Origin of the sequence: Siminovitchia sp. FSL W7-1587 (assembly GCF_037963795.1) — a bacterium.
In the GTDB taxonomy this organism is placed as follows: Bacteria; Bacillota; Bacilli; order Bacillales; family Bacillaceae_C; genus Siminovitchia; species Siminovitchia thermophila.
In genome coordinates, this window is sequence record NZ_CP150169.1 from 2,018,500 (window position 1) to 2,076,170 (window position 57,671).

Below are 57,671 nucleotides of genomic sequence, written 5' to 3' on the forward strand. Positions count from 1 at the left end.
ATATACAAGGCTGGGACAAAAGCATTTTAGGTAATGAAAAATCCGAACTATGATTCAAATTTCTTTAAGTTAGAAATCGAATCTTTTCGGATTTTCATGTTTAATAAATATAATATTCTATAATCATTCGCCTTTTTAGTTATGTCCAAGCCTCTTAACGCTCGTTACCTGTCAGAATTTAGGCCACAAGCCGCATAAAGCATTTTTATTATTTCCATTGTCTACTTGACAGGGAGCACTTCATACACTGTAGTGCCCTTCCCTAAATCTATTATATAGACATTCCTTACAAAATATAGATATTTTATGAAAGCGCTTATTTAAGCCCTTTTTTACTAAACTGCCAATGCCTTCGCTGTCCGGGATTTCCACCCTTTGTCTGTACCTTGTCAATACCGTACTTTCATTTTCTTTTATGGTTAATTTTCTCATGTATGACAACGATCAAAACAAGAAGTTTTCCAAAAAGATAAGATACGAACACCATTAAGCAAGCCATAAAAACTTCCATAATAAGAGCATCGGTAAATTCATTTGACACTTGATTTATTCGAGTAACGATCCAACCGCTTAGCGAATAGATAGAGGCAACTGCCGCCATTTGAACAAAGAGCCAGTGGACATTCCACTTCTTTCTTACATGAAAAAAAATCAATAAAGGAAAAACATATATCAGAGTGAATAAAATGGACGTATCGCTTCTAAATACTCCATCCTCAATAGCCCATTGTGGAAAGACAGATAATAGAGAAAAGAAAGTAATGATCAATCCGATTGTAAACGTAATAACGCCTATTACATTAAATTTCCGCAAATCTGCCTGTTTTATTTCCTCGTTCTCCTTAACATTCGGTAACGGAGGAGACCATAATGACGACGTCCTTGCTTTAAAGGGCAACTTCAGCGGACGCTTATTTTCTACTTTTCTGACTTTCTCTACTTCAAACACGTTTGACAATAGATGATCCGGCCACATTTTCAAATCAATATTCGCTGTATACACTGGAATCTGGTCAACCGGAAATTGCTCATATAACTCATAAAAGGCATCTGATTTTTCCTCAATAAAAGAGATATATTGTTTACTCCCGTCCTCTTCCCATTCGACGATCAATTTTGGATAAATAATATACCATCTATTTGAGTCTGTCCCAACCGCCTGAGAATGTCTTGCAATATAAATTGCTGTAATCTCTTTAAAGGGAACCCACGTTTCTTCCATCTCCCCTGTTTCATCATTCTTCCATACATGGTGAACCGCCCCATCCTTTATTTCTCGTAAATCTGTCTGCAACGGCTGTGATTTCACTAGTTTAAATGAATAATGCAATACGATATATGTAATAAGTCCACTAACAAAAGGAATCAGACCGATTAATGGCTCGGAAGTAAAGAAAAAAATCCAGAAGGCCATGATCCCACATGCTAATGTCATCAAAGAAATAAAAAATATAATTCCATAAAGAAAACCTTTAGACTGTCTGGTAATTTTTTGTACATATTTGAAATCTGACCTCAATCATAATCCTCCTTGTAGTATTCTGGCTTTCATTTTTGCTATTACTTATCATGAGCATTTTGCACATTTTTTACATCAAGAACCATAAGGTTTTGAAAGGTATTAAAAAAGAACTTCACCCCTAATTTGTAGAATTTTGAAGTGACCAAACCACAAAATCCGTTAGGAGGAAGTCACATTGTATATTCTACAAGAAAGTCTATTTTCTTTTGAGGAATTGCAAATATTAGAGTCAAAAGATAAATTGCCCATCTTTTTTGGTGTTCTTGACTTGCAACCTTATGCGAAACACTTAAAAAGTTCATACCCCAAGGGGCTGAAGGGCATTCCAAGAAAGGGATATTAAGGGCCCTTATGGCTGCCCCGCTGGAAGGCATCAGTACTTTTACCGGTCTGTATCATCGATTGGACAAAGATAAACGTTTCCGTTATCAATATGGCCTGGATATCAGTCGGCCTGCCCCATCCATCTCTACGCTTAGCCGGGTGTTTGCGTCACTGACCAAAACTGGACTGGCGATAAAAATACCGTTTTCTTTGTCAATTATCTCACCTTTTCTGGAGAAAAATGTCATCCTCCTCTATAAAATACGTGCATTCCTGTCACTTAGTTTCATTTTTTAACTTGTAACTATAGACGAACAACTGTTTTATTTTACTTTTGCCAATTTAAATATGACAAAGCCTGTATACTGCTTGATAGCATTACACAGGCCTTTCCTTGTGCATATATGTTTTTTTACAGTCCAAATCAATGTCCTCATGGTGGATGTTTGATTTTAACCAGCTGCAGGATCTACTTTTCAAGCTCTTTGGCTTTTTCCTCAACTCCTTAAAGAGCCTTTCAGATTCCTCCAGAGAGGACTTATATGAAGCACTATAACTGATTCCGAGCAGTTCCTTATCATCGAGATTTAGTCATCAAAGCAATCTCCCCATTTTCTCCGTTGATATCAAGAGAGATGGTCGGATCATTATTGGTATAACCTTGAGGGAGTGCATGCCAAAATATTTCCGAGCGCCTTGGCCACTGGGATATAAAAACAACTATGAATGTATATGGACATGCTCTCAAAATGCGACGAAAAAATTGGATGACGCACTGTCGAACCAATAAAGAACAATGAAAATCATCATGAAACAACGTTTCGCAGTCAAAATGTCGGCAAATTGGGGTTGAGGAAAGAAAAAAAGCGACTCCCGGAATACCCGGGAATCGCATTATATCCGCTATTGTAAACGAAGCTTCCAGCCGGGCTTGAACCGGCGACCTCTTCCTTACCATGGAAGCACTCTACCTACTGAGCTATGGAAGCGTGGCTCCGCAGGTAGGATTCGAACCTACGACCGATCGGTTAACAGCCGATAGCTCTACCACTGAGCTACTGCGGATTGTATACGAATAGACAATTATTATTATAACCATTTTTAAAAATTATTCAAGCGGTTTTTATTAAACAACCGCCAGGCGAACGATTTATACTTTAGCAAGCCTTCCCGGGCTTGTCAACGTTTTTTTAAAATTTACCGCTCCCGCCTTACGTTTGCTCTTGGAAGTATATATTTTATACATTCCCGATGATCCGCAACACGCTTAAAAAGGGTGAACAACGTACGATACCGCTCTTCCATCGCCCGTTTCACAATTGGTTCAAGGTGAACATTTTTAAGATCGAATAAGATTTCATCCATTTCTCTCTTTAAAAGATAAATGATTTCCTCTTTTTCCATATCATTGATTAACATACCGTGCATGATGACACCCCGTCTATATTTTTGTATTTATAGCTATATCCAAAAACATTTTGATCATACTTATTTTTCTTGCCGCTTTCAGGCATATGCCCCTTTCATTCAAGCATAGATTGTACAAGGATGAATGAAAGAGGATGATGAGATGAACTTTTTTATCACGCTGAGCGGCAAACGGGTGAAGCAAGGCTTTTTTATTATCATTATTTCTTTTTTTACAGCCCTCTTTTACTTCTCGCAAGCATCCGTGCACGTACCGGTTTTGTCGGGAAAAGATGGTCCCAAAGCCATTTACAAAGGCGACAAAGGAATTGCTTTAACTTTTAACATTGGCTGGGGCGATGTCCAGGCGGAGCCCATTCTGGAAATATTGGAAAAAGAAAAGGTCGAATCCGCCACCTTTTTCCTGTCAGGTTCATGGGCGGAAAGGCATCCGGATCTTGTTGAAAAAATAAAGAACCTGGGCTATGAAATCGGAAGTTTGGGTTACGCGTATGAGGATTACACCGAGATCGAAGAAGAAAAAATACGCAGGGATATGGATCGCTCCATAGATGTGTTGAACAAACTCGATGTAAAAGAAGTCAAATTGCTCCGGTCTCCGACAGGCCACTTTGACAAGCGATCGTTGCAAATCGCAGATGAATTAGGTCTTACCATCGTTCATTGGAGTCTAAATTCCCAAGACTGGAAAAACCCGGGTGTTCAAGCAATCGTGAAGGAAGTACAGAAGGCGAGAAAAGGAGACATTGTTTTAATGCATGCGTCTGATTCCGCTACCCAAACAGCGAAAGCGCTCCCTGAAGTCATTTCCATTATTCGCGAAAAAGGCGAAATGGTCACGATTTCCCATCTAATCGCTAACGGAAAGGTAAAAACAACCATTATTCCATAATGGCCTAATCCTTGGGGCATAATCAGCGCTCCCCATCGATAACCGAGAAAAAGCGAACCATCACGTCCGGTTCGCTTTTTTCTTTCCCGAAGGGGCTGGCTGTGCTTTTTGCCTTTTGGCAGCACGGCTGGCAATTTCTTTTTCGGATAATCGGTTATACTTGGGCAGGATCAACAATTGGTAGGCATTACAAGGAATGAGCGTAAAAATCATTAAATATAGCCAATTTTCTTCGTTTGTCCTTAAAACAGGCAACCATTCCATGATCGTGATGACGATCATAAAAAATAAAGCGGAAACAAATGTCGTTTTTGCGGTTGTTTTTGCTTTGAAATAAGCGGTGACAAGCCCTGCAGCCAAAATAAAAATGGCTAATCCAATATATGGAAGCAAGCTCTCCCCTTCGCTTGCAAATGATGAAAAGCGCAAATATACAAGATCAAACAAGACAACAATGATCAAGAAAATTTGGACCGCGTTCCATAATGAAAGCGACCGAAAAATGCCCAGGCCAAATTGATGAATAAATAAGTAGGCGAAAAAACCAACCTGACTGACAACACTAAATATAAAGCCAACACCAACCAGCCATATAAAAGTGGATAAAATGGCACCGATATCAAATTTTGTAAAATATGGCTGAAATTCATTCCAGCGAATGACAAAGCCTAAAATGCCGGTAATGATACCACCTAAAAAAAGCGTTGTAAAGAAAAATCGTAACCAATTTCGGATCGTCACTATCGTGTTCCTCCAACAAAAATCTTTATTACACCGATTTTAACAATGTTTTATACAAAATGCCATTGCCCGGTGGAATATGCATAAATTCTTCACAAAATCCCATATTAAAACTATCGGGAACATATTAAGAAAGGAGCGTTCCTCATGAGAAAGGGAGTCTTGTTGCTCCTGGTGTGCATTATCCTTTTCATTTCTGCATGTGGCGGAAATGAAATGGAGACAGGACAATTGGATTATGACCAAACTAAAAAAATGGTCGTTGATATACTCAAAACTGATGATGGAAAAAAAGCGATTAAAGATATTATGACAGATGAACAAGTACAACAGCAGTTCGTTATGGACCAAGCCGTCGTCACCGAAACGATCGAGCAGTCCCTCGCCTCCAAAAAAGCGGAAGACTTTTGGAAAAAATCACTTCAAGATCCCAAGTTTGCGGAAGCGATGGCCAAAGGAATGCAAAAGCAACACGAAGAACTGCTGAAATCATTAATGAAAGATCCGGAATATCAAAAGATGATGATCGACATCATGAAAGATCCAGCAACGCAAAAAGAGTTGGCTGAAGGCTTTAAAAGCCAGGAATTCCGCGAACATCTCCGAGAAGTTGTAACAGAAACAATTGAAAGCCCGCTCTATCAGGCCAAAATGCAGGAAATTATGATGAAAGCGGCAGAAGAGAAGAAAGGCGGCAATAAAAAAGATAAAGAACAGGGCGGCGGGGATAGCCAATAGAAAACAGGCTGGGAACAAATGCTATAAAAATAAATAAACCGCATGAAATCAAATGTAAAAGCCTTGATTTCACGCGGTTTCATTTTCACACTTCTATCAGTTCGTTTTCAACTTATGTTGGCCTGTTTGATTGCAATCATGTTGAACTGGAAGTGGACATTCCTGTCATTATTTCCTTAGCTGCTGATTGATTTTCTCCGCGATTTCCCGGTAGATTTTACCTACCTTGTGGGTTTCATCATAAACAGATGGGGCAAAATCATCTTCGTTCCAGTCGGGCTGCTGCAAAGGCAGTTTTCCGAGGACTTCTGTTTGGAGTTCCTCCGCCAATTTTTCTCCGCCGCCACGGCCAAAGACGTATTCTTTTTCACCAGTCAGTCTGCTTTCAAAATAGGACATGTTTTCGATGACACCAATGATTTCATGCTTCGTACGTAAAGCCATTGCCCCGGCACGAGCTGCAACAAACGCAGCCGTTGGGTGCGGCGTTGTCACAATGATTTCTTTACAGCTAGGCAACATGGTATGGACATCGAGCGCCACATCGCCTGTTCCTGGCGGCAAGTCCAACAGCAAATAATCGAGGTCTCCCCACTCCACTTCCGTAAAGAAATTGTTTAACATTTTTCCGAGCATCGGCCCGCGCCAAATGACAGGAGCATTATCTTCAACAAAGAACGCCATCGATATGACCTTCACTCCAAAGCGCTCAACCGGAATAATTTTCTTGCCCCGAACAACCGGACGCTCTTCAATACCCATCATGTCCGGAACGCTGAACCCATATATGTCTGCATCAACGAGACCGACTTTTTTCCCTAGTCTGGCCAGAGCAACCGCAAGATTCACGGAAACGGTAGATTTTCCTACCCCGCCCTTTCCACTCGCAATCGCAATAAAAGTTGTTTTACTGTTGGGAGAAAGCAATCCACCGGGCTCTTCCCCGGGCATGTTTCCCGAAGCCCGGTGTTTCTCGAGCTCTTCTTGTGGCAACTCAGTAAATCGAATGCCGACCGTTGCAGCCCCTGCTTCTTTCAATACATCAACAATTTTTGTTTGAAGCTGAAGTTGCTCCGGTGTTCCTGTTTTGGCCAAAGCGATTTTGACACTAATATGCGCCTTTTCTTCCTTTACTTTGACCTCCACAATCCCATTTGTTTCTTCAAGCGTCTTATGTAAAAGCGGATCTTCCAACTTATTCAGTATATCTACTGCTATTTGTTCAGTAATCAAAGTTCGTCACCGTCCTTTTTCGTTTTGCATTCTTGTTTTAGTATAACACATCTGTCCTTTTCTCTTAGAAAAGACGCCCGCCAACAAATAAAACGAGTCTGGCACATAAGCAAATACGAAATAGCAAAAACCGAACAATTCATTTATAATTGTTCGGTTTATTGTGTTAAAAAAATCCCTATCATCGTTACGTCAACATATTTCGCTTTCCGCAGGTCTCTTCAGCTCGAGCTATTCCCGCAGGAGTCTACATATGTTGACTACGCTAAAAGCTTGCGTATTATACACTGGGGCAATTTATCCCGCATGTAAGATGCCGTAAGACTCCCACTTCAAAACCTTGAGTGAATACAAAAGGTCTAAGTGGGAGAAACGGCACCTAAATGCCCGATTGGTTCAACTAACATTCAGTAGGAGGTGAAAGAAAATGCCTACTGAATGAAGTTTCACTTTATTGTTCGTTTTTTCACAGCTGATTTAGTTGTGTCCCAGTCTCGCTCCTTTTACACATTAGTCTTCCAGCGTTTTTTCATTTGTAAAATACCGCATGATCCCCCTATAAATAGCGACCGCCACTTTTTCCTGATAATCATCTTGTTTCAGCAATTCCCGTTCCGTCGGGTTTGATAAGAAACCGATCTCCACCAACGCTCCCGGTTTGTTGGCATGCTTGATTAAATAGACATTTTGAATGATTTTGGCGTGCCGATCTGTATTTTCCAAACTTGTAATCAGTTCATCTTGGATAAATGTGGCCGCCCGTTTATTATCAACAAGATGGGGGGAATAAAAAGTTTGCGCCCCCCTCCAACGAGGGGACGGAATTGAATTTAAATGAATGCTGATGAACAAGTCTGCATCCGATTCATTAATCAACTTCAATCTCTTTTTTAAATCAGCTGTTTTCCTTTTGCTTAAGCCTCGGATGTCCGGATCGGCAAGATCGGCATCTTCCTCTCTCGTCATTAATACGAGTGCCCCCTGCTCCTGCAAATAATCCCTTAGCTTAAACGCCACATCTAGGGCGATCTCTTTTTCAACAGCGTCAGATCTTTCCGCGCCCCCGTCCGGCCCGCCATGGCCTGGATCCAAATAAATGATTTTTCCCGTCAACGGAAGACTCCACGAGTCAAACGAATCTTTCGGAAAGAACTCGTATTGAATAATTAAAAACAACAAACCGGCCGCAATGGAAAGCAAGATAATCTTCGCCCTCTTCCTCATGGAACCTCCCCTTCCGCCATCCTTTCCTCATCAAAATATATGGGACAAGGACTGGGATTAGTACACCTTCCAGCCATGATCCGGAAAAAAATATGCGAATTTTATGATTCCTTCCATCAAAGGTAGTATAATAGCAAGCACAAGCAAATGACCCTTTCCATAATGGAGTGATGAAAAATCAAGATCGTAATCGCCCCCGACTCATTTAAAGGCAGCGTTACAGCCATAGAGGCAGCGCTGTCCATTGAAAAAGGGATAAAGAATGTATTTCCCCAGGCGGAAACCAAGCGAATTCCCGTCGCCGATGGCGGAGAAGGCACGATGGAAACCCTTGTGGCAGCCACCAACGGCCATAAAGTGCCCGTTACGGTTACAGGCCCTTTAGGCAAACCCGTCGAGGCTTTTTTCGGTGTGCTGGGCGACAAAGAAACATGCATCATTGAAGTGGCTTGCGCATCCGGCCTAAATGTAATCCATTCTTCCGAACGAAACCCCTTGGCTGCAACAACGTTTGGCACTGGAGAATTAATTAAAAGGGCACTGGAAGAAGGATACAGGAAGTTCGTATTGGCGATCGGCGGTTCCGCCACAAACGATGGCGGAGCCGGAATGCTTCAAGCACTCGGTATGCAATTATTGGACAAGTCCGGAAAGGAAATCGGCTGGGGAGGAGGAGCTTTAGGCAAAATTCACGACATTCAAATGGAGCGCTTTGACAAACGCGTATCTGAAAGCCGCTTTTTAATTGCCTCTGATGTTGAAAATCCACTTATAGGAAAGAACGGCGCCTCCCATGTGTTCGGGCCGCAAAAAGGAGCGACAGATGAAATGGTGCAAATACTCGACCAAAACTTGACCCGCTGGGCGGATGTCGTAGAACAGGCTACAGGTGTCAGGATGCATAATATGCCGGGTGCTGGTGCTGCCGGAGGAATCGGAGGCGCTTTTCAAGCTTTTTTTCCATCTATCATAAAAAGAGGAGTGGATGTCGTTCTTCACTATTCTAAACTGGGTGAACACCTGAAAGGAGCCGACCTTGTGATCACGGGGGAAGGACAGGTCGATTTTCAAACAGCATATGGAAAAACACCGATGGGAGTCGCCCAAACAGCAAAAGAGCATCATGTTCCAACCATTATTCTTGCCGGCACTGTAGGCAAAGGCATAGAGACGCTTTACCAATATGGAGTCATCGGGATTTTTAGCATTCTGAACCGGCCGATGGACTTGGAAAGTGCAATGCAGCAGGCGCGACCGTTATTGGAAATAACCGCGGAACAAGTTTGCCGCACGTATTTTTATGATAAAAGTACATAAATAGGGCGGATATAATGTAGGGTCGCTTCTTCTTACAAAAAATGGGACTATCTAAAAAATGTCTACCCGATTTTTCACTTGTAAGATTCTCATACATCTGAAGGAATAACCGAAAAAAAAGTCATCAGGCCCGATGGAAGTTAAAAGGCGTCCAATTAGGCGATTTCTCGGCTTTGGATGCCCTTCTCTTCATTTTAAAAAATACAACCTGGACATCCCCCACGACAAGAAACGAAATTTGATACAACGAGGCTGCTTATTCAGACCTGGAAAATTATGTGCTCAATCAAATGTACTTCCACACATCAACAAAATTTTTCAACACTCGTATAGACAGGCAAAAGCTTGACCAAACGCACTTATAAAATGAAGCGCCCGGGTACAATCAAAAAAGGAAAGCGAGCCACCGCCTTCCCTTTTGTATACCTTTAAACGTTTGATAACAACAATTTCCTTTCTTTTAAATACCGTTCAAACACATCGCTCGCCACCGGCTTGCTGAACAAATAACCCTGTCCTTGATTACAGCCTTCTTTTTCGAGGAAGTGAAGCTGACTTTTGCTCTCTACCCCTTCCGCCACGACGTTGATGCCCAGTGTTCTCGCCAGCACTAAAATGGCTTCAATGATAGCTTGGCTTTCCTCACTGTTTTGAATATCCCGGACAAACGTAGAATCGATTTTTACCGTATCAATGGGAAGATGTTTAATATAGCTAAAGGAATTATATCCCGTTCCAAAATCATCTATCGAAATTTGAACGCCAAAATCTCGGATTTTTTGCAAGATGTCCGCCGCATTTTCCAAGTCTGAAAGAATGGATTCAGTTACTTCTATTTCCAGCCATTGGGGATCGAGTCCCGTTTCAGCCAAAATTTGCTGAATAGTGCCAAGTAAATTTGTTTGCTCCAGCTGACGGACAGATATATTCACCGAGATGGTTAACGGAGGATAGCCCAGGTCCTGCCAACTTTTGTTTTGCTTACACGCTTCCCGAATCACCCACTCGCCAATTGGAATAATTAAACCGGTCTCTTCGGCGATTGGAATAAACTTGTTCGGCGGGATCATCCCAAGCTCGGGATGGTTCCAACGGACGAGAGCTTCCATTCCAATTAATTCATTGTTGGAAAAATCAAGTTTCGGCTGATAATCGAGATGAAATTGCTCCTCTTTCACAGCTTTCGTCAATTCATTTTCCAGCATAATTCGCTCAAGCGACTTCTCTTCCATTTCATGCTTAAATAAGGCAAAACCGCTTCTTCCCCGCTCCTTGACAGTGTACAAGGCGGTATCTGCCCTCTTTAGCAAGTCATCCGCGTTCCGCCCATTTTCCGGATATAAAGCGATGCCGATGCTGCACGAAAGGTACAATTGTTCCCCAGGTATTTGAATAGGTTCCTTAAACTTTTGTTGAATCTTTTCCGCGATCGCTTTTACCATTTCTACATCCTCGATTTGAGGAAGTATGACGGTAAATTCATCCCCGCCCAGGCGCGCGACCAAATCCGTTGATCTAAGGGCTTGTTTGATACGCTGGGCGGCCTCAATCAAAATATAGTCGCCCATATCATGTCCAAAGGAATCATTAATATATTTAAACCGATCCAAATCAATAAATAAAATAGCGAGTTTTTCCTGTTTGTTCAGACTGGAAATAGCCTTATCCAAATTGTTCATAAAGAGCCTGCGGTTTGGCAAATCCGTTAGCGTATCATGATACGCCAAATGGTAAATCTTTTGTTCCCAGTTCTTTCGATCGGTCATATCACGCGTTGCGAATAACAGCTTCTTGATTAAACCGCCCTCATTCGTTATCGCACTTATTTTTGTCTCGGCAAAAATAACTTTACCGTTCGCGGCTTGTAAACGAAATTCCATAATGGAGGAAGATTTCTGTTTATCGACAAGCTTTCGCACCTCATTTTTAACAAGATCCCGATCTTCCGGATGAATCCAGTCATATAATTTGCCGCTTTTTTGTTGTGACCTGTCCATTCCAACTACCGCTTGGTGAGAGGGCGATACATATAAAAAATTGCCTTCCGGATCAATCGTGGCAATTAGATCAAGCGAGTTTTCGGTGATTAAACGGTATCTTTCTTCACTTTTCCGAATACTTTCTTCCATCTGCTTTCGAAGCGTAATATCATTGCGAATGGCAATATAACGGTGCGGCTTTCCTTGATCGTTCAAAAAGGGAACAATCGTCGTATCAACCCAATAATACGTGCCATCCTTGGCCTTGTTTTTAATTTCCCCGTGCCAAACCTGCCCAGAACCGATCGTTCTCCACATGTCTTTAAAAAATTCCTTTGGGTGAAAGCCTGAATTGAGAATCCGGTGATCCTGCCCCATCAACTCCTCTCGTTCATATTTGGAAATTTTACAGAGCAGATCGTTAACATATATGATTGTGCCTCTTTTATCCGTTATTGCCACGATTGAAGATTGATCAAGAGCATACTTAATATCGGCGAGTTCCTTTACGACTCCATCAGTTGTTTGTCCATGCAACATTTCGAGAATTTGAACGTTATTTTCTTGATCCATAATGACAATGCCCCAATCCTAATATTTTACTTGATTTGATTTGATCATATCATGGCAACTATGTCAAAATTTTCGTTCTTTCTGAAACGCTTTTGTCAAAGCCCAGGCAAAAGACCGCTTTTCCTTGGTAATATGCACAAGCGGCTCGTCATGAAAATAAGTCCTTGGCAAAAAGGAAGCCATCGTATTCTGATGAATGAGAGCCTTCGTTTCGCTTATCCGCCATCTGTCATGGTGAATATCCCCTCTATATAAATGATTTCCTATCTCCGTAAAAAAGCAGTATCTTTCATATAGCCAAAACGCCAAGCTGTTTTCCTGCGGAATAAAAAAATCCGTAGCCTGTTCATAACTGACAGAAAATGTCTCCTTCTTTCTGTTGCTTCGAAAATGGAGCGTATTTCCCTCTTCTTCCATTTCAATCGAAGCATGCCGATAAGGAAGAGAAGCTCCCAGCCGGCCACCCCAAACAGGAATCCGCTTATTGGCATCCAGACTAAAAAAGTAAACGCCGGGCGTCCCTTTATAAGTCACATATGTCCTTACATTCATTTCCAGAAAGGAGTGAATAAAGGGAGGTGAAGGCAAACCCCGCATCCTCGCATTTGTTACCTGAAAGGGGATGATGCCGATCCAGCCAGTTCCATTATATAAATGGATATCTAAAGTAGACGGGACATGCTTTCTCAAAATCCTTGATGAAACAGGCCAGTGGCAAAATAGCAAGTTATGCCATGTTTGTGTCATAAGCCATCGAGTTTGGGGTAAAGGAAACGGACGTTGGGACGTTTCTAAAAACTCATCATACAATCAAGAGCGCTCCTTTCCACATACTTCTGTTCTTATGTATTCCCGCGAATAGTTTGCCATACACCCTATTTGGCTGATTCATAAGGAGTAGGAATCACTTACCAATATTTCCTATCTGTTTGCGGCAACGGACAGAGTGAAAAAACGCCATAATCCAAGAGATTATTGTTGATTATGTGAGGACGTTTTCCTTTCAGAGACCGATCAAACATCATTTCCATTTTTTGGTATTTTTCTTTACAAATTTCGTGTCCCTAAGTATAATGGATGCTGGTGCTGTTAGACAGCCTGTATATGAAAGGAAGTAGATAGATTGAAAAAGAAATACCGAATATGGACGAAGCCTTTTATCAGTTTATTTTGTTCAAATTTATCCGTGTTTATCATTTTTTATGGATTGGTCTCTACATTGCCACTTTACGCTGTTGGGGCCTTAAATAAAACCGATCAAGAGGCGGGCTTATTAATGTCGATCTTTTTGCTGTCCGCTATCATCGTCCGGCCGTTTACCGGAAAAATGTTGGACACTGCCGGCAAAAGAAAAATGTTATGGATGAGTCTCGGCTTCTATTTGCTTTGCACAATCGCCTATTATTTTATAAAACCATTCCAGTGGCTGCTTGTTCTCCGTTTTATACATGGAATTTGGTTCAGCGTTGTGACAACAGCGTGCGGAGCCATTGCGGCTGATCTTGTCCCTCCGGCAAGAAGAGGAACAGGTCTCGGTTATTTTACAATGTCTACGAATTTGGGCGTCGTGCTTGGCCCGCTTATTGCCCTGTTCCTCATCCAAACATACTCATTTGATGCATTATTCATCATACTCAGCCTGTTAATGATCGTTGGTGCGCTTTTGTCCTTATCGATCCCCGACAAAAGCCAGTTTAAACCAGTGAAAACGAAAAAGAAGTTTTCATTTAATGATATTTTTGAATCAAAAGCGATTCCTGTCGCATTTCTTGCATGTTTGATCGGATTATCCTATGCAAGCATTTTATCCTATTTGTCGATCTATGCTCAGAGTAAAAGCTTGCTGGGCTTAACAAGTACATTTTTCCTAGTATTTGCCGTTGTCATGTTGCTGGCAAGGCCATTTACTGGGAGATTATTTGATATAAAGGGGCCCAACTATATTCTTTTCCCGGGATTGATCTTATTTATGATGGGATTTGTTGTATTGGCCAAAATGCACTCTGGCACAATGTTTTTATTAGCGGGTGCTTTCGTTGGTCTGGGTTACGGCGCACTTATTCCAAGCTTGCAGACGCTTGCCATTCAGTCAACAAATATCAAGCGGAGCGGATATGCGACCGCCACCTTTTACACGTTTTACGATGTGGGAATTGCCGCAGGATCCTATATATTCGGTATCATCGCCGCTTCCTATAGCTATGAAGCGATTTACTTGCTTTCTGGTGCACTTGTTTGCGTTGTGCTGTTATTGACTCTGTACCTGAAGCCGAGGAAACAAACCGAAAAGGTGATGAACGAAGCAGAAAGTGTTTAAGCGCAGCGATATGAAGTGAATGGGGCAGTGGCTTCAGTGTAAGTTCCTGTTCAGAGGCCGCAATCCGGACTTTAAGGAGTGGTAGGGAAAGTGCCGGGTTCAGGCCGATCCTGACCCAAGGAAGAGCGGATGCAATGTCCCACAATACATGGTAAAAGCAGCCGTAGCCAAGAAACAAAAACATCCGAAACGTGAGCGTTTAGATCCAGCCTTTTTTTTTCGCCAAGGTGATGGCTTCAATTTTATTTTTCGTATTGAGCTTTTGAAAGATTTCAGACATGTAATTCCGTACTGTTCCCGAAGACAAAAACAACTCGCTGGAAATTTCTTTTGCCGTCTTCCCGGATGCCGCCAGCATTAATATTTCCTGTTCACGCTTCGTTAACGGATTATCTTGGCGATATGAGTTCATGACAAGCTCATCATCAAATTCCCGCTTTCCTCGCATCACCCTCCTTATGGATTCCGCCAAATCATTGACAGAGCCATCTTTCAACAAATACCCATGTACACCGGCTTTTACCGCCCTTTCAAAATATCCGGGCCTGGCGAAAGTGGTCAAGATGATCACCTTGCAGGGCGAACCGCCTTCCTTCAACTCATCTGCTACATCGAGACCGCTTTTAAGCGGCATTTCAATATCCAGCAAACAAATATCGGGTTGTAGCTTCTCAATCAGCCGGACGGCTTCTTCCCCATTTTCCGCCTGTCCGACAATTTCCATATCGTCTTCAAAATCCAATAACGAACCGAGTGCTCCCCTGAGAATCCCCTGGTCTTCCGCAATCACAATGCGAATCATATGACTGCCCCCTCCTCATCTTGTTTCATGACAATCGGCACTTGCATTTTGACTGTCGTTCCGGCATTGGACTGAATAGTTAATTTTCCATCAATCAAACTCAACCTTTCCTTCATGCCACTCAATCCATTTCCATTCATGTTCTGTTGATCGATGCCAACCCCGTCATCCTGCACCGTAATCGTTATCTTGCCACGACCTCTTTCAATATAGACGGTGCAATGTTTCGCTTTACTATGCTTCACAATATTGGTCCCCGCTTCTTTCAGGCACATGCCCAAAATATTTTGTTGCAAAAGCGGGATGTCCGCAACATCCTCTTCCCCTTTTACGATAAATTGCATTCCGGCCGCATTGATAATCCGCTGCATATCCGCCAGCTCTTCCTTAATCGTAATGGCCCGCATACTGGAAACAAGCTCCCGTACTTGGCGCAATGCTGATCGAGACGTGATTTCTATTTCTTTCGCCTCCGCCTTCGCGCGAATCGGGTCTTTTTCAGAGAGCCGTTGTACAAGCTGGCTTTGAAGTGTAATAAGGGAAAGTGTATGACCGAGAGTATCGTGCAGGTCCCTGGCAATTCTGACCCTTTCCTCTCGCTTAATCAATACCCTTATTTGCTCATTCGCTTCGTCAAGCTGCTTCTCCAACTCCATTGACTTGTTCATGGAACGAAGGCCAAACGGCGACACGAGCATAATGGCGACAAACGGCAGAAAGTATAAAGTGTTAATCCCTTGAACGATTGATATGGCCACACCGATCGCCAAGGCTGTGGCCAGTCCTATTAAGCCTATATAAAATTCCTTTTTATGCTTAAACCATCCAATAAAATGAGCCGAAAAAAATCCCAAAAAGAGATGATATGGACTGTACCATAAGGTTAAAAAAATCATCGTAATGATTTGCACAACCAACCAAAACGTGAATGTTTTTTGCGTGTCAAGCTGGATGTATAACTGTCTGTAGGTGATGAGAAAAAGCAAAAGCAGTCCCCAGCCCAGTAGCGCTTTCCAGCCTTCCGTTCGGGATATATAATAAGCCGGCATCATCAAATATATTAAGAAAATATATGGAAAAAATCCGTACCTTTTCGGAAAAATTTCGAAGGTCCTGCTCATTTTTACACCGCTTCCTGTCTCCTTCTTATATAAGTAGATAATATCATAAACAAAACGAGGTAAGCTGCTAACATGACAATATTCATCCAATCAGGCGCATTTCCCCGAATGATGGACCAAGCGCCGTTCCCAAAGTGAAAAGCGGGAAGGGATTTACCAATCCATTGAACCACTTCCGGCATTATGTCGATCGGCATCCACATGCCGCCTGTAATCGCCAAGCCCATATAAAGGATATTGCTTACGCCAACGGCCGTATCCACTCTTTTCATCGTGCCGATTAAAACACCCAACCATAGGAAAGGAAGCGAACCAAGCAATATCCACCCGCCACTCAAAAGCCATTCTCCCACTGAAAGGGTAACTTTGTTAACCAGAGCTCCCGCTGTAAAAATCACCAGAATCGAAAACACATGAACAATTGTCTGGCCGACAATTTTAGCGGCAAAATACGTATAGCTTGATAGGGGAGTAACCCGCATAAAAGTCGTCCACCCCTGCGCTCTTTCTTCCACCAACCGGATTCCCAGCGTCATAATCGAACTTCCCATCACACTGAATGCCGTCATCGACATGAGAAAGTGGGCATTCAATACAGGGTCATCTTTTGTTACATTCATTACTTTTGTAAAGACGAAATAAAATAAAATTGGCATGGTCAGCGACCAAAAAATATAATAAGGATTACGGAACATCCGCAGCATTTCCGCCTTGCTTTGTTGTATGAATATATTCATTTAGACAGCCTCCCCTTGTGATTTAGTCAATTGTTCAAAGGCTTCTTCTAGCCTTCCTTTTTCCACTCGAATATCTTTCACATGCAGATTTTCCTTATAAATCATGGACAAAACAGAGTCCGTATCATCCGTCACGATGTGCATGCGCCCTTCTTTTTCAGTCACTTCTGTAACGAAAGACAATTTGAGAAAACGTTCTTTGGAAATATCCTCGCCAGCAACGAAAGAGACAGATTGTTTCGTCATTTTCTTTTTAATCTCTGCCGTTTTTCCGTCTGCGATAATATGGCCGTCCTTAAATAAAATCATTCTCTCCGCATAATCATCCGCTTCCTGTAAATAATGCGTTGTAAAAATAATCGTTTTCCCCTCCCGGGCAAGTTCTTTGACGGTTTCCCAAAATATCCGGCGTGACGAAGTATCCATCCCGACCGTCGGCTCATCAAAAAACAATAAATCCGGATTGCCTGCTAAGGCCAAAGCAAAAGCCACTCTCCGCTTTTGACCGCCCGACAATTTTTCCGTCCGCTTTTCCAAATCTCCCTTTTCAAGCCCCGTCAACTGAATGAGATGATTCATCGGCGGCGGGGTGGGATAATATCCTCTAAATAGCTTAATCAATTCCTTCGCCTTCAAACCATCCATCAAACTCACTTCCTGGAGCATGACACCTATTCTTTCCCGAACCGCTTTACTTTTCGGATCTTTATGAAAAATAGCCGCTTTCCCTTCTGTCGGACGAAGCAAGCCGAGCAGCATCAGCAGCGTCGTTGTTTTGCCTGCCCCATTCGGCCCCAGAATCGCCACTACCTCACCTTTTTGAATCGTAAAAGAAACCCCATTTACTGCTCTTTTCTCATTGAATTCTTTTACTAATCCATCCACTTCAACAATCGTACTCAAATCCCTCACCCCCGGTTATCTTACCTTTATTGTAATCTGTGGCTTTCAGGTTTATCAGTAGCTTCTGTCATGGCTTTAAGTGACAAATGTCATGAGAGCGCTTAACTGACTAAAGGAAAGGGATGACTTTATGTAAACGGCGACAATCTAGCTTGTCCATACTGAATGAGAAAGCCTAGCAATTCGATCACAATAGAGGTTTATAAAATGGCTCTCACTCGCATGTGTCCTTGGGAGACATAAAAAAACTCTTATTTGCTTCGCAGAACAAATAAGAGCAGATAGATCGATTTCTATTTTTATAAAGAGAAAGACTGCTAGACCTTCGATTTATCAAACAAAGATGTTGAATTAAAATGCTTTCGAGGCACATACTTTTTAGGACGATTGAATTAATGGAATCAGCTTCTGCTGTTCCACATCAATCAATCCCTTATCTGTAATTCTAATGTGCGGAGTGACTGTAAGCGCTAGAGAAGAGAGTGCCATGGCAGGCGCCCTTCTACCGACCGCAATTCCCATTTCCAATGCTTTCTTTGAAAAATAACCCACTTTTGGCGCAAGCTGCTCAACTGGTTCCGGAGCCATTAATCCTGCGACCGGAAGCTCTACCTTCGCTATTACTTCCTTCCCTCGCACAAGGCATAACCCGCCTCCGCACGCTTCCAAACTTCTTGCGGCAAGCAACATGTCAGCCGCATTTGTACCAACGACAACAAGATTGTGGCTGTCATGTGCCACAGTGGTAGCATAGGCGCCATCCTTCAGTCCCGCTCCTTTCAACACGCCCACGAATGGTTTCTTCCCTTGCCCATGGCGTCCTGTCACTGATACGAAAATATGATCAGGAGGAAGCGTCCGAACTTTCCCTTCATGCACTTCCGCCTCTACCGTCCCCTGAACAGTCGTACCGTTAGATGTGACCTCCATGGTCGTTAATGTTACGCTTCCCTGACGAATAGGAGCATGTATGACAAAGTCGTCTTCACTTAGCTGGGGAAGGCGAACAGTGTTTTTAAGCAAAGGCGGTATAGAACTGGTAATGTCGGTCGTTAGCTCTCCTTCAGACACGAATTGCTTACCTCCAACGTACACATCGCAAACATCCATTGTTTCTAATGACTCTACCAGCACCAAATCGGCCAACCTGCCTGCCGCAATCGCCCCTCGTTCCTTCAGACCAAACCGTATGGCGCCTCCAAGTGTGGCATACCGTATAGCTAATGGTGCCGGTATACCTTCCTCGATCGCGCGGCGAACCACCCGATTCATCTGTCCATTTTGGAGCATGTCATTCGGCTCGATGTCATCCGTACACATCGCAATATTCAGCGCATGTGGCACCGTTTGCCACGCTTTGGCTGCTACATCGGCAAACTTGCTGACACTCGATTCTCGAATGTAGACCATCATGCCAGAACGCAACTTCTCCAACACTTCATCATCACTGCGACATTCGTGATCCGAATTTACGCCAGCAGCAAGATAGGCCTGGAGTTGACGCCCGGTCACCCTTGGAGCATGCCCTTCATTCAGTACATTTTTCTCTAAACCGGCTTGTACGATTTGCGCCATTCTGGGGTGCTGATGAATCACGCCCGGATAATCCATTATTTCCGCCACTCCCACGACATTGGGAAGACTGAGAAGCTCAGAAATATCTTCTGCTTTGAACTCCGCTCCCGCTGTTTCCACACCTGGAACAGCCGGGACACAAGATGGGATCGTCGTCAGAATATGGACTGGCAGCCCCCGGCTCGCTTCCACCATATACTTCACACCTTCGACGCCCATCACATTGGCGATCTCATGCGGATCGACTACCGCCACTGTCGTGCCATGGCGCAGGACTGCCCGCGCAAACATGTCAGGGGGAACCATCGTACTCTCGATATGGACATGTGAGTCTATGAAGCCGGGCATCGCATATAAGCCGTCAGCATGCACTTCTTTCTTTCCTTCCATCCAAAACTGCGGCCGCCCGGCTTCATAACGGGCGACGGCCGCAAAGCGGTCAGATTTTATCCCAATATCAGCCCGATATATTTCGGCGGTAAATACGTTAATAAGTTGAACCGACCGAATAACAAGATCCATTTGTTTATCCCCTCTGGCTGCAGCAACAATTGCTTCACGTGAGTGATTCATATTTCATGTACTCCTTTCATGTTCATCCTGTTTAATCGATTATGTCCTTATGATCAAGCCAAGGTAACAAAATAAAGGATAAGCGGGATTAGCAATACGTATAGACCCGGATGGACTTCCTTGTGTCGGCCTGATAGGCTTTTTACCAATACAAACGCAATAATACCCGCGGCAATGCCATTGCCGAAGTTAAAGGTAAAAATCGTCACAACAATTGTCATGAATGCAGGCAACGATTCTGTCGCATCGCCGAAATTTACATTTTGGACGGACGATAACATCATTAACCCGATCAAAATCAGTGCTGGGGCGGTTGCTTCTTTTGGAATAATCATAATCAGCGGAGTGACAAATAATGTAGACAGAAACAACAAACCTGTTGTGACAGCCGTGAGACCGGTACGACCGCCCGCCTCCACTCCTGCGGCCGATTCCACATAAGTGGTGATAACCGGAACGGATAATAAAGAACCCAACGTAGTTCCGGATGCATCCACGAGGAACGGCCTGTCAATTTGTGGCAAATTCCCGTCTTTATCAAGCATGCCGCCTTTTGATGCCACCCCTAGCAATGTTCCCAGCGTTGAAAAAAAATCAGGTACGAAGAAAGCAAGAATGAATGGAAAATAGGCGAGCTGAATGGCATCCGATATATTTAATTGCATGACTATAGGGGCAACGCTTTCCGGCAAGGAAAAAAAAGAGCTTGGAAGTTCAGTAATTCCCATCGGGATGCCGATAAGGGTCGTCACAACGATGCCAATCAGCAAGTGGCCCCTCGTTTTTCTCGCCAGCAAGACACTCATAATCAAAAACCCCAATAACGCCAAAATGGCATTCGGTGAGCCAATGTCCCCAAGGGTGAGCGAATTGGAGGATTCACTGGCCACGACCAGCCCTGCGTTTCTAAAGCCGATCAAGGCGATAAAAAGACCGACACCGGCACCAATAGATAGTTTGATCGCCGGCGGCATGAGCCTTACAATAAGCTTTCTCAACCCTAAAATTGTAAAAAGTAAAAAAAGAATACCTGAGATAAAGACCATGCCCATGGCTGTTTGCCAAGGAATATGTTCAGTAGAGACGAGCGTGACAGCGAGAAAAGCCACCGATCCGAGCCCTGGAGCCAGTGCAAAAGGACGATTACTAAAAAATCCCATGGCGATCGTTGTGAGCCCCGTCATTAAAATGACTGCAACCGTAATCGGCCCTTTGGGCATTCCTCCCTCCTCCAGTATGCCCGGTACGACCACCAACACGTACAGCATTGTCACAAATGTTGTCAATCCGGCAATTGTCTCCGTTCGCCAATCGGTATGATGTGCCGATAGCTTAAACAAACGTTCGGCAGAAGTTCTCAAGCTGCTCAAAACGATACCTCCCTATGATGTTTATCTTTGCATACTTCAAATGAATCGATTCTCCTTTCCGCGGTAAAATGAAAAAAAGCGCTCTTGTGTAGACGGTTCGTCTAACAAGAGCACTTTTTTTGTAAACAAAAAATCGTGCCACCTGTATGAAACTTTTCTTGCTCTCTCTCTTAAGAATAGATCAAAAGAGATCGATTATTGTATTTGATTGTCGTTAAGTACAACAATTGTAAAAGCTAATTGCGTTTTTGAATCATAATCCCTCAATATGGCCTCAACATGTAAACCCATCGTTTTTTCCAGCTTTTCTTTTACACAAGTCTTAAAGATATTCGACAATTGATAATCAACCTTATTCTTGAGGTGCGGCGACTCCTGCTCTAATATAATAGAGCGTTGTGCACGTCGATGCTTGGCTCGAAATATGATTGTATCATCGTCAACAACAATTTTTAATGACAGCGTTCCAACGCCCAATATTTGTTTGGAAACTTCATTATAAATATGGTAAAGCTGTTTCTTATTGTTTGCCGTATCTCCCAAATACACATTATCACCTTATATCATCAACCTTAATTAAGAGAAATATCGCGACATCCATTTATAATTGCCGTATACATGGAGGGAACAGCAAAAGTGTATATGTTAAGGTACTGCATAACGAAAAATCACCTTAAGAATGAGCCATACCCTCCGCATTTAATTGCTTTCGGTTAGTATGATACTATAAAACTAACTTTAAAAAGTCAATACTCATTTTCATGAAATGCCGATATTCCCCTTGTTGGATCAACTTTTTATTTACGATGATAGGGCAGATGAAAAATTGTTTAGAACATGCACTGGAAGTTAATCCTTTACCTGCTTCCTTGTAAGCATCATGCCATCATACCAACAAGTGATTGAATACAAAGCGAGAACAGCCGATTGTTTTAACTTTTGGATAGGTACGGAATAGATGTATGCTTTAGTGACTAAAAATGTGTTTCAAATCACTTTATTTTTTAATGGAAGATGAAGACCAGCAACACTTGTTCTGATTGAGTCTTCGCTATAAAAAACTATCAAAATGAGCATCTTTTAGCAAATGCCTGACCGACATTCATCTCGAACCTATCTTTAGGCTACATTTTTCACAAACTTGAGGAGAGAGTCTTCTGTCGGAAATTGATACATTTCATATAAGCACCTCCGAATCAACCAATAGAAGCCAAGTATATACTTGAGGTTTCTATGGAATGGGGAGTGGGAGATTTTTTGTGAAGAAAGAATATGTGAGCTGTACAAATGATACATACTATCTTGCTTCAGCACCTCGGAATTTCCCGCGGAATACCATGTCAGTCTGGTTTCCTTTTAATGGTTCGAATTTTTCGTCCAGTCGGGTTGGACCACACGGCATCGTTTGTTCACTGGCCTACACCGGACAAACCGACCAGATACCAGTGTTTTTACCTCATGAGGAGCGGGTTTTTCCTCAACCGAGCTATTGCATATACTTTTGATTGAAAAGATTTCCCCCATCCCCGTTTTCAGACTCATCCAACCCATCAAGCATTGCCGAAAGTCCGCATTCCTCAGTCCGTAAATTTGCCAAGCGATTTTATTGAATACCACTCACCAAGACGTCCTCGGTTACTCCCGTCTTCACATACTATAAAAAACGGTGGAGAAAACAAATGCGTCTTCTCCACCGTTCCCATTACAAAGAAGGGGAATGAATTTTTCTTTTGGCCATACATTTTGATAACAGGCCATGGGTTGGCGATAACACGAAAACAAGTGCAAAAATAAGTCCCCCGGCAGTAGCCATCGCGCCGGCAATGGACACATTTAATAAAGTGGCGCTGTAATAACCGATGACCGCGCTGAGAACTCCCACTAAAGCACTGAGCCATAACATGACATGCAGTTTATCTGTTAACAAATAAGCGGTTGCTCCGGGAACGATGAGCATGGCAACGACCAAGATTGCCCCGACGCTGTCAAATGAAGCAACGGTCGTCAAGGAAACCATCCCCATCATTAAGTAATGGATAAACAAGACAGGTATCCCGATCGCCAGTGCCATCTGAGGATCAAACGACGCAATTTTAAATTCTTTGTAAAACAAGAAGATGATCAAGATATTAATGAATAATACGGTTCCAAGCATCCAGACAGCTTTCGGACCGATGTTCATGCCATTAATTGTGACGGTATCCCATGGGGTGAAAGTAATCTCGCCCATGAGCGCATGATTGACATCCAAATGCACGTTGCCGGCATACATCGAGATGAGAATGACTCCAACAGCGAAAAGAGAAGTGAACACAACCCCGATCGCCGCGTCCGATTGTACGCCACTTGAATTCAAAAGCTGGACGAAAAAGGCGGTTAACAAGCCGACAACCGTCGCGCCTATTAGCATATATATTCCGTCAAGTGATTGGCTGATGAGAAAAGCGAGTACGATACCAAGAAGCACCGTATGGCTAATAGCATCCGCAAGCATCGCCATCTTACGCAATATGAGAAAGCATCCAGTGATTCCACATGTAATGCCCACCAGAGAGCCTGTCAAAATAATCCATGCTTCATAGCTCATTTACGGCCTTCCTCTCTTTTATGTGATGTTGATTGTTCAGTAACATGGGTTCACGCCCATATTGGCTCAATTTTTCTTTGAGCTTTGTCATGATTTGAGGAGGCAACTTCTCCATGTCTGTGCGAATGTCCTCAACATCCGGAACAGCGAATTCCCGCTCATGCATTAAATATACCTCGTGCAAACGATGGTTCAATGTATATTCATGCGCCACAGTTAATCCTTTGTTTGTCAGCATATAACGGTTCTCCCCCGCCGGTTTTATATAACCCTCTTTTTCCAACCGTGTGATAGCCTGATTGAGAAAATAGGTTCCGAACGGGCGCCGCTCATTGATTTGCTCAACCGTAAATGAATAAACGTTTTTGTCATTCGTTTTTTCATATAACTCATATAAAGAAATCATGACATATTCTTTTGCTGTTTGTTTTTTAACTTGAATGTGTTTTAAAGCTTTGGAAATAAGCCCTCTTCTTGGAGCGCAAAGCAAAGAGAAGAGGAAAACAACCGTTGCGGCCACTACGATAATTGGCCCTGTAGCCATTTTTTCCGCCATGGTGCTTAACAGAGTGCCGCATATCCCGGATATTCCGCCAATCGCCCCTGATAGAAGCACCATTGTACTGAGCTTATCCGTCCAGTATCTTGCGGCAATGGCAGGTGTGATCAGCATGGCGGACATTAAAACAACCCCAACTGCCTGAATTCCGATCACCACGGCTCCAACAATGAGGACCATCAACAAGCCATTCATCCATTTGACCGGCATCCCGATGCCTTGTGCAAATTGCGGATCAAAGCTCAACAGCTTAAATTCTTTAAAGAAAAGTGCCGTAATGAACAGCAGAACAATTGCTGATATTGCAATAAAAGTTACATCACTGCCGACCAAAGAGGCTGCCTTTCCAAAAATAAAAGCATCCAATCCACTTTTGTTCCCTGCTGGAGACTGGGTAATCCGTGTTAATAGAACAATCCCGAATCCAAAGAAAACAGAAAGGATAAGCCCGATGGCAGTGTCTTCTTTAATCCGAGATTGTTTGGAGATCACTTGAATACAGTACGTCGCCAAAAGCCCAGCCAAAGCGGCGCCCAATAAAAAAATCGGCATCGACTTTTCCCCGTACAGCATAAAAGCCAAGCAGACACCGGGTAATGCGGCATGCGCCATCGCATCTCCAATTAAGCTTTGCTTTCTGAGCAATGCGAAGCTGCCTAGCACCCCGCTTGCAATTCCAAGCAGCAAGGTGCCGAAAAGCACCCACTGGGTATTGGCATCCATAAGCAATCCCAACAATTCTTGAGCCACAATTTTTCCTCCTTTATTGCTCGACTAATGCTGTCCCTTTTTCAAGAAAAGCAAGCCGGCCGCCGTATGTTTTCTGCAAATTCTCCACAGTAAACACACTTTCTGTTGGACCTGCTTCAAGTAAGCGTTTGTTGACAAGCAATGTCCAATCAAAATATTCCGGGACAGTCTGTAAGTCATGGTGGACGACGAGTACCGTCTTTCCTTGACTTTTGAGTTCGTCCAAAAGCGTAATGATCGCCTTTTCCGTCGCGGCATCAACACCAACAAACGGTTCATCCATAAAATAAATCGTTGCGTCCTGCGCCAACGCTCGAGCGAGAAACACCCGCTGTTGCTGACCGCCCGACAATTGACTGATTTGTCTGCCCGCATAAGCCGACATACCTACTTTATCGAGACATTCTTCGGCAAAAGCGGTATCTTTCTTCGAAGGTCTTTTAACCCAACCGACATGTCCGTACCGCCCCATTAACACAACGTCCAGCGCATTGGTCGGGAAGTCCCAATCCACTTCTCCGCGCTGTGGCACATACCCGACCAATTTCCTTTGACTCCGATACGGTTTGCCATAAATTTCAACTGTCCCGCTTGCTCTTGGCACAAGTCCCAAGATGGCCTTAATCAAAGTAGATTTCCCCGCGCCATTAGGGCCCACAATACTGATCAGTTTCCCTTCAGGCACCGAAAAGCCGACCTCCATTAAGACAGGCTTCTTATGATACGCAACAGTGATATTTTCAACTTTCAGCGGTTCCATCCTTTAGTCGCTCCTTTATTTTAAAGCATCCTTGATTGTGTTGATATTGTGCTTAAACATACCGATGTATGTCCCTTCCTCGGTTCCTTCCTCACCCATGGCGTCAGAATACAATTCTCCGCCGATTTCAACATCATGTCCTTTTTCTTTCGCGCCTTCCACAACGGCATTGATTGACCTTTCTGAGATGGAACTTTCAACAAATACCGCTTTTATTTCACGCTCGACCAAGACATTTACAATGTTCTGGACGTCTTTGATTCCGTATTCCGATTCTGTGCTCAATCCTTGAAGCCCTTTTACTTCCATGCCGTACGCATTTCCGAAATAAGTGAATGCATCATGCGCTGTGACAAGAACCCGGCTTTTTTCGGGAATTTCATGAAGGCTTTCTTTCGCCCAAGCATCAAGTTCCGTCAATTCTTGTTTATAATTTTCGCCGTTCTCTTTAAATTCATCAGCATGATCCTTATCCACTTCGCTTAAACCTTTCACTACTTCATCCACTGCATACTGCCAAAGTTCGATATCAAACCATACATGCGGGTCAAACGCATCTTCCCCTTCCCGGATCAAGCTCTCTTCAGGAACCCCTTCAGCGACCGCGTGGGTTGGCTTTTCTTTGTTCATCTTTTCGAAAATTTCCCCCATTTTCCCTTCCAAGTTAAGACCGTTATAGAAAATGATGTCCGCGCCATTCAACTTTCCGATATCTTGTTGTGTCGCCTGATACAGATGCGGATCTGTTCCCGGCCCCATCAAACTTTCGGCTTCAACATGCTCTCCGCCGACATTTTTAACAATATCCCCAATTTGGGCAGTCGTGGAAGTCACTTTCATTTTGTCTTGTCCCTCGCCTTTCTTTTCTGCTTCTGTTTTGGAACTGCCTTCCGAACATGCTGTCATGAAGACAAGAATAATGAATGCTGTTAATGCAAGTAATCGTCTTTTCATTTCTATCTCCTTTTCTCCATTAATTTTCCTCATCGCCAAAATGTTTCCATAGGCAAAATTAAACGTTACTAAAACTTTACTTTACACTTCTGTTTCCCGTCAACAATTTTTTTGGTATAGGGAAAATTTTTATATATTTTGATATGTTGATAAGTCCAAAATGAAGTTCCTTATTATGATGAAAAAGTTATCGCGAACCGGAGTTATCCACATCTCTTTCCGAAATTTGGTGGTTCATTTCTTCCACAAATCTTATTATGTAGTATAATGATAATTAGAAAAATTTCGTATTTAAATGAAGGGGGATATCAATATGGAACATATTACTCACGCCATTCAAGATGATTACCCGGATGAATTCGCCCATTGTTTCGGATGTGGGAGGTTAAATGAGGCCGGACACCATATTCGAACGGGATGGCAAGAAACAGAAACAGTGACCATTTATGAGCCAAAAAAAGAACATATGGCTATACCCGGATTCGTGTACGGCGGCTTGATCGCCTCCCTCATTGATTGCCATGGAACAGGCTCCGCGGCGCTTGCTTTACATAGAAAAAATGGCCATGAGCCCGGGAGCGGACACGAGCCTCCCCGCTTTGTAACAGCCTCTTTGCAAGTTCAATATGTGAAACCAACCCCGCAAGGCGTACCATTAAAAGCGGTCGGGAAGGTCGAAGAAATTCATCCGAAGAAATATAAAGTAGATGTGGAGGTTTTTGCGAAAGATACGGTTTGTGCAACAGGCGAAGTCGTTGCTGTCGTCATGCCGGATACTTTTAAAAAATGACTGAAAAAAGCATCCTTTCACGGGATGCTTTTTTTACAAATACAACTTATGTTCGTAAAGGAACCTATGGGTTATCCACATGAAAAATGCGTGTTGTGGATAACAGGAACCTCATTCCAACTCCTTGAAAAAAATTGTCTTTGAGCAGTAATTTCCCACCGTTATTTTTGAATAATGCTGTAATTAATTTTTAAAAAAGGGATCCCAAAAATTTTCATGTTGTGATGTGCCGCAAGCTTACCCTCACGTGTTTCTTGAATGATGAAGTTTTCGGATAACGGCAGCTTGAAAAGTGTTTTCCCGATTGCCAAATATATACCGGGATCTCCTTCACCCTCGCTTGTGAGAATGAGCGTGCCATCGCTAGCTTTGAGCTGTAAAATACCAATCATTGACGAATGGGGCAGAGGAAGCGCTATATTCATATACGTCCTGCCCTTTGTTTCATGCTGGGAGTAAATGGCTGTAAATACGGTTTTTTCCTTCACCTGGCGAATCCACGCGCGCGGATTTTTTCTTCCATCCAACATTGGATCGACCGCACATATGTTACATGTCATTTCAGTCCATTTGCTCGAGAGCGGCAAATTTAATTGCTGCAATTGTGTACTGATCAATTTGTAACAGACGGCTAATGGCTTAAACCAGGTTGACCACTTTACCGAAGCAAATAACCGATATTGATCTGTATGTTCATAAAAATCAACGATCGTTTTCGGTAAAGTTTTGATATGTACAAAGTCGCTTAGGTTATCCACCAATCCCGCCCGCTGTCCGCCAGTACTTTCTAGTGAACCGCGTATTTGGCTAACGGGGAAACGCCAAATAGCCTGACTCGTTTTAGGTGGTGCGACCACCCAGCCAAGCACACCCAACATGCCAAAAAAGAAACAATTCGTGAAACCATGGAATATTAGCATAAAATCAATACGAGCAAACCAAAATATGTGATTCGTTACATAAAGCAGTGAAAATAAAATGGTCACACCCAGCGCACTGTAAGAGATCCGTATCAAAATAGCCTGAACCTTTAAAGGGAAATGTGTTCGGAAGGCCAGTATGATTAAGCCGTAAATAGCAAATATGTATAACATAACTGAGATAAATTCAAGCAAAGGCCAAAAAGTAATGCCAATAGCAACAAGCATCGGGCCGGCCAAGATGATGGCTACAATCAGTCGATACCACCCCGACTCGTGCAGGCGCCCAAACAACCCGACAGATATAGGAAATAAAAAAGCGGAATAATGGAAATGAATAGCTGTAAGCCAAGTGATCAATGGACTAAAACCCGTATCAATTCCCGTTACATAAGCGAAAAACCAGAGGCCGCCGATCAATAAATACATCATCCCGATATCAATTGACATTTCTGCCCAGTTTGTAAAACCGCGCTTAAAAAAACGCCTTAGCCCATGAAAAGCCACAAAAAAGGTGAACGCCACATACACCAAAGCGAGCAGCATCTGCCCTGTACGCGAAGGCACAACTTGCAATAAAACGAGGGAAAGCATAACAAACCAAATGAAAATGACCTGTCTCCTCTTTAATTCAACGAGTAGCTGGAGCATCACGGGTATGAAAATCAACTGGGCAGCAGTCAACATGAACAAATATGGTTTCGGGGTCACAATGCAACTGGCTATGAAAAAGAATATACCCGCCACCGAAATGGAATTAAACAGATTGCTCCTTAAATTCTCCTTTATAAGCCATCAACCTTCCCGCAAGTTTATTTTGAATATCAACTTGAATCGTAAATACGTCCCGGGCATCGTCATATCTTTCCTCAACGGTTACCACTCCTTCTAATAAACGAGGCAATAGTATCTCGAATTTACCCATAACAAGTCGTTGAGAACCAGAACGAATGTGCATGTATCCTTCAGGAGTCACCTTAAATCGTAAATCCGAATAAAATAAGCGCGGCTCACCTACATAATCCTTCACCATTTTGCGTTTTACATCAATCGTCATAAACGCATTAAAATGACGAGTAACTTTTTCAAAGTAAAAAGTGCGCTCCCAATAGATTTCTACCTCACCCGTCGGTAATAAGCGACTTGTATTTTTGATGTCAAAAGGTATACCCTCCCCATTTTCAGGAAAAAGAAAGTGCCACCGTGTGGCCGCTTTTAACAAAGGAGTCAGCCAAGCAGCACCCTTTTCAATTTTTTCCATCGTTCCGACACCATGAAACGGTTCGCCAATCGTCAGTGCATAGCGCTCTTGCAACTTTGGATGAAGTCTATGAAAATCCTTGCCCAAAAGCTCTTTGTAAATGGGCAATTAGACCGCCTCCCTTCTTGCACGCCTGCAACTTGAAGCCGATGGCAAATCGTTGGCCAATAAAAAACCAATAATGGACAGGACCCAAAGACTGGCATTAAAAGTAACAGGATTAAACGGAGCCAACCAAAGCGAAGGACTGGCAATGAAGGAACTGATCGTTAAAATTGGAAATATGATCATTTGCAGTGCGAATAAATGTCTTTTAGTTGGATAAAGAAGCCAAACCACAGCAAATAACACTTCCAATAACCCAATGACCCATACCCATTTTACAACAACAGTCTCCTCCAAGGAGATGAAGCTGGAAAGCATGGATACTTCCTCAGGATGTTTTGCAATCATCTTCGGTACCAAGCCGTGGTATAACCATATAAAAAAAAAGAACATGGTGATGATGCCAATACTAAAAAAACGCAAATACTGTGATCGCGGCAATTCTCCCCGTTCAATCCACCGTTTTAGTACATCAAAGCTAAGAGCGGTCCCCCATCCCATGGCAGGGCGAAATAAAAGGTCGAGAAACTTGCCAAATAAACCGAACCGACCTTCATAGTCATACTGGGTGATAAAAATGGTTCCATTATTTGATGGCACATACTTCCAATAGCCCTTTCCTTCTGAAATGGGCGATATTTTTTGATCGGTCCCAAAGTGGAGGGAAGATGCTTTTGAACCGTCCTTCTTACTATGTGTGCCGACACTTTTACCCCAGCCAGTGACTTTTACGCCACACCCCAAGCGCCTTTCGTATCGAAAGGATTGCGGATCATCTTCCGACTTTTTGGGTAAATATGTAATAGAGGAAAAACGCAAATCCCATTGTTCATGAAGTTCAGGATTTTGCGTCTTTTCCCATACTTCTTCTACAGATGCGTCAATCGGTATTTCCACATAAATAGGCTTTCCTTTCACCAAATCCCCCCTTCATTTTATGAACGTAACATAAATCCCGCCCCATAATGAAAAATTCCTGTCCATCTGGTCATATTAGGTGATAAAAATGGTTTCATTATTTGATGGCAATACTTCCAATAGCCTTTTTCCCTTCTGTAATGGCCAATATTGTCCCAAAATGCAGGGAAGATGCTTATGAACCGTCATTCTTACTGGTGCCGATGCTTTTCCCCCCAGCCAAAAACTTTTACGCCGCACCCCAAGCGCCTTTCGTATCGAAAGGATTGCCGATCATCTTCCGACTTTTTGGGTAAATATGTAATAGAGGAAACGCGAATCCTATTGCCCATGAAGCTTAGGATTTGCGTCATTTTCCATACTTCTTCTACAGGTGCCGGCATTCGATCGGTTTAAAATCAAAGAGTGGAGGGATCGCCGTCTGATTACTTAACAATTTAGACATGAAAGCCCGATAACACGGCTATGTTGGTGGGAATCGCTCTATTTCTCTTAAAGCAGTTCCAAAAACGCCCTGTTGCGAATCCCAATCTGTATCTTCTCGAACCAAAACTTGCGAATAAAAAGATATGGCATATGATGATAAAATGCTATACCAGCCCTCCAAATGTTTATGTTTTTACAACAGAAATGGACTGCAAACACTGAGTTATTCGAGAATCCCATTCGTCACACTGTAACGTCGCGGGAGTCTCAAATTCCCCTTCACTTTTTGGATAAGTCCTCGACTTCCTTATAATTTTTTATAAAAGTATCCTCATAGTATGGATGTTTTTCCGTCCTGCATCTGTCAAAATCTTCAACTGGATTCTTACCATCAAGCTTTGGCACATGCTTAAAATCCCTCAGAATCTCAAAAAGGCACAGTTCACACAAGCTGAATTCCAGTAAGTCACCATCAAAAGGACTGCTATAGCCAAAATACGCATGAAAATCGTGAAACAAATTGCCTATAAAATCAATGTCCTCGGGTTCACACTCATGATAACGACCACACCTATTACAGAAAAAACTAGTTTTTATTTTTGGTTTCATTTCTCCGCCCCTTTCATTTCATGACAAAACTTCCAGACTTCTATCCTTTTATATTGTCTGGATGGGTCGCCAACGGACCCAAGTAATTCAGTATCAAAAGCCCAGCCATTAGCCGAACGCGCATAATCCTTCAGAACGGCACAAAATATATCGTTCCAGTTTTTTAGGTATAAAGCCAATGTTTCACATATTTATTCAACACCCATTTTACCAAATCAACTGACCGTCCATCTCCTTTTGCTCATCCGCTGTAAGCAATCTTTTTCTGTAAATGCCGACTGCCCCCAGTTGTACACGATGGCATCAACATAACAAGCGGGATCCATCTCTTTATATTTATCTATTCGCCATATCGAATTGATTGTTTGCATTGTCACCCACTGTTAAGCCCGGATGATCAAAACAATCTTTGCTTTTTTGTACATCTTTTTTTCGTGATAAATGAGTCTTTGTGTATGTCACTTTTACATTTTCCCGCATAACCTTTAACCAATCTTTTCACTTCATGACGTTGCGTTAAACGCTGAAACGATTGATTTCCCTTTATCTTCATTAAGATAACATAAATTCCGCCCAAAATGAAAAAGTTTCTGGCCAAGTTTTTGCAAGCAAAAAAATGTCTTCTAGGTAAAATTTTTTCAATGCCGCCTCTGAAAAAACTTTCCTCTCCCGCACTCGTATACATGGTCATTCAGACGAGAGAAAGACAAATGAAAAACAGGCATTTGGGGTTCACTAATTGCTCTTGCACTCATTATTGGCGCAGTCGTATGGTATTTTAACACCGCTTCCACTGCCCCCCCATTGTTAGACACATCTATGAATTGGAGGGTGCAGTTTATCTAGGGAAAAACTCTTTAAAAATATTAATCAAACAATACCGGAGGAATGGAAAGATTGTAAAAGTATATAGCACGAATGCGAGATCATTGAACAGCATGAAGGAAAAAATGGATATCCAGGATACCGAATATGGAAGTAAAGTACTGTTTGATTTAGATGGAAAATGGTTCGTCATCTATGCAACGGTTGTGACGGAAGAAAAATAGTTTAATCAAACATTTGATTATTGAAGAAGTAATCCGTGCATACAGACTTCATCATAAGCCTCTTTCAGCTAATCAAACATTTGATTAAAACAACTTGAATTACTAAGAGGGAACTCCATTTCTCAACTTTTTTGAACTGGCTGAAAGTGTGAAATCCATGGAACAACTCCTTTTGTAAAAGTTCTTAAACAAAAAAAAGGGGCATCCAACGATGTTTTGGCGCCCCCCTCTGGTCATTTCGTCTATTTTATGTCAAATCCGGTGAGAAACTAGATTTCAAAGCACTTTCATTTAGACATTTCGTCCATTTACCCTTCTCTGCTTATTTAACAAATAACCCCGCCACTTCTTCTTTATCATTAAAAGTGATGGTGAAAGTGCGTTTGTCCTTACTATATTTGGCAACGAAAATAACGATATATAAGCCGTCCTTTTCTTCAACTGAAGATTTATCAATTTTTTCAAAAGTGCCGGATTGCTCGATAATCGGAGTCAGCTCCTCCATTTGATCTTCCGGTAGCTTTTCCTTCATTGTTTCGTCAAACATGGCGCGTACTTCTTTATATTTGGCTTCATTAATTAATGAGACGACTTCTTCAGCCTTCGCCACGTATTTCTCCGCAGTCGCATCGTCAACTTTGTTGCCCCCACAGGCAACAAGCGCAAGCATGACAACAACACTCAACATAGTGAATAACATTCTCTTCATGTTAAAACTCCCTTTCTTTTAATCCATATACTATAAGAGAAAAGAGCCAACGCAATCATCGCCAGCGTAACTTCCAATACAATCATTACACTCTCTTTCGGCACATATAATGGTAAAATTCCAACTAATGAATCTACTAGACCATGGATGAAAATAGCCAGTACGACATAAAGAAATTTCTTATGCACAACTCCCTGCAGCACCATAATCGAAAGCCCTATATGCAATAATATCGCAAAGAAACGCTCAATGCCGCCAAGAAAAAAAGCTTCATTGTAGGCAAGAGCAGTTGGTGAAAACAATAAGGTTAATGCTTGGATCCCTACAAATATGACTGCTTCAATACCGCCATGCCCCGCACCAAATAAAAACCCGGATTTCCAATCACGCTGCACCATAAAAAAACGCATCGCGATAAAACGAGCAAGTCCTTCCACAATCCCGGCCGATAAACCAATGACTATGGCAAATAGAACAGGCTGCGTGGCACTAAACATGGAAAAGGCTATACTATTTTCCCCCAAGTATTTCAGGATCGGAACACGAAATAAAACTTGAGATACAACAAATGCCAATACACCTAACAAAAACGGAATATATCGTTTCCGATAAAACGCGTACACAAGCGCAACAAGCGGCAACCCCACGCTTATGGCCGCGGCAAAAATAACGCCAGCCATAACAAATCACTCCCTTATAAAAGGGTATAATAACAGCCGGATAAAGTATGCAGCTTTATCATACTCGGTTCATTTTTCATCATAATTGGTCAGGTAGACTCCTGCGGGAATAGCCCGAGCCGAAGATCCCGAGGAAAGCGACCTTTGCTTTCCGAGGAAGCTGAAGAGACATGCGAAAAGCGAAATATGTTGACGTACGTAGCGATGATAGGGATTTTTTTACACAAATGGGACTGGACATAAGTTGAAAGCTGATTGATCGTGAGAATAAAATTGCGTGAAATCAAGGTTTTTAAACTTGATTTCACGCGGTTTGTTTCATTATGACCGTTAAAAAATCACTCACAAAGGAAGATAGAATAATTTACAAAGCGAAAACCGGAACATTCGCACTGTTTATGGATTTCCACACATAAAGATGGCACATTGTTATGGAATGAGATTAGTTGCCTATTTTTCATCAAAAAGGGAAAGGCGACGATTGATTTTCCAAAATCCATTGCTTTAGATAAGAGCTTCTGCCTGTACCGAGGCAGAACTTTTTCACGATATGGTTAGGAATTAAACCCTTTCCCCTACTTTTTCACTATAAAAGTTTGCACAAAATATGGGGCATGAAAAGTCGTCTCTAACGTCACATTTGCTGTTTTATCAATCAAACGCTTTAACGAAAATAACCCATATCCCCGGTTCCCTTCTTTGCTGGAATAGCGTTTCTCATATATTTTCTGCAAATCCACCGCCTCGTCCCGGCAACTATTACGGACAATAAAATATTGGCGATCCTCTTTTTCAAAAAAGGCCAGTTGCAACATTTTTTCCTCGCTTTGAACCGCTTCTTCAATCGCATTATCCACTAAAATAGAAAGGGCGCGAATAAAAGCAACTTTGGGCATCGCAATCTCTTCAACCGTCTGAGGAATATCTACCATCACTTTTACTTGTTGTTGCTGGGCGGCGATCAATTTTACGCTCAACACGCTTTTCACTTCTGGAATAGCGACGCGCGATAACTTCACAATATCCAACTCGCGATTATTCATCAGCTTGGAAGTCGGAGCGATCACATCATGATAAACCTGCTCAATTTGCTTGATATCTTTCGAGCGCACGCCCGCATCCAGTGCCAATAATACATTCATATAATCATGGCGAAAACTGGCCAATTCTTCATGCAACAGCTCCAGCTTCCCCACATAATCGAGCAATTCTTTGTCTAAACGTTCCTGTTGTTCTTCCAACATTCTTTCTTTTGACAAATGCGAGCTGATCAATATGATTAATAGCAACACAAAAAATAAAATGAATGCCGCAATATAGCTTACTTGTCCATATTGTTGATGTAAGGCGGCCAATAAATTGGTGGATGGCACCGTCAAAATCAGCTCCACGATGAGTCCGGCAATAAGAAGCATATAGGTTACATAATAAAGAGGGCTATCCACCATAAATTGTGCAAGCTTTTGAATCTGCTTACGCCACAGGACAATGCCAATGAAAATGACGATCGAACTGAGGAGATGGATGATGCTAGACGTCCATAAATACAAATTAAATGGCGTTAACATAAACAGCTTCATGCCCAGCTCCATCAACACCATTTTCGCCAATGTGATAACGACGATACTCATTAATGCAAAGTAAAGATTTTGGATAAATGTTAAGTCGTCCTTCAATAAACCCAAACTTAACAGAAACAGCAGCAACATAATCAAATTAAATTCCGGATAACCCGTTGTCTGCACAACAATCCCAAGCAAAATCGTAAAGACAATGCTAACAGTGATCACCATTGTATAGGACAGGCGGTTATAGCGGATTAACCGAATGTACAATAACACATGGCTAATACCAATCAGCACGATCGCGGCAATATCATACACATACATTTACAGCTCACCCTTTAACAGTTGGCGCACTTTGCGGACTAAACGGCGCGACACCGGGATACGTTTGCCGCTTTTTAAAACGATCATCTTCTGCGTTGCGTCATAAGAGGACATCTGCACTGTATTCACAATATAAGATTGATGGCAGCGAAACAAACGGTTGTCCAGTGTTTCCATCTCTTTTAACGCCCCATAAAAATAAACCAAACGGTCCGTCGTGACCAAGGCTAAACGATGCGGCCCATCTGTCATGATATATTCTACTGTGGCAAACGGCACACGTACCGTTGCCCGGGCGTTTTCAACAATAAAATCATCAGCCGGCATATCAGCCATATTGCGGGCCTTATAATGAAGAAGACATTGTTCAAACATGCGGAAGCGCTCATCATAAGGCAATCCTTTATCAATAAACGTTAAAGCAGACACCATATATTGATAAGAGATCGGCGCAAATTCGGAATGCGTTGTGACAAATACAATAATGCCTTGGGCATCATATTCGCGAATCTCTTGCGCGACTTGCAAACCTTTGCGCTCCTCACTTTTAATTTCAATATCTAAAAAATAGATCGGCACAAAAGTCGTCAGCGGTATTTTTTCGATAATATCCGCACTTTTACTCGTCACTTCTATAAAATCATGCGGCAACTGATGTTTCTCGCAAATTTCCTCCACCAGTCGCTTTAGATGCTGCGCTTGAATCACATCATCTTCCAAAATAAAAATACTCAATGCCATCACTCGCTTTAAGGCAGTCTCTCAATAGCATAGCACGGATTTGCCCAATCGTTGAAGCGTACTGCGCCAATTGTTTTCTTGTCTAAAACTAAACCGGATGGAATACGTTTGCTGTTAAGCGCAGACATTCGCTGAGACCTGGACTTGGCTTAACAGCACCGAAAAGCAATCTGATTGTAAAAAAACAGCCCAAGAAAAATTTAAATTCTATTGCCGTAATGAACCGAGAAACATTGATGATTTTTAAAAGGGAGGAATCACTTTGGACAAGACTGCCTTTTCACACGTCCATTTTCTAAAAATGGCTATTCATACAGGCGGCGCCGCAACAAAAAACAGGAAGCTTATCTTAGAACAAGTTGCTACAAAGACACGCCATCTGCTCAAAAGGAAAAATAGCGTGTAGAGAACAATATCTGCTTTCTCCACAAACTAATAATTCCTTCTACGTTCATTCGACCGGATTTACATTTCTTTTTGTCACTGATCCATCCATCAGTCTCACAAATGCCCCATAAAACTAATCGCTGTTTCAACCCCCTTCTCCGTAAAACTGATAAGACCTGCTAAAGATACCCTTTTTGTCATATGGGCAATTTCCTGCTTGTTCACGAAACGAATGTTCAACTTTGGAGCTATCGAAGGAACGAATAAACATCCAAGCGCCCTTCCATCTTTTCCAAGAAGCAGTGAAACAACGGCAGTCCTTTTCATTGCGAAATCGGACATTTTAGCCGAATTAAAAACCATCAATTGATATGAGTCCAAGGCCAAAATAAACACAAGCCCTGTTGTTTAAGTCGTTTGACGTGAAAATGAAACGACTCTTGTACAACAACTTTGCTCATATCCAAAATGTGGGGTATTGTCGACTTTTCCGTAAGTTATTGATCGCATGAATAACGTTTGAACAAGGAACTGACAACATTCATTCATCCGGTCGACACTTCAGTCGAACACTCTTCGTTTCGGATAGCCCTTCGCACCCGGACCATTCTCCCCCACGCCTTGCAGCCCCAAGCTGCTGGCAGGCCTGGAGCTGAATCTATTTTTATATTATTAGGTAAAGCGACCTCTAATTTTACCAGATAAAAGATCAACCAGGGTGACCATCACGATGATCCCCAGTAAAATAATGCCTACCCGCTCCCAATCGCGAACACTTAAAGCGAAAATAAGCGGTGTGCCAATGCCGCCTGCCCCAATGACTCCTAATACTGAAGCGGCCCGCATATTTACTTCCAACCGATACATGACAAAAGAAAAATAGTTTGGCAACACTTGCGGAACAACCGCAAACATAAACGTTTTAACCGGATTTGCCCCCGTTGCGATTAACGCTTCCCTTGCGCTCAAGTCCACATTTTCAATGCTTTCGGAAATCAGCTTCCCCAACATGCCAACTGCGCCAATCCCTAAAGCCAGTACACCAGCGAAAGCCCCGGGCCCCACCGCTTTAATAAATAGTAAAGCAAGAACGATATCGGGAAAAACACGAATGAAACTTAGTATAAACTTGTTTGTTCCCACTAATGTTTTGCTTTTTGTAATATTGTTGGATGCCATAAACGCAAAAGGAATGCTGAGAATTCCCGCGATAAATGTTCCAAGAACCGCAATGGCAACGGTGTCCAACAATCCGCGAAGTAAATCTTCACCACCAGGATCGTACACATACGCCCAATCAGGCGAAAATAAACCCGCCATAATGGCCGAGACGATTTCCATAGAGGTTTCCTTTAGTTCGATGGCGGGTAATCCGGCAAAGGCCCATACATATATGGCAAGTATCACCAATCCGATGAAAAAACGGCGAATATAAACGATATTGTTGCGCTGCGTCATGTTAGTTTCTCCCTTATCCCCATACTGCAGTAATCAATTATAAGGACAACGATTAGTGTATATACAATGACGGATGATGTTTGCCCATATTGAAAAAATCCAAGTGTTTTTTCATAATATAATCCGATTCCCCCCGCACCAACTAATCCTAATACAGCCGCCGCCCGAATGTTGATTTCAAATGCATATAAGTAAAACGAAATAAACGAAGACATAACTTGCGGCACGACACCAAATACGATCCATTTGATTTTATTGGCGCCGACCGCTGTCATCGCTTCCATTGGTCCTGGATCAATCGATTCAATCGACTCATAAAATAACTTTGTAATGATCCCCAAAGAAAATAACATTAACGCAAAAATCCCGGGAATGGGCCCAATACCGAAAATAGCCACAAATAGTGCTGCCAATAGTAATTCGGGAAGTGTTCGGATCAGATTTAATATCAAACGGGCCGGAACAGTCACCCACCGTGAAAAAAAGATATTTCTTGCCGCCAACATCGCTAATGGGAAAGCCACTAATCCTCCCAATGTTGTACCCACAACAGCCATCCTGATTGTTTCCAGCATCGGCGCGGTCACCTCGGAAAAATACGCCCAGTCCGGGGGCACCAACTGAACAACTAACTCCCACATATTGGGAAGGCCATCCATTAATTCGGAAAAAGAAAAACCAATCTGCCATCCGCTTGCCAGCACAATCGCTATCACGAGTATACCTGTCATGAGCGACTTCGTTTTCGTTGGCGGAAGAGATGCGTCTTGCTCTAAAACATATGCTTTTTTCATTCGGCGACCCTCATCTTCGCATGTTTCTTGTCTTCTTTCGTATAGATTTGTTCAAATACTTCATCAGTCGCTTCGGATACAGCCCCATCAAATACAACTTCCCCATCACGCAATCCGATAATGCGCGTCGCATATTCCTTCGCTAATTCGACCGAATGTAAATTAACGACCATCGTTATATGCAGTTCTTGATTAATGCGGGCCAGATCATCCATTACTTGTCTCGTTGTTAACGGATCTAAAGAAGCCACTGGTTCATCCGCTAAAATAATGTTTGCTTCTTGAGCTAAGGCGCGGGCAATCGAAACCCTTTGTTGCTGACCTCCTGAAAGTTGATCCGCCCGTACATAGGCTTTTTCTCGTAAACCAACACGTTCCAACGCTTCTAACGCCAGTTCTTTATCTCGATTCGGAAACAAGCCTAACACCATTCGCAAGGTAGAATGATAACCCACTCGCCCAGACAACACATTTCGCATAACAGATGATCGGCGAACAAGATTGAAGTTTTGAAATATCATGCCAATATCCCGGCGAATTTCATAAAGCTCTTTCCCTTTTGCGCGAGTAATCGACTTTTGATTAACAATGATCTCTCCTTCCGTAATCATATGCAGTCGATTGATCGACCGTAATAACGTTGATTTTCCCGCACCAGACAAACCAACGATCACTACAAATTCCCCTTTATCAATATGTAAATGAATATCTTTTAAACCACGCGCTCCATTTGGGTATATTTTAGAAACATGTTTAAATTCAATCAAAATATTCCCTACCTTCATCATCATAAAGTGAAACTTCATTCAGTAGGCGTTTTCTTCCATCTCCTACTGAATGTTAGTTGAACGAATCGGGCATTTAGGTGCGTTTTCTCCCACTTGGACCTTTTGTATCAACTCAGGTCTTGATGTGGTGTATATGGCACCTTACATGCGAGATAAAAGGGAAATTGGCGGCCCAACCGTTTCCTGCCGGCCTTCATTTCCCTTTATCGTGCTTTTTCTCCTATATGTAGTTACGAGACAGACTTGGCATTCCCTGTTTGGTAGATAGGTTTTCTCTCCTATGTAGTTACGAGACAGTCTCCTTATTTAACTTCTTTACTCACCTTTTCTTCATATTCTCTTACAATATCAAAATTACTATCTTGTGATTCCACATATCCTTCATGGGAGTAAATATCACGAATGATCTCTTGTCCTTCCTTATCTTTTCCAATTTCAATAAAGGCTTGTGTGATTTTTTCTTTCATTTCATCACTAATGTCTGGCCGGACCGTAACCGTATCGTTCGGAATCGGTTCTGTAAATTCGATTACCTTTGTATCATCAAAAACTGTCTTATAATCATCAACGACTACATTCCGGGCATCTTGGAATGTAACAGCCGCGTCAACATCCCCATTGAGGAGAGAAATAATCGCTTGGTCATGGCCTTTTAATGTAACTGCTTCAACATCTTCCAAAGGATGAATGCCCGCTTCCATCAAGGTGGCTGCCGGCCACACAAACCCCGCAGAGGACGTAACGTTTTGATAGCCAATTTTCTTTCCTTTTAAATCTTCTACAGAGTCAATATCAGAATCTTTTTTGACGATAAAAATAGACTTATAGGAATCAACCAATTCTTCTGTTGGTGACCCATCATCATTTACCCCATAGCGCTGTGCTTGCAAGATAACATCTGCAGCACCTTGTTCTTTAGCGAGTACATATGCTGTAGGAGGCAAGAAACCAACATCTACTTGCTTCGATTTCATGGCTTCTACAATCGTGTTATAGTCGGTAGAAACGCTTACTTTTACTGGAATTTCCAGCTGATCACTCAATAACTTTTCCAGCGGCTTTGCTTTCGCTTCTAATGTATCTGCATTTTGCGATGGAACGAACTGTACAGACAACTCTTCTATTTCTTCGCCTTCGCCATCTGTTTTTTTCGATTCCTCATCACCACTGCATGCCGATAACACCGCCAGGGACATGATTAATAAAATGAAACACGCTTGCAACCATTTCTTCATAAAAAAATGACCCCCATCATGCGTAATTTTTATAGTGAACATTCCATCACTACCGGTTTTTGCATACGCTGCATAAAATGCTATATGCTGTTGAAACTATAATGGTTAATCTTTCCATTCCCTCCTAATATATCTAGTGATTGTTGATTCCACTTTAAATGATTGTAAATTTATTGTGTATTTTTATTAATGTAAGTTTTTAGTGAACTGTTCCAGAGAACAAATTGAGAATTAATTGTGATTAGCCAACAGCCCTTGCTATCGCGATTAAACTGCGAATGTACCGAAAAGCAGTGATAAAATCATCGGTCCGGAAACAGTGGGTTTTGGGGCTTATTCTCTTTACAATCGGTAAAATCGCGGCGGCATCCGCCAGCCCTGTATGAAGATAAGTGATCTCCACTTCAAAAGGACCTTTCATTACAACCGGTTTTATTTGGGCAATATTAGAAATGGACGAAATAGTTTGTTCTTTTATGAGGTTGCGGGCTTTTTTCGGGCTTAAATGCCTTGCTGATAGCTCGTTAATAGTCCGCTTGACGATTGCTGTCTCAATCCCCGGAATAAAGTCTTTAGCTTCATCAGCAGTATGTTGACATCCAGTAACAAGAACAACTGGTACACCAAAATGTCCAGCGATTCCTGCGCTTATTGCGATTTCTCCCATATCTTTTTGATTGATTTTAATATTTTCAATCACCCCTCCATGAAAAGTATGATTCAATACTCCCTTGCTCCCCATTTTAGAATGGTAACCTAAAAGAATAGCCGCATCATAGTGAAAACCGATCCCTTCCATCATTGCGAGCGGCTTGGGAGAGCCGGTGATATAATCAGCCGCCGGATGGATCACTTCAGGGATTACATTCCGCATGGATCCATGTGAATCATTGACTACTATCTCTTTAGCTCCACAAGTTAAGACTCCTTCGATGCATGCGTTTACTTCTTCAGTCATCAGCAACCTTGCCCGCTCATGCTCCTGGCCATTGCGCGCAGTATGCTCGCGATGGACAACCCCTGCCACTCCCTCCATATCAGCCGATATAAAAACCTTCATTCTAATCCCCCCTAATAAAACCTATTTAAGTATATTCCCTTCACATAACAACAATCCCTTCCCTAAATAGGTTGAAATAGGTTTTTAATTGTATTATAATGTGACAAATGATTGCAAAAAATTTAAAAATTTACAAAAGGAGGTTGTACTTTGCAACCTATCAAACTAGTAGATGTATACCGCAGTGAAAATTTGGAAAGTTCCCACTTCGGCCATGTCGCCGTTGTGAACTCGGAAGGAGAACTGCTCTATTCAGTGGGTGATCCTCACCGGGTAACATATGCCCGTTCTTCCGTTAAGCCTCTACAAGCGATACCGATCGTAGAAACAGGGGCCGCAGATCAATACGAAATGACTGATCAAGAGCTATCGTTGTGTTGTGCTTCCCATAGCGGGGAATCCCAACATACTGATCGGGTACTTTCCATGTTGAAGCGGGTTGGAGTTGAGGTATCTTCTTTACAATGCGGCACACATATCCCCCATGCGCACGATACATATAAAAATCTCATTTCTTCAGGAAAAGATCTTACTCCTTTGTACAACAATTGTTCCGGTAAGCACGCAGGGATGCTCATAACGGCTATACACCATCATGAAACGCTAGAAGATTATTATTTGCCTACCCACCCTGTCCAACAAAGAATCATACAAGTCATTTCCGAGGTCACTGATTATCCAATGGAAAAAATCAAAACGGGAGTTGATGGATGCGGGGTGCCAGTCCATGCTTTGCCCTTGGAACGATTGGCTTATGGCTTCGCCAGAATGGCTCATCCCCATTCTTTAGGAAGTAAAAGGGCTGAAGCAGTAAAGCGAATTACAGCGGCTATGATAAAGCACCCCGAAATGGTCGGCGGAACAGGCCGTTTCTGCACACAACTTATGAGAACCGCCAAAGGACGCCTATTGGGAAAAGCAGGAGCAGAAGCTGTTTACCTAATAGGTGATAAAGAAACTGGAATGGGTATTGCGATCAAAATAGAAGACGGAAATGGGCGTGCAGTCTATCCAGCAGTATTAGAGACATTAAGACAACTCGGCATGATGAGTCAAGATCAACTCCACCATTTACAACATCACTACCGTCCCGCTTTAAAAAATGCCAGAAATGAACATGTAGGTGAGCTTGTTCCATCCTTTACGTTACAAAAGTGCAAAAGCACTATTGTAAATAAAAAATAACAAGGGGGAAAAAACATGTTTCAAAGACGATTTTTTACTGCTTTTTTAACGATTTTCGTTGCGTTAAACCTTGTGCTTGCAGGATGTTCCGGCCAATCTAGTTCAAATGCGGATCAAAAAAGCAAAACAAACAAGAACCCCGAAGAACAACCAATTGCCAAGAAAGAAGGAAATTCCATTGTCATCGCCGTCAAAGATAATCTCATCAGTATGGATCCACATGACACAAATGACACATTATCCGGATCTATTCAATCGACCATGTTGGAAGGACTTGTCGGTTTTGACAAAGACATGAACATGATTCCTGTATTAGCAGAAAGTTATGAGGCGAGCGATGATGCCAAAGTCTTTACCTTTACATTACGAAAAGGTGTCACATTTCATGATGGTACTCCCTTTAACGCCGAAGCGGTGAAAGTCAATATTGACCGTGTTGCCAATCCGGATAACAAGTTAAAGCGCTATAGCATGTTTGAACTTGTAGAAAAAACGGAAGTAATAGATGAATACACAGTCAGCGTTACTCTAAAAGAACCTTTTGGCGCCATGCTCAATCATTTTGCCCATCCCGCAGGAAGAATCATAAGTCCTGCCGCTATTGAAAAGTATGGAAAAGACGTTGCTATGAACCCTGTTGGAACGGGACCTTTCAAGTTTGTTGAATGGAATCAAAGTGATCACTTAGCAGTTGAAAAAAACCCAGACTATTGGGAAGAAGGCTTGCCAAAAGTGGACGGGATAAAATTTAAGCCAGTGCCAGAAAGTGGTGCGCGTGTAGCCATGTTGCAGACTGGAGAGGCTGACTTTATTTACCCCATCCCCACTGAACAAGCCGAATCGCTCAATGGCACTGACGGCATTATTGTTGAAAATAGCCCCTCTATTGTAGCCCGCTATATGTCAATGAATACGACAAAAAAGCCCTTTAATGATATAAAAGTTCGCCAAGCGATTAATTACGCAATTAACAAAGAGGCATTTTTAAAGGTTGTTTACCGAGGATATGGAAGTGAGATGGATTCCGTCATTCCTGCCGGACTGCAATTTTATTCTAAACAAACACCCTATCCTTATGACCCAGAGAAGGCGAAGCAATTGTTACAAGAGGCAGGTTATGAAAGCGGATTCAAAACGACGGTATGGGGAGGAAACAACTCTGATGCCATTAAGGCCATGGAGTTCATCCAGCAACAATTAGGTGAAATTGGGATCGAAGTAAATGTTGTACCCATGGAGGCAGGAACGTTATCCGACAAAATTTGGTCCGTTCAAGAGGCAAAGGATGCCGAAGTTGAGCTCTTCTATGGAGGTTGGTCCTCTTCCACTGGGGATGCAGATTGGGGAATTCGTCCATTGTTGGCGGGAGATGCAATCCCCCCTAAATCTTACAATGTAGCATATTACGAAAACGAAAAAGTGGATCAACTAATTAATGAAGCCCTGCAGACAGCAGACCCGGAAAAGCGAAAAACAGCTTATGCAAAAATGCAGGAGCTGATTTGGGAAGACGCACCTTGGGCATTTCTAATGGTTGAAGACACGATGGCTGGCAAGAAGAACTATTTAGAAGGTGTTTATCTACTTCCTGACGGTTCTATGAATGCCAGAGAAGCTGAAATCAAAAGATAAAACATGGACTGGAGGCTGGGACACAACTAAATTAGCTGATGAAAAGATGATTGGGATTTTTTTAACACAAATAATACGGATTTGCTTATGTCCCAGCCCCTAATCAAATGACGCTCGGGAAGGAGGAGAACGATGTTTCGCTATATTGTGAGACGGTTATTCGGGATCATACCGACACTCATGATCGTAACTATCTTTATTTTTATGTTTGTTCATTTAATTCCTGGAGATCCGGCACGATTGATCGCGGGTCCGGATGCCAGTTACCAAGATATTGAACTAGTTCGGCAGGAATTAGGCTTGGACAAACCGATCGTGACCCAGTATCTAACCTATATGAGCAACTTATTGCAAGGAGATTTGGGCACATCCATGAAAACCAAACGTCCTGTTTTTGATGAAATTGCCGATAGATTTATGCCCACATTCTGGTTAACGATTTGGAGTATGGCGTGGGCTATTATATTTGGTCTATTGATTGGTGTTGTCTCTGCCACCAAACGAAACAAATGGCAAGATTATGCAGGTATGTTTGGGGCGGTTTCGGGGATTTCTCTCCCCTCTTTTTGGCTGGGCTTGATGTTCATTCAATTATTTTCAGTGAAATTGGGGTGGTTCCCAACGGAAGGCGCTGATTCTTGGAAAAGCTATATCTTGCCATCTGTCACTTTAGGGGCCGGAGTAGCGGCTGTTATTGCCCGTTTTACACGTTCTTCATTAATGGACACTTTAAGGGAAGATTACATTCGTACAGGCCGGGCCAAAGGCTTAAAAGAAAGTATTGTCGTATGGAAGCACGCCCTGAAAAATGCAATGATTCCTGTTGTGACGATGACTGGTTTGCAATTCGGATTTTTATTGGGAGGCTCTATAGTAGTTGAAACTGTATTTAGTTGGCCCGGATTGGGACGTTTACTGATAGACTCCGTTTCATTCCGTGACTATCCGGTTATTCAAGCAGAAATGCTGCTTTTTGCATTGGAGTTTATGTTAATCAATCTGCTTGTTGATATCTTATATGGAATCATGAATCCACAAATACGTTATGAATAGCGGGAGGGATAAATGAAATGGAACATGGAGCTGTCACTGTTTCAACGGAAGAACAGATGGCGCAACAGAATAATGAAAAGATTCGGACCCCGTTTATGGCGTTTTGGCGGAAGTTTAAAAAACAGCGATTGGCTATGATAGCCGGAGGCTTTATTGTTTTACTATTTGTTATTGCTCTTATCGGCCCTGTTATCGCCCCTTATTCATCAACAGAACCCGACTATGAAAATATTTTGAGTTCCCCATCATTCAAACATTTGGCAGGAACAGATGCGTTTGGCAGAGATATTTTTAGCCGGATTATTGAAGGAACGAGAATTTCTCTTTTTGTCGGATTAAGTTCTGTCTTCGTCGGAGCTGTCATTGGAACCGTTCTTGGTCTCGTTAGTGGATTTTATGGTGGCTGGATAGATAGTATCATCATGCGGTTTTGCGATGTTTTATTTGCTTTTCCGGGTATTTTGCTGGCCATTGGCATTATTGCCATTTTGGGACCGGGTCTTGAGAATGTGATTATCGCCGTCGCTATTTTTGGCATCCCGACTTTCGCAAGGATTGTTCGGAGCAGTACCCTGTCTATTAAAGAGACGGTTTATGTAGAATCAGCAAGATCCATTGGTGCACCAGCCAGACGGATTATTTGGAAACATATTTTCCCAGGAACAGTATCTAGTATTATTGTTTATTTTACAATGCGAATTGGAACATCCATTTTAACTGCCGCCAGCCTTAGCTTTTTAGGTTTGGGCGCTCAGCCGCCATCACCAGAATGGGGCGCCATGCTCAGTTCCGGGAGAGACTTTTTGAACACTGCCCCCCATGTTACTTTCTTTCCGGGGTTCGCGATCTTCATTACCGTACTTGCCTTCAATTTATTAGGTGATGGATTGCGAGATGCCCTGGATCCCAAAATGAAAGATTAAGAGACGGGAAGTGATGAGATGAACAGGAAGCTATTAGAAATTACAAACTTAAAGACCTTCTTTTTCGTAGATGATCGCCAAATTCCCGCGGTAAACGGTGTCGACCTCTATATAAACGAAGGTGAAACTTTGGGAATTGTTGGTGAATCAGGTTGTGGCAAAAGTGTCACCTCCCTCTCCGTCATGAGGCTGCTCTCTCATACGCCGGGAAAAATCGTGGGCGGTACAATACGGTTTAAGGGAAAAAACCTTTTGTCTTTGTCTGAAAATGAAATGAGACAGATTCGCGGCAACGAAATGGCGATGATTTTTCAAGAACCGATGACTTCATTGAATCCAGTCTATAAAATTGGCGAACAAATCGGCGAAGCGGTAAAACTGCACTTAAAATACGACAAAAAAAAGACGAGAGAACATGTGATTAACATGTTAAAACAAGTAGGAATACCTCGCGCAGAAGAAATCATTCATGAATTTCCGCACCAGCTATCGGGTGGGATGAGACAAAGAGCGATGATTGCGATGGCCATGTCTTGCAATCCAACCCTATTAATTGCGGACGAACCAACCACTGCTCTCGATGTAACGATTCAAGCCCAAATTCTGGAATTAATGAAGAAATTGAAAAAAGAAAAACGGACTGCCATTATGTTGATTACGCATGATTTAGGTATCGTAGCTGAAATGTGTGACCGCGTTGTGGTCATGTATGCCGGACAAGTTGTAGAAGAGGCTGATGTAATAGAAATATTTGAAAATCCCAAACATCCCTATACAAAAGGATTGCTTAACTCGATTCCAACATTAGGCCAAAAAGCAGACCGGCTGGAATCTATCCCTGGTAATGTCCCTACTCCCGCCAATATGCCCAAGGGCTGTAAATTTTCTCCACGCTGCACGAAAGTGATGGATGTTTGTAAAGAGCAAAATCCAGAATTACTGCCCATCTCCACAAGACATCGCTGCCGCTGTTTTCTCTATGAAAATGTCACTGCAAAGGAGGAAAAAATAATTGGCTGAGCTTTTGGTGAGAGCAAAAAATTTAAAAAAATACTTTCCTCTTAAAAAAGGACTGGTTCACCGAAAAAATTCATATGTCCGTGCGGTCGATGGCGTATCACTTTCTATAAAAAAAGGAGAAACATTGGGGCTGGTTGGGGAAAGTGGCTGCGGCAAATCGACAACAGGCAGAATGGTCATGAGATTATTGGCGCCAACAGAAGGAGAAATTTGGTTTGATGGAAGAGATATCAGCCGTTTAAATGACAAACAATTGCGGAGTACAAGAAAAGAGTTGCAGATGATTTTTCAAGACCCTTATGCCTCTTTAAATCCGCGAATGAAAATTGGAGACCTTATTGCCGAGCCATTAATTGTTCATAAGATAATGACTAAAAAAGAAAGAGATAAACGCGTACATGAATTATTGGAGTATGTTGGCCTCAATTCCTATCACGCCAACCGTTATGCCCACGAATTCAGCGGCGGGCAAAGACAAAGAATAGGAATTGCGCGCGCAATCGCTGTCAATCCCAAGCTGATCGTCGCAGATGAACCCGTTTCAGCCCTGGACGTTTCCATTCAATCTCAAGTGCTAAACCTCATGCAAGACTTACAAAAAGAATTTGGGTTGACGTATCTCTTTATTTCGCATGATCTAAGTGTCGTTGAGCATATTAGTGACCGAGTTGGTGTCATGTATCTTGGAAAAATTGTTGAGATGGCCGATAAAGAGTCTTTATATATGAACCCTTTACATCCATATACGAAAGCCTTACTATCCGCAGTGCCTATTGCGAATCCGCGGATCAAAAGAGAGCGGATTATTTTACAAGGAGATATTCCAAGCCCATCCAATCCACCAACAGGTTGCACATTTCATCCGCGCTGCAATGCATGCATGGAAATTTGTAAAACTGTCATTCCTGAATTGAAAGAAATAGAGCCTGGTCACTTTTCTGCCTGTCATTTATATAAATGATAAAATGAAACTTCATTCAGTGGAATGCTTTTTACACGGAATGTTAGTTGAACCAATCGGGCCATTTAGCTGCCGTCAACTCACACTTAGACCTTTTGTATTCAATCAAGATGTTGAAGTGGGAGTCTTACGGCACCTTACATGCGGGATAAAGTGAAACTTCATTCAAGGAGTGCTTTTCTCCTTGAATGTTAGTTGAACCAATCGGGCATTTAGGTGCCGTCAACTCACACTTAGACCTTTTGTTTCAACTCAATTCTTAAAGTGGGAGTCTTACGGCACCTTACATGCGGGATAAAGTGAAACTTCATTCAAGGAGTGCTTTTCTCCTTGAATGTTAGTTGAACCAATCGGGCATTTAGGTGCCGTCAACTCACACTTAGACCTTTTGTTTCAACTCAATTCTTAAAGTGGGAGTCTTACGGCACCTTACATGCGGGATAAAGTGAAACTTCATTCAAGGAGTGCTTTTCTCCTTGAATGTTAGTTGAACCAATCGGGCATTTAGGTGCCGTCAACTCACACTTAGACCTTTTGTTTCAACTCAATTCTTAAAGTGGGAGTCTTACGGCACCTTACATGCGGGATAAACTGGATGTGTGATTGACAAAGGAGTGAAAAGAAAGTGGCGGAAAAGATACTGACAATCATTTCAATTCAAGATGAATATTTGGATATGATTGCAAAGCAAATGACAGAAATCGCTGGAGATTTAATAAAGATTCGCCCCATTTCTATTAAATACCTCGCAAGAGAAACGATTTCCAAAGAAGAAACGATTTTATTGGGATCTAAATTTATATTACCGCTTGTGCGGCCTTTTTTACCAAAAGAAGTAAAATATATCATTGCCGAACGTGGATTTAACTACGTGAATATGGCAAGATTGCTTTCTGCCACGAAAGGAAAAAATATTCTTGTCGTAAATGATACAAAGCAAAACACCGAAGAGACGGTTCAAGCTCTTAAAGAAGTCGTTTTTGAACATAACTATTATGCCTATAATCCAGATACCGGGATTCCGTTAGATATCGACTTTGTCATTACTCCCGGAGAAATGCAACTTGTTCCAGAAGGGCTTTTTGAAGTAATAGACATCGGCTACCGTGTGCTGGCCTTGGAAACAGTCTTTGAAGTCGTGAAAGAACTTGGATTAGATTGCTCCCAATTTTTTTTGACGAATCGTTATATGAAATCTTTAGTGGCATTGGCAAATGAAAACCAATCAAATATTGAATCCACTTATTTTCGTAAATGGGCAAGAAATACAATCGAAAAAAACGCCAAATATTTTCTTGATGACATTATTGCAAATAGTCAAGCAATGAAAGATGTTTTGTATATCGCAAAAAGAATTTCCAAGATGAATGACCCTGTACATATTTTTGGAGAAACTGGTACAGGAAAAAGTGTGCTGGCTCAGTCTATTCATAACGACTCCTTTAACAAGGAAGGACCTTATCTAAATATTAATTGTTCGGCATGGCCAAAGGAATTATTAGAAAGAGAATTGTTCGGTATTGAAGCAAACGGGCAGACTACCCCAGGGTTGTTTGAATTGGCAAACGGCGGAACATTGTGCATTGAAGAAATAGATGAACTCTCTATTTCAATGCAAGGGAGACTTCTTCAAGTAATAGAAGAAGGGCAAGTGATTAGAATGGGAGGGCATCACCCTGTCCCCGTACGAGTAAGAATGATTACAACTAGTAATATGGATCTTTCATTGTTAGTGGATCAAGATAGCTTTCGTAAAGATTTATTCTATCAGTTGTCGGTTTTAACGTGTAAAATGCCAACTTTGTCAGAGCGGGAAGAAGATTTTGAGTCGCTCATTGAAACATATCTTCATTCTCATTTACATCGGGAAGACTTAATCATTCCCCAAAATATGATTGAACTTTTAAAGCAGTATTCATGGCCGGGAAATGTAAGAGAACTGTTTAACGCTTTATCCTACATGGCCTGTCTGGAAGAAAAAGAATTGACGTTAGAATCGTTGCCATTTTACATAAAAGGCAGGCTTCTAAATAACTCAACAGAAGAAATGAGCGAAAGTGATGTAAATGAGCTGATTAAAAGGATAGAAGAACATGGTTTTTTGGGAGAAAGTCTCGCAATTCTTAACATCTTCGCCAAAGGTAAGAAACAATGCGCTTCTTTTGGGCGCGCTATCGTTAGAAAAAAACTGCGGGAGCAAGGTATCATCCTTTCCGAACAACAGTTGCGATTACGATTGGAAGTGCTGAATCAATTGCATTTATTAAATGTTCGCCAGGGACGTTCCGGAACTACTATCTCAAGAAAAGGGGAACGTTTCTTGAAAAAGATGGCTAAGCAAAAAAGTTTTTAGCGAATAGCAGTTGGCGGTTGAAAATGGCTAAAAATGGTGGAGGTATAGATAAATGACGAGAGTTCGATTGAGAGATTTAGGCATAACCATAGGAAGATACAAAACAGGTACGCACAATTCCATTACAGATATACCAGGAGTGATGGTTGGCCATGTCACTCTTTCCGACAAGAAAGAAAATGGTTGTACAGTCCAAACAGGAGTATCTGCCATTTTGCCTCATCCTGATAATGTATTCCGAGAAAAGGTTTTAGGCGGCGCTTATGTCATTAATGGGTTTGGAAAGACAGTAGGGACGATCCAATTGCAAGAGCTGGGCCTTATAGAAAGTCCTATCCTCTTAACGAATACTTTTTCAGTACCGGCAGTCTCGGAAGGAACCCTTCGGCATCTCCTTCATCAAAATCCACAAATTGGCGATACAACAGGCACCGTGAATGTGATCGTGGGAGAATGCAATGATGGGTATTTAAATGACATTCGCGGACTCCATGTCAAGCCCCACCATGCCCGCCAAGCGATTCTATCCGCTAAATCGGGAGTGATTGAAGAAGGATGCGTGGGAGCGGGAACAGGCATGTCTTGTTTGGGGTTCAAAGGTGGTGTGGGAACAAGTTCCAGAGTCGCCTCCTTTGGAACGGAACAATTTACTGTAGGAGCATTTGTGGTTAGTAATTTTGGATTGAAAAAAGATCTTCGTCCCCCAAGGGGTGATTGGACAAGTTGCTCCGAACAGGAAGAAAAAATGCCAGACGGATCCATTATGATCATTCTGGCAACAAATGCCCCCCTCAATGAAAGACAATTAAGCCGCTTAGCAAAGCGCGCTTCTTTTGGACTTTCCAGAACGGGCTCTTATGCTGCTCACGGGAGCGGAGATATTGTCATTGCTTTCTCCACTGCCCATCGTATTCCTCATGAGTCGCCCCCTCACCCAAAAAGGATACCCTTTACATTTTTGAGAGAAGACGGCGATACTATTTCTCGATTGTTTGAAATGACTGTAGATACGGTGGAAGAGTCCATTTGGAATTCTCTTTGTAAAGCGACCACTACAGAAGGAATTCATGGACGAGTCCGGGAGGCGATACCTTATGATATGTTATTGGGTGGTACTTCTTAAAAAGGTCTTTTTCAAAAAGCAAGGCCATTAAAAATAAGAAAAAAGATCGATACATTTTGTCCATATGGCACTCCATGGCTTGGATGTGATTTATAAATAATGTCCGGGGTGCTGTATCTCATTTGGAATGAGCCTGCGCCTGATGATTCTAAATAGCTCAGCAACCTTTAAGCCACTTAATGAGCAATGAATGTCTCCAATTGCAGAGCAACAAAGGTCTAAGCCTTTTATGTCTGGACATGTATTGTTGATCATACACCGGATACATTTCTTCTTTTGCCGAATCCTGTATCTTTTTAGCATTGATCTTCAGGGCGGTGATGATGACCGTAACGAATCTTCAACCTTGCGGAAAACCGCAAGTGAAAATACCTCATTGAGTGAGCAAATCGGGGGATTTACTATGACAAAAGCGCTCCCCGGCATGCCGCACTGAGTACTCCCCTAAACAGTATGCCTCACCTACAGCTCGTGAAATGAAGGCCAAAAGAAAGCCTTGCTCCGTCCCAATATCGTGTAAGGCCTGGATGGTGCAGGCTTTTTATATCCCTCTTGCAAATCTCTCCATCTAGCATTTTGGAAACCATATTATTCCAATAACGTGAAACAAAACTACTAAAAAGGCAGTAAAAAACGGTCATTTTCCATTTAGATTTTTCCTAACGTAAATTCCCTTACGGAAAGCCGCAATAAGGATTGCGGTGAAATCTGAAAGCAGTGCGTTATAATTTAATAAAGAGTAAGAAATAGGAAATAAGGGGTGAAATCGGAAAAAAATTGTAGAATTTAGGTGCTGTAAAAGCAGTAAATGAAACGAAGGACACCATCCATTAGTCCTATCTGGCTTGTGAAAAAGCAAAACTACATGAAAAGGAGGGGGTTATTTATGAGTATCGTCATTACGGGCATGGGTGCAGTCACACATTTGGGCATTGGTCAACAGTTGCTGCGCGAGGCTATCGTCCATCATAAAGATCCCATACCTGACAGCTGGATTTCAGAAGAACTGCAACTCGCATTGACTGGGTTTCGGGTCGATGATGAACAATACAAAGAATTACTGTCACCCTATAAGACTAGAAATATGGACCGCTTCGCCAAGTTAACTATCGCCGCTGTTCACAATGGTCTCTGTGATGCAAAATTGACAGAGAAAGAAGATTTGGAAACATCTGGTTTTATCATGAGCACCACTTTTGGACCTTGGGAATCGACAAATCGTTACACAAAGCAATTAATTCAAGACGGCCCATCGAATGCAAGTCCAAGGTTATTCCCCAATACCGTGTTAAATTCTGCACAAGGCCATGTCTGTATTTCCTTTAACATAAAAGGACCTACCTCAACCCTCACAGGCTTATCTGCGATCCCTTATGCAATGAGTCTCTTAAAAAAAGGACAGGCAGAAAGAGTTATTGTAGCCGGAGCTGATGAATTGAATGAAAATATGGTCGAGGCTTATTGCCATCTCGGCAGTTCTATTCGTTTCGGTGAAGGCGTTGGGGTACTCGTGCTCGAAACATTAGAAAGCGCACAAAATAGGAATGCGATTATTTATGGTGAAATTGGTGAATATGCACTTGGATGTGAGCCATCTTTACACCTTTGGTTTGAAGATATCGATCCGAATAGTACGATTATGCTTGATTTACTTAAACAGATTCCCCTTGACGAACATGTCGATGAGTTGATCGTCGTTAAAACCTCGAACGGTTCGGAAAAGGTCGAAAAATTAGAAGCAACAATATTTCAGACGTTAAACGATACATATTCAAATATAGAATGGCATTGCCCCAAAGAAAAATTGGGAGAAACATTTGGTGCTTCTAGCATTTTACATACAATTAGCGCGGTTCACCTTCTAAATAGAAATACAAATGCGAAAGAAGCGTTGGTGTTAAACAATGAAATTGGTGGAAACCATATGGCACTTCAAATAAAAAAATGGAATGACTCATATAGTTGAAAGTTAAACCATTTGATGAGACTAAGAAGAGTTGAACAACTAAAGGAGCTAAATGATGAGCGCAAATGAAAAGGTTGCTATTGTAACGGGGGCTTCCAGGGGTATTGGAAGAGCGATATCAGTTGCACTTGCAAAAGAGGGCTATAAAGTCGTTGTTAACTATAATCGCAGTTTGGAAGATGCTGAAAAAACGGTAGAAATCATTCAAGAAAACGGAGGAGAAGCAATTCTTCATCAAGGTAGCGTCACTGATCCTGAAAAAATGAAGGAAATGGTTGATACTACTGTCAATCAACTTGGAACGGTTGATGTTTTAGTCAATAACGCGGGAATTTTAATTCCTAAATATTTAATGATGACAAAACCTGAAGAGTGGAATGCCACGATTGATACAAATTTAACAGGTACATATTACGGGATAAAAGCTGTATTACGTCCAATGATTGAAAAAAAGCAGGGAAGAATTATTAATATTAGTTCTGTTGCAAGTATTAGCGGGATTTCAGGACAAGCAGCTTACGCGGCAAGTAAATCAGGAATAAACGGAATGACGAAGGTGTTGGCAAAAGAGTTGGCCCCTTTTAATATTCTCGTCAATTCCATTGCCCCGGGATTTATCGAAACGGATATGACAGGAGATTTTCCAGATCGTATGTTAGAGGAATATCGTGACTCCATTCCACTAAAAAGATTTGGACAACCAACAGAAATTGCTGATTTTGCTTCCTTTTTAGCGTCTGAAAAAGCAAATTATATAACTGGTCAAGTCTTTGCGATTGACGGAGGCCTATCTGTCTAAATATGATTTTGACATTTTGCACAAAAATGGAGGGAAAAAAAAATGAGTGAAAAAACATTAGAATACCGCGTAAAAGAATGCATTATTGACCGTTTAGATTTAGAAGTGACACCAGAGGAAATTATCGATAGTGAACCATTATTTAATGAAGGATTAGGACTCGATTCCTTAGATTCATTAGAACTCGTAATTGCTATTGGAAAAGAATTTGATGTCACAATTGGTGACGATGAATATGAAGTGTTAAATACGATTGAAACAATTTGTCATTTTATTCGCGAAAAAAATAGTCAGCTAGTCTAATTAGATAAAGTGAAACTTCATTCAGTAGGAACTCCTACTGAATGTTAGTTGAACCAATCGGGCATTTAGGTGCCGTTTTCTCATTTTGTGTCAACTCAGGTCTTGAAGTGGGAGTCTTACGGCACCTTACATGCGGGACAAAGTTTGGAGAAAAGACTGTCTATCTTGTTTTAATACGACAAAAAAGCTGGCTTTTCTCCTCATTTTTTGTAATGGAGTGTGAAAGAATGAAGCGCATTGCGATTACAGGAATTGGTGTACTCTCTTCAATCGGAAATGGGAAAGATGATTTTTTACAAGGACTACTCGCCTCACGCTCAGGTTTATCAGATGTAACGTCATTTGATGTCACAGATTATCCAATCAAAAAAGGCGCCGAAATTCTGCCGATTCCTTTACCGGAAAGTGATGCATATGAAGACGAAGTTGTAAAAAAAGCCTTTATTGCTGCAGAAGAAGCGCTTGTTGATGCGGGTTTAAACGACTGTTATGCACCGCAAGAGATCGGTGTTTCCGTAGCAACATCGTTGGGCGGCATCAATTCAAGAGTGAAATATTATACAGAACGAAAAAATAAAGGAAAAAGTGATCCCAGTTTACTGCTACATGTCCCTACTTCTAATATAGCCGGCTCGTTAAGTCGCTATTTTCATTTTCGAGGACCAAATTCAACCGTAGTAACTGCTTGTGCGGCTGGAGGAAATGCACTGGGAATTGGCGCTGATTTTATTCGTGAAGGCAGAGCGACAGCGATGCTTGTTGGAGGCGTAGATCCGTTTTCAATGATTTCATTTAGCGGCTTTACCGTTTTGCGTTCATTATCCCCTAATGTTACAAAACCATTTAACGAATATCGTGATGGACTGACATTAGGAGAAGCAGCAGCATTTTTAATATTTGAAGAAATGGAAGCCGCCATAGAACGAGACGCACCTATTTATGCAGAATTTTTGGGTTACGGAATTAGTAATGACGCTTATCACATTACCTCTCCCGACCCTAATGGCGGTGGCGCCTTGCGTTCAATGAGTGCGGCTTTAAAGGAAGCAAATGTTGCTGCGCAAGACGTTGCTTACATAAACGCTCACGGTACCGGAACACCGTATAATGACAAAATGGAAACGAAAGCCATTAAAGATTTATTGGCGGAACGTCAAACAAACGTATCAATTAGTTCATCGAAGTCTCAACTTGGACATACATTAGGTACAGCCGGCGCCATCGAAGCAATCGTTTGTACACTTGCGATCAAACATCGCTTCTATCCAGCGACGATTCATTTTGAAAATACGATGGATCATGACTTGGATTTTGTCCCTAATGAAACGAAAGAAGGAGAAATTCAATATGCATTATCCAATTCTTTCGCTTTTGGAGGAAATACAGCATCAATCGTCATCGGAAAAGTGGATGGACCATGAGCAAGAAAAACAAGCTGAATTTAACAGATGGATTTCCGACTTCGGTCCAAGTTCAATTCCATGAAGTAGACGCGATGAAAATTGTTCACCATAGTCATTATATTTATTGGATGGAAATAGCGCGATTCCAATTT

Annotated in this window: 52 protein-coding genes and 2 tRNA genes (1 of these 54 running past the window's edge); 20 read left to right on the forward strand and 34 right to left on the reverse strand. The window is 42.1% G+C overall.

Annotated elements, in window-relative coordinates; all coding sequences use genetic code 11:
* Positions 1 to 403 precede the first annotated feature (403 nt).
* The gene (locus NST31_RS09370) at positions 404 to 1,519 is read right to left on the reverse strand and encodes a hypothetical protein (RefSeq protein ID WP_077113876.1); all 1,116 of its coding nucleotides are present in this window, start codon (positions 1,517 to 1,519) and stop codon (positions 404 to 406) included.
* Positions 1,520 to 1,697: 178 nt separating this feature from the next.
* On the opposite strand from NST31_RS09370, the gene NST31_RS09375 reads away from it, so the two are divergent.
* Positions 1,698 to 1,865: a hypothetical protein gene (locus NST31_RS09375; protein WP_321189701.1), complete on the forward strand. Its 168-nt coding sequence runs from the start codon at positions 1,698 to 1,700 to the stop codon at positions 1,863 to 1,865.
* Between the two features lie 8 nt (positions 1,866 to 1,873).
* Entirely contained in the window at positions 1,874 to 2,143 is a 270-nt protein-coding gene (locus NST31_RS09380) for a transposase (RefSeq protein WP_339165220.1), read from the forward strand.
* A gap of 619 nt (positions 2,144 to 2,762) precedes the next feature.
* Here NST31_RS09380 and NST31_RS09385 read toward each other — a convergent pair.
* The 3 genes from NST31_RS09385 to NST31_RS09395 all read right to left on the reverse strand — a co-directional run bounded on the left by NST31_RS09385 (position 2,763) and on the right by NST31_RS09395 (position 3,274).
* Positions 2,763 to 2,835: transfer RNA gene (locus NST31_RS09385), tRNA-Thr, on the reverse strand.
* Position 2,836: 1 nt separating this feature from the next.
* Positions 2,837 to 2,911, reverse strand: a tRNA-Asn gene (locus tag NST31_RS09390).
* Positions 2,912 to 3,043: 132 nt separating this feature from the next.
* Positions 3,044 to 3,274: a hypothetical protein gene (locus tag NST31_RS09395; protein ID WP_077113877.1), complete on the reverse strand. Its 231-nt coding sequence runs from the start codon at positions 3,272 to 3,274 to the stop codon at positions 3,044 to 3,046.
* Positions 3,275 to 3,416: 142 nt separating this feature from the next.
* On the opposite strand from NST31_RS09395, the gene NST31_RS09400 reads away from it, so the two are divergent.
* A complete protein-coding gene (locus NST31_RS09400) occupies positions 3,417 to 4,166 on the forward strand; it encodes a polysaccharide deacetylase family protein (protein ID WP_339165223.1) in 750 nt (249 codons plus the stop codon).
* A 60-nt stretch (positions 4,167 to 4,226) separates the two neighbouring features.
* Here the strand turns inward: NST31_RS09400 and NST31_RS09405 are convergent, their stop codons facing one another.
* Positions 4,227 to 4,907, reverse strand: a complete 681-nt coding sequence (locus tag NST31_RS09405) for a KinB-signaling pathway activation protein (protein ID WP_077113879.1) — start codon at positions 4,905 to 4,907, stop codon at positions 4,227 to 4,229.
* Positions 4,908 to 5,054: 147 nt separating this feature from the next.
* Between NST31_RS09405 and gerD the strand changes: the two genes are divergently transcribed.
* Positions 5,055 to 5,645 (forward strand): spore germination lipoprotein GerD, encoded by a 591-nt coding sequence (gene gerD / locus NST31_RS09410; protein WP_077113880.1) that lies wholly within the window; start codon positions 5,055 to 5,057, stop codon positions 5,643 to 5,645.
* A 168-nt stretch (positions 5,646 to 5,813) separates the two neighbouring features.
* On the opposite strand, the gene NST31_RS09415 is transcribed toward gerD, so the two are convergent.
* Positions 5,814 to 6,878 (reverse strand): Mrp/NBP35 family ATP-binding protein, encoded by a 1,065-nt coding sequence (locus NST31_RS09415; RefSeq protein ID WP_077113881.1) that lies wholly within the window; start codon positions 6,876 to 6,878, stop codon positions 5,814 to 5,816.
* Between the two features lie 510 nt (positions 6,879 to 7,388).
* The gene (cwlD, locus tag NST31_RS09420; protein WP_339165225.1) at positions 7,389 to 8,102 is read right to left on the reverse strand and encodes an N-acetylmuramoyl-L-alanine amidase CwlD; all 714 of its coding nucleotides are present in this window, start codon (positions 8,100 to 8,102) and stop codon (positions 7,389 to 7,391) included.
* A gap of 177 nt (positions 8,103 to 8,279) precedes the next feature.
* Between cwlD and NST31_RS09425 the strand changes: the two genes are divergently transcribed.
* Positions 8,280 to 9,419, forward strand: coding sequence for a glycerate kinase (locus tag NST31_RS09425; protein WP_339165512.1), 1,140 nt, complete (start codon positions 8,280 to 8,282; stop codon positions 9,417 to 9,419).
* A 428-nt stretch (positions 9,420 to 9,847) separates the two neighbouring features.
* On the opposite strand, the gene NST31_RS09430 is transcribed toward NST31_RS09425, so the two are convergent.
* Both NST31_RS09430 and NST31_RS09435 read right to left on the reverse strand, forming a co-directional pair.
* Positions 9,848 to 11,971 (reverse strand): EAL domain-containing protein, encoded by a 2,124-nt coding sequence (locus NST31_RS09430; RefSeq protein ID WP_339165227.1) that lies wholly within the window; start codon positions 11,969 to 11,971, stop codon positions 9,848 to 9,850.
* 63 nt (positions 11,972 to 12,034) lie between these two features.
* A complete protein-coding gene (locus tag NST31_RS09435; protein ID WP_339165514.1) occupies positions 12,035 to 12,718 on the reverse strand; it encodes a DUF2071 domain-containing protein in 684 nt (227 codons plus the stop codon).
* Positions 12,719 to 13,094: 376 nt separating this feature from the next.
* Between NST31_RS09435 and NST31_RS09440 the strand changes: the two genes are divergently transcribed.
* Positions 13,095 to 14,288 carry an MFS transporter gene (locus NST31_RS09440; RefSeq protein WP_339165229.1) on the forward strand — a complete coding sequence of 398 codons (1,194 nt, stop codon included), beginning with the start codon at positions 13,095 to 13,097 and terminating at the stop codon, positions 14,286 to 14,288.
* Between the two features lie 199 nt (positions 14,289 to 14,487).
* Here NST31_RS09440 and NST31_RS09445 read toward each other — a convergent pair whose 3' ends face one another.
* The 11 genes from NST31_RS09445 to NST31_RS09495 all read right to left on the reverse strand — a co-directional run bounded on the left by NST31_RS09445 (position 14,488) and on the right by NST31_RS09495 (position 26,979).
* Positions 14,488 to 15,090, reverse strand: a complete 603-nt coding sequence (locus tag NST31_RS09445) for a response regulator transcription factor (protein ID WP_339165230.1) — start codon at positions 15,088 to 15,090, stop codon at positions 14,488 to 14,490.
* A complete protein-coding gene (locus NST31_RS09450; RefSeq protein ID WP_339165232.1) occupies positions 15,087 to 16,211 on the reverse strand; it encodes a sensor histidine kinase in 1,125 nt (374 codons plus the stop codon). The genes NST31_RS09445 and NST31_RS09450 overlap by 4 nt, the downstream gene beginning before the upstream one ends.
* 2 nt (positions 16,212 to 16,213) lie before the next feature.
* Positions 16,214 to 16,948: an ABC transporter permease gene (locus tag NST31_RS09455; protein WP_077113889.1), complete on the reverse strand. Its 735-nt coding sequence runs from the start codon at positions 16,946 to 16,948 to the stop codon at positions 16,214 to 16,216.
* Entirely contained in the window at positions 16,949 to 17,860 is a 912-nt protein-coding gene (locus tag NST31_RS09460) for an ABC transporter ATP-binding protein (protein WP_339165234.1), read from the reverse strand.
* A 369-nt stretch (positions 17,861 to 18,229) separates the two neighbouring features.
* Positions 18,230 to 19,999, reverse strand: a complete 1,770-nt coding sequence (ade, locus tag NST31_RS09465) for an adenine deaminase (protein WP_077113891.1) — start codon at positions 19,997 to 19,999, stop codon at positions 18,230 to 18,232.
* A 53-nt stretch (positions 20,000 to 20,052) separates the two neighbouring features.
* Positions 20,053 to 21,369, reverse strand: a complete 1,317-nt coding sequence (locus NST31_RS09470; protein WP_339165236.1) for an NCS2 family permease — start codon at positions 21,367 to 21,369, stop codon at positions 20,053 to 20,055.
* Positions 21,370 to 21,564: 195 nt separating this feature from the next.
* Entirely contained in the window at positions 21,565 to 21,918 is a 354-nt protein-coding gene (locus NST31_RS09475) for a Na-translocating system protein MpsC family protein (RefSeq protein WP_077113892.1), read from the reverse strand.
* Positions 21,919 to 23,071: 1,153 nt separating this feature from the next.
* Positions 23,072 to 23,956 (reverse strand): metal ABC transporter permease, encoded by an 885-nt coding sequence (locus NST31_RS09480; protein WP_077113893.1) that lies wholly within the window; start codon positions 23,954 to 23,956, stop codon positions 23,072 to 23,074.
* Positions 23,946 to 25,265, reverse strand: coding sequence for an iron chelate uptake ABC transporter family permease subunit (locus NST31_RS09485; protein ID WP_253191945.1), 1,320 nt, complete (start codon positions 25,263 to 25,265; stop codon positions 23,946 to 23,948). Before NST31_RS09485 ends, NST31_RS09480 begins: the two co-directional genes overlap by 11 nt.
* A gap of 13 nt (positions 25,266 to 25,278) precedes the next feature.
* Positions 25,279 to 26,025 carry a metal ABC transporter ATP-binding protein gene (locus tag NST31_RS09490; RefSeq protein WP_339165239.1) on the reverse strand — a complete coding sequence of 249 codons (747 nt, stop codon included), beginning with the start codon at positions 26,023 to 26,025 and terminating at the stop codon, positions 25,279 to 25,281.
* 15 nt (positions 26,026 to 26,040) lie between these two features.
* The gene (locus tag NST31_RS09495; protein ID WP_077113895.1) at positions 26,041 to 26,979 is read right to left on the reverse strand and encodes a zinc ABC transporter substrate-binding protein; all 939 of its coding nucleotides are present in this window, start codon (positions 26,977 to 26,979) and stop codon (positions 26,041 to 26,043) included.
* A 313-nt stretch (positions 26,980 to 27,292) separates the two neighbouring features.
* On the opposite strand from NST31_RS09495, the gene NST31_RS09500 reads away from it, so the two are divergent.
* Entirely contained in the window at positions 27,293 to 27,769 is a 477-nt protein-coding gene (locus NST31_RS09500; RefSeq protein ID WP_339165240.1) for a PaaI family thioesterase, read from the forward strand.
* 161 nt (positions 27,770 to 27,930) lie between these two features.
* Here NST31_RS09500 and NST31_RS09505 read toward each other — a convergent pair whose 3' ends face one another.
* The 14 genes from NST31_RS09505 to NST31_RS09570 all read right to left on the reverse strand — a co-directional run bounded on the left by NST31_RS09505 (position 27,931) and on the right by NST31_RS09570 (position 42,798).
* Positions 27,931 to 29,400, reverse strand: a complete 1,470-nt coding sequence (locus NST31_RS09505; RefSeq protein WP_339165241.1) for a YndJ family protein — start codon at positions 29,398 to 29,400, stop codon at positions 27,931 to 27,933.
* 46 nt (positions 29,401 to 29,446) lie between these two features.
* A complete protein-coding gene (locus NST31_RS09510) occupies positions 29,447 to 30,058 on the reverse strand; it encodes a DUF4166 domain-containing protein (protein ID WP_339165242.1) in 612 nt (203 codons plus the stop codon).
* Positions 30,059 to 30,973: a DoxX-like family protein gene (locus NST31_RS09515; protein ID WP_077113899.1), complete on the reverse strand. Its 915-nt coding sequence runs from the start codon at positions 30,971 to 30,973 to the stop codon at positions 30,059 to 30,061.
* A gap of 705 nt (positions 30,974 to 31,678) precedes the next feature.
* Complete coding sequence (locus NST31_RS09520; RefSeq protein ID WP_339165245.1) at positions 31,679 to 32,008, reverse strand: hypothetical protein; 330 nt, start codon at positions 32,006 to 32,008, stop codon at positions 31,679 to 31,681.
* Positions 32,009 to 33,379: 1,371 nt separating this feature from the next.
* Entirely contained in the window at positions 33,380 to 33,766 is a 387-nt protein-coding gene (locus NST31_RS09525) for a DUF3887 domain-containing protein (protein ID WP_077113903.1), read from the reverse strand.
* Complete coding sequence (locus tag NST31_RS09530) at positions 33,763 to 34,446, reverse strand: YhfC family glutamic-type intramembrane protease (protein ID WP_077113904.1); 684 nt, start codon at positions 34,444 to 34,446, stop codon at positions 33,763 to 33,765. The genes NST31_RS09525 and NST31_RS09530 overlap by 4 nt, the downstream gene beginning before the upstream one ends.
* A gap of 575 nt (positions 34,447 to 35,021) precedes the next feature.
* Entirely contained in the window at positions 35,022 to 36,335 is a 1,314-nt protein-coding gene (locus NST31_RS09535; RefSeq protein ID WP_339165246.1) for a GHKL domain-containing protein, read from the reverse strand.
* On the reverse strand, positions 36,336 to 37,070 hold the full coding sequence (locus NST31_RS09540) for a response regulator transcription factor (protein ID WP_339165248.1): 735 nt from the start codon (positions 37,068 to 37,070) through the stop codon (positions 36,336 to 36,338). It lies immediately after the preceding gene.
* 507 nt (positions 37,071 to 37,577) lie between these two features.
* Positions 37,578 to 37,829: a hypothetical protein gene (locus NST31_RS09545; protein ID WP_139345729.1), complete on the reverse strand. Its 252-nt coding sequence runs from the start codon at positions 37,827 to 37,829 to the stop codon at positions 37,578 to 37,580.
* Positions 37,830 to 38,135: 306 nt separating this feature from the next.
* Entirely contained in the window at positions 38,136 to 38,921 is a 786-nt protein-coding gene (gene phnE, locus NST31_RS09550) for a phosphonate ABC transporter, permease protein PhnE (protein WP_077113907.1), read from the reverse strand.
* Positions 38,918 to 39,715, reverse strand: a complete 798-nt coding sequence (gene phnE / locus NST31_RS09555) for a phosphonate ABC transporter, permease protein PhnE (protein WP_339165251.1) — start codon at positions 39,713 to 39,715, stop codon at positions 38,918 to 38,920. Before phnE (NST31_RS09555) ends, phnE (NST31_RS09550) begins: the two co-directional genes overlap by 4 nt.
* On the reverse strand, positions 39,712 to 40,500 hold the full coding sequence (gene phnC, locus NST31_RS09560; RefSeq protein WP_236017116.1) for a phosphonate ABC transporter ATP-binding protein: 789 nt from the start codon (positions 40,498 to 40,500) through the stop codon (positions 39,712 to 39,714). The genes phnE (NST31_RS09555) and phnC overlap by 4 nt, the downstream gene beginning before the upstream one ends.
* A gap of 305 nt (positions 40,501 to 40,805) precedes the next feature.
* A complete protein-coding gene (locus NST31_RS09565; RefSeq protein WP_339165253.1) occupies positions 40,806 to 41,738 on the reverse strand; it encodes a phosphate/phosphite/phosphonate ABC transporter substrate-binding protein in 933 nt (310 codons plus the stop codon).
* Positions 41,739 to 41,979: 241 nt separating this feature from the next.
* Positions 41,980 to 42,798 carry a M55 family metallopeptidase gene (locus NST31_RS09570; protein ID WP_339165255.1) on the reverse strand — a complete coding sequence of 273 codons (819 nt, stop codon included), beginning with the start codon at positions 42,796 to 42,798 and terminating at the stop codon, positions 41,980 to 41,982.
* Between the two features lie 159 nt (positions 42,799 to 42,957).
* On the opposite strand from NST31_RS09570, the gene NST31_RS09575 reads away from it, so the two are divergent.
* The 13 genes from NST31_RS09575 to NST31_RS09635 form a co-directional block, all read left to right on the forward strand.
* Positions 42,958 to 43,983 carry an asparaginase gene (locus NST31_RS09575; RefSeq protein ID WP_339165516.1) on the forward strand — a complete coding sequence of 342 codons (1,026 nt, stop codon included), beginning with the start codon at positions 42,958 to 42,960 and terminating at the stop codon, positions 43,981 to 43,983.
* 15 nt (positions 43,984 to 43,998) lie between these two features.
* Positions 43,999 to 45,615, forward strand: coding sequence for a glutathione ABC transporter substrate-binding protein (locus NST31_RS09580; protein ID WP_339165257.1), 1,617 nt, complete (start codon positions 43,999 to 44,001; stop codon positions 45,613 to 45,615).
* Between the two features lie 132 nt (positions 45,616 to 45,747).
* A complete protein-coding gene (gene gsiC, locus NST31_RS09585; RefSeq protein WP_339165258.1) occupies positions 45,748 to 46,668 on the forward strand; it encodes a glutathione ABC transporter permease GsiC in 921 nt (306 codons plus the stop codon).
* 56 nt (positions 46,669 to 46,724) lie between these two features.
* Positions 46,725 to 47,591 (forward strand): nickel transporter permease, encoded by an 867-nt coding sequence (gene nikC, locus NST31_RS09590; protein ID WP_077113946.1) that lies wholly within the window; start codon positions 46,725 to 46,727, stop codon positions 47,589 to 47,591.
* Between the two features lie 18 nt (positions 47,592 to 47,609).
* Positions 47,610 to 48,611: an ABC transporter ATP-binding protein gene (locus NST31_RS09595; protein ID WP_339165260.1), complete on the forward strand. Its 1,002-nt coding sequence runs from the start codon at positions 47,610 to 47,612 to the stop codon at positions 48,609 to 48,611.
* Entirely contained in the window at positions 48,604 to 49,572 is a 969-nt protein-coding gene (locus NST31_RS09600; RefSeq protein ID WP_077113915.1) for a dipeptide ABC transporter ATP-binding protein, read from the forward strand. Before NST31_RS09595 ends, NST31_RS09600 begins: the two co-directional genes overlap by 8 nt.
* 625 nt (positions 49,573 to 50,197) lie before the next feature.
* Positions 50,198 to 51,925 (forward strand): sigma 54-interacting transcriptional regulator, encoded by a 1,728-nt coding sequence (locus NST31_RS09605; RefSeq protein WP_339165262.1) that lies wholly within the window; start codon positions 50,198 to 50,200, stop codon positions 51,923 to 51,925.
* Between the two features lie 52 nt (positions 51,926 to 51,977).
* Positions 51,978 to 53,048, forward strand: a complete 1,071-nt coding sequence (locus NST31_RS09610) for a P1 family peptidase (protein ID WP_077113916.1) — start codon at positions 51,978 to 51,980, stop codon at positions 53,046 to 53,048.
* An 886-nt stretch (positions 53,049 to 53,934) separates the two neighbouring features.
* Positions 53,935 to 55,014, forward strand: coding sequence for a beta-ketoacyl synthase N-terminal-like domain-containing protein (locus NST31_RS09615; protein ID WP_339165264.1), 1,080 nt, complete (start codon positions 53,935 to 53,937; stop codon positions 55,012 to 55,014).
* A gap of 52 nt (positions 55,015 to 55,066) precedes the next feature.
* Positions 55,067 to 55,813, forward strand: a complete 747-nt coding sequence (locus NST31_RS09620; RefSeq protein WP_339165265.1) for a 3-oxoacyl-ACP reductase family protein — start codon at positions 55,067 to 55,069, stop codon at positions 55,811 to 55,813.
* A 42-nt stretch (positions 55,814 to 55,855) separates the two neighbouring features.
* A complete protein-coding gene (locus tag NST31_RS09625; RefSeq protein ID WP_077113919.1) occupies positions 55,856 to 56,116 on the forward strand; it encodes a phosphopantetheine-binding protein in 261 nt (86 codons plus the stop codon).
* A gap of 227 nt (positions 56,117 to 56,343) precedes the next feature.
* Positions 56,344 to 57,537: a beta-ketoacyl-[acyl-carrier-protein] synthase family protein gene (locus NST31_RS09630; RefSeq protein ID WP_205179981.1), complete on the forward strand. Its 1,194-nt coding sequence runs from the start codon at positions 56,344 to 56,346 to the stop codon at positions 57,535 to 57,537.
* Positions 57,534 to 57,671, forward strand: partial view of an acyl-CoA thioesterase gene (locus NST31_RS09635; RefSeq protein ID WP_339165268.1) — the beginning only. Its footprint extends 324 nt past the window's final position; 138 of the gene's 462 nt are visible here — the first part of the coding sequence; its start codon is at positions 57,534 to 57,536; its stop codon lies off the right edge, out of view. Before NST31_RS09630 ends, NST31_RS09635 begins: the two co-directional genes overlap by 4 nt.

Bases quoted from the DNA above. Each gene is read 5' to 3' on its own strand.
- NST31_RS09380 (WP_339165220.1), top strand. From the start codon at position 1,874: ATGGCTGCCCCGCTGGAAGGCATCAGTACTTTTACCGGTCTGTATCAT.
- NST31_RS09395 (WP_077113877.1), bottom strand. From the start codon at position 3,274: ATGCACGGTATGTTAATCAATGATATGGAAAAAGAGGAAATCATTTAT.
- NST31_RS09400 (WP_339165223.1), top strand. From the start codon at position 3,417: ATGAACTTTTTTATCACGCTGAGCGGCAAACGGGTGAAGCAAGGCTTT.
- gerD (WP_077113880.1), top strand. From the start codon at position 5,055: ATGAGAAAGGGAGTCTTGTTGCTCCTGGTGTGCATTATCCTTTTCATT.
- cwlD (WP_339165225.1), bottom strand. From the start codon at position 8,102: ATGAGGAAGAGGGCGAAGATTATCTTGCTTTCCATTGCGGCCGGTTTG.
- NST31_RS09430 (WP_339165227.1), bottom strand. From the start codon at position 11,971: ATGGATCAAGAAAATAACGTTCAAATTCTCGAAATGTTGCATGGACAA.
- NST31_RS09435 (WP_339165514.1), bottom strand. From the start codon at position 12,718: ATGACACAAACATGGCATAACTTGCTATTTTGCCACTGGCCTGTTTCA.
- NST31_RS09445 (WP_339165230.1), bottom strand. From the start codon at position 15,090: ATGATTCGCATTGTGATTGCGGAAGACCAGGGGATTCTCAGGGGAGCA.
- NST31_RS09450 (WP_339165232.1), bottom strand. From the start codon at position 16,211: ATGAGCAGGACCTTCGAAATTTTTCCGAAAAGGTACGGATTTTTTCCA.
- NST31_RS09455 (WP_077113889.1), bottom strand. From the start codon at position 16,948: ATGAATATATTCATACAACAAAGCAAGGCGGAAATGCTGCGGATGTTC.
- ade (WP_077113891.1), bottom strand. From the start codon at position 19,999: ATGAATCACTCACGTGAAGCAATTGTTGCTGCAGCCAGAGGGGATAAA.
- NST31_RS09480 (WP_077113893.1), bottom strand. From the start codon at position 23,956: ATGAGCTATGAAGCATGGATTATTTTGACAGGCTCTCTGGTGGGCATT.
- NST31_RS09490 (WP_339165239.1), bottom strand. From the start codon at position 26,025: ATGGAACCGCTGAAAGTTGAAAATATCACTGTTGCGTATCATAAGAAG.
- NST31_RS09495 (WP_077113895.1), bottom strand. From the start codon at position 26,979: ATGAAAAGACGATTACTTGCATTAACAGCATTCATTATTCTTGTCTTC.
- NST31_RS09500 (WP_339165240.1), top strand. From the start codon at position 27,293: ATGGAACATATTACTCACGCCATTCAAGATGATTACCCGGATGAATTC.
- NST31_RS09520 (WP_339165245.1), bottom strand. From the start codon at position 32,008: ATGAAACCAAAAATAAAAACTAGTTTTTTCTGTAATAGGTGTGGTCGT.
- NST31_RS09525 (WP_077113903.1), bottom strand. From the start codon at position 33,766: ATGAAGAGAATGTTATTCACTATGTTGAGTGTTGTTGTCATGCTTGCG.
- NST31_RS09530 (WP_077113904.1), bottom strand. From the start codon at position 34,446: ATGGCTGGCGTTATTTTTGCCGCGGCCATAAGCGTGGGGTTGCCGCTT.
- NST31_RS09535 (WP_339165246.1), bottom strand. From the start codon at position 36,335: ATGTATGTGTATGATATTGCCGCGATCGTGCTGATTGGTATTAGCCAT.
- phnE (WP_077113907.1), bottom strand. From the start codon at position 38,921: ATGACGCAGCGCAACAATATCGTTTATATTCGCCGTTTTTTCATCGGA.
- phnE (WP_339165251.1), bottom strand. From the start codon at position 39,715: ATGAAAAAAGCATATGTTTTAGAGCAAGACGCATCTCTTCCGCCAACG.
- phnC (WP_236017116.1), bottom strand. From the start codon at position 40,500: ATGAAGGTAGGGAATATTTTGATTGAATTTAAACATGTTTCTAAAATA.
- NST31_RS09565 (WP_339165253.1), bottom strand. From the start codon at position 41,738: ATGAAGAAATGGTTGCAAGCGTGTTTCATTTTATTAATCATGTCCCTG.
- NST31_RS09570 (WP_339165255.1), bottom strand. From the start codon at position 42,798: ATGAAGGTTTTTATATCGGCTGATATGGAGGGAGTGGCAGGGGTTGTC.
- NST31_RS09580 (WP_339165257.1), top strand. From the start codon at position 43,999: ATGTTTCAAAGACGATTTTTTACTGCTTTTTTAACGATTTTCGTTGCG.
- gsiC (WP_339165258.1), top strand. From the start codon at position 45,748: ATGTTTCGCTATATTGTGAGACGGTTATTCGGGATCATACCGACACTC.
- nikC (WP_077113946.1), top strand. From the start codon at position 46,725: ATGGCGCAACAGAATAATGAAAAGATTCGGACCCCGTTTATGGCGTTT.
- NST31_RS09595 (WP_339165260.1), top strand. From the start codon at position 47,610: ATGAACAGGAAGCTATTAGAAATTACAAACTTAAAGACCTTCTTTTTC.
- NST31_RS09610 (WP_077113916.1), top strand. From the start codon at position 51,978: ATGACGAGAGTTCGATTGAGAGATTTAGGCATAACCATAGGAAGATAC.
- NST31_RS09615 (WP_339165264.1), top strand. From the start codon at position 53,935: ATGAGTATCGTCATTACGGGCATGGGTGCAGTCACACATTTGGGCATT.
- NST31_RS09620 (WP_339165265.1), top strand. From the start codon at position 55,067: ATGATGAGCGCAAATGAAAAGGTTGCTATTGTAACGGGGGCTTCCAGG.
- NST31_RS09625 (WP_077113919.1), top strand. From the start codon at position 55,856: ATGAGTGAAAAAACATTAGAATACCGCGTAAAAGAATGCATTATTGAC.
- NST31_RS09630 (WP_205179981.1), top strand. From the start codon at position 56,344: ATGAAGCGCATTGCGATTACAGGAATTGGTGTACTCTCTTCAATCGGA.